General features: G+C 32.1%; 48 protein-coding genes and 1 pseudogene. 13 read left to right on the forward strand and 36 right to left on the reverse strand.

All coding sequences use genetic code 11. The features are described from left to right. Nucleotides 1-546 precede the first annotated feature (546 nt). A pseudogene (mtrA, locus tag VW161_RS03320) lies at nt 547-1,131 on the forward strand (tetrahydromethanopterin S-methyltransferase subunit A); the annotation flags it as partial. A 146-nt stretch (nt 1,132-1,277) separates the two neighbouring features. Here mtrA and VW161_RS03325 read toward each other — a convergent pair. Further along, on the reverse strand, nt 1,278-2,015 hold the full coding sequence (locus VW161_RS03325) for a hypothetical protein (RefSeq protein WP_304102515.1): 738 nt from the start codon (nt 2,013-2,015) through the stop codon (nt 1,278-1,280). Between the two features lies 1 nt (nt 2,016). After that, nucleotides 2,017-2,970 carry an AAA family ATPase gene (locus tag VW161_RS03330; RefSeq protein WP_304105442.1) on the reverse strand — a complete coding sequence of 318 codons (954 nt, stop codon included), beginning with the start codon at nt 2,968-2,970 and terminating at the stop codon, nt 2,017-2,019. 610 nt (nt 2,971-3,580) lie between these two features. Here VW161_RS03330 and VW161_RS03335 point away from each other — a divergent pair. Next, nucleotides 3,581-4,885: a tetratricopeptide repeat protein gene (locus VW161_RS03335; RefSeq protein ID WP_325192701.1), complete on the forward strand. Its 1,305-nt coding sequence runs from the start codon at nt 3,581-3,583 to the stop codon at nt 4,883-4,885. A 46-nt stretch (nt 4,886-4,931) separates the two neighbouring features. Here VW161_RS03335 and VW161_RS03340 read toward each other — a convergent pair whose 3' ends face one another. Further along, complete coding sequence (locus VW161_RS03340) at nt 4,932-6,221, reverse strand: TIGR02710 family CRISPR-associated CARF protein (RefSeq protein ID WP_325192702.1); 1,290 nt, start codon at nt 6,219-6,221, stop codon at nt 4,932-4,934. Between the two features lie 367 nt (nt 6,222-6,588). Here VW161_RS03340 and VW161_RS03345 point away from each other — a divergent pair, with 367 nt between their 5' ends. Further along, a complete protein-coding gene (locus VW161_RS03345) occupies nt 6,589-7,014 on the forward strand; it encodes a hypothetical protein (protein ID WP_325192703.1) in 426 nt (141 codons plus the stop codon). Nucleotides 7,015-7,024: 10 nt separating this feature from the next. Continuing rightward, nucleotides 7,025-7,366 carry a hypothetical protein gene (locus tag VW161_RS03350; protein ID WP_304093692.1) on the forward strand — a complete coding sequence of 114 codons (342 nt, stop codon included), beginning with the start codon at nt 7,025-7,027 and terminating at the stop codon, nt 7,364-7,366. Between the two features lie 47 nt (nt 7,367-7,413). Here VW161_RS03350 and VW161_RS03355 read toward each other — a convergent pair whose 3' ends face one another. The 8 genes from VW161_RS03355 to metX form a co-directional block, all read right to left on the reverse strand. After that, nucleotides 7,414-7,686: a hypothetical protein gene (locus VW161_RS03355; RefSeq protein ID WP_304088032.1), complete on the reverse strand. Its 273-nt coding sequence runs from the start codon at nt 7,684-7,686 to the stop codon at nt 7,414-7,416. A 154-nt stretch (nt 7,687-7,840) separates the two neighbouring features. Further along, entirely contained in the window at nt 7,841-9,223 is a 1,383-nt protein-coding gene (locus VW161_RS03360; protein WP_325192704.1) for an MFS transporter, read from the reverse strand. A gap of 712 nt (nt 9,224-9,935) precedes the next feature. Beyond that, complete coding sequence (locus tag VW161_RS03365; RefSeq protein WP_304093688.1) at nt 9,936-11,723, reverse strand: DUF2207 domain-containing protein; 1,788 nt, start codon at nt 11,721-11,723, stop codon at nt 9,936-9,938. 143 nt (nt 11,724-11,866) lie between these two features. Further along, complete coding sequence (locus tag VW161_RS03370; protein ID WP_304088024.1) at nt 11,867-12,421, reverse strand: LemA family protein; 555 nt, start codon at nt 12,419-12,421, stop codon at nt 11,867-11,869. A gap of 163 nt (nt 12,422-12,584) precedes the next feature. Further along, nucleotides 12,585-12,758 (reverse strand): hypothetical protein, encoded by a 174-nt coding sequence (locus VW161_RS03375; protein WP_304088021.1) that lies wholly within the window; start codon nt 12,756-12,758, stop codon nt 12,585-12,587. Then, complete coding sequence (locus VW161_RS03380) at nt 12,734-13,861, reverse strand: MFS transporter (protein ID WP_304093685.1); 1,128 nt, start codon at nt 13,859-13,861, stop codon at nt 12,734-12,736. The genes VW161_RS03375 and VW161_RS03380 overlap by 25 nt, the downstream gene beginning before the upstream one ends. A 154-nt stretch (nt 13,862-14,015) precedes the next feature. After that, nucleotides 14,016-15,476 (reverse strand): sodium-dependent transporter, encoded by a 1,461-nt coding sequence (locus VW161_RS03385; RefSeq protein ID WP_304088015.1) that lies wholly within the window; start codon nt 15,474-15,476, stop codon nt 14,016-14,018. Nucleotides 15,477-15,694: 218 nt separating this feature from the next. Further along, nucleotides 15,695-17,170 carry a homoserine O-acetyltransferase MetX gene (gene metX / locus VW161_RS03390; RefSeq protein ID WP_304088013.1) on the reverse strand — a complete coding sequence of 492 codons (1,476 nt, stop codon included), beginning with the start codon at nt 17,168-17,170 and terminating at the stop codon, nt 15,695-15,697. Between the two features lie 280 nt (nt 17,171-17,450). Between metX and VW161_RS03395 the strand changes: the two genes are divergently transcribed. Continuing rightward, on the forward strand, nt 17,451-17,714 hold the full coding sequence (locus VW161_RS03395) for a hypothetical protein (protein WP_304088012.1): 264 nt from the start codon (nt 17,451-17,453) through the stop codon (nt 17,712-17,714). A 75-nt stretch (nt 17,715-17,789) separates the two neighbouring features. Here the strand turns inward: VW161_RS03395 and rnc are convergent, their stop codons facing one another. Continuing rightward, on the reverse strand, nt 17,790-18,458 hold the full coding sequence (gene rnc / locus VW161_RS03400; protein WP_304088008.1) for a ribonuclease III: 669 nt from the start codon (nt 18,456-18,458) through the stop codon (nt 17,790-17,792). A gap of 603 nt (nt 18,459-19,061) precedes the next feature. Between rnc and VW161_RS03405 the strand changes: the two genes are divergently transcribed. After that, on the forward strand, nt 19,062-19,523 hold the full coding sequence (locus VW161_RS03405) for a hypothetical protein (protein WP_298533788.1): 462 nt from the start codon (nt 19,062-19,064) through the stop codon (nt 19,521-19,523). Between the two features lie 233 nt (nt 19,524-19,756). Here the strand turns inward: VW161_RS03405 and VW161_RS03410 are convergent, their stop codons facing one another. The 5 genes from VW161_RS03410 to VW161_RS03430 form a co-directional block, all read right to left on the reverse strand. Then, entirely contained in the window at nt 19,757-19,942 is a 186-nt protein-coding gene (locus VW161_RS03410) for a 50S ribosomal protein L37e (RefSeq protein ID WP_292775557.1), read from the reverse strand. Between the two features lie 224 nt (nt 19,943-20,166). Continuing rightward, entirely contained in the window at nt 20,167-20,400 is a 234-nt protein-coding gene (locus tag VW161_RS03415) for an LSm family protein (RefSeq protein WP_067146527.1), read from the reverse strand. 520 nt (nt 20,401-20,920) lie between these two features. Beyond that, nucleotides 20,921-21,313 (reverse strand): tRNA (N6-threonylcarbamoyladenosine(37)-N6)-methyltransferase TrmO, encoded by a 393-nt coding sequence (gene tsaA / locus VW161_RS03420; protein ID WP_304088001.1) that lies wholly within the window; start codon nt 21,311-21,313, stop codon nt 20,921-20,923. A gap of 85 nt (nt 21,314-21,398) precedes the next feature. Then, complete coding sequence (arfB, locus tag VW161_RS03425; protein WP_304087999.1) at nt 21,399-22,103, reverse strand: 2-amino-5-formylamino-6-ribosylaminopyrimidin-4(3H)-one 5'-monophosphate deformylase; 705 nt, start codon at nt 22,101-22,103, stop codon at nt 21,399-21,401. A 111-nt stretch (nt 22,104-22,214) separates the two neighbouring features. Further along, nucleotides 22,215-22,697, reverse strand: a complete 483-nt coding sequence (locus VW161_RS03430) for an RNA-binding protein (RefSeq protein ID WP_304088555.1) — start codon at nt 22,695-22,697, stop codon at nt 22,215-22,217. Between the two features lie 279 nt (nt 22,698-22,976). Between VW161_RS03430 and VW161_RS03435 the strand changes: the two genes are divergently transcribed. Next, nucleotides 22,977-24,464, forward strand: coding sequence for a sodium-dependent transporter (locus VW161_RS03435; protein WP_304088549.1), 1,488 nt, complete (start codon nt 22,977-22,979; stop codon nt 24,462-24,464). A 115-nt stretch (nt 24,465-24,579) separates the two neighbouring features. Here the strand turns inward: VW161_RS03435 and VW161_RS03440 are convergent, their stop codons facing one another. Further along, on the reverse strand, nt 24,580-25,182 hold the full coding sequence (locus VW161_RS03440) for a YigZ family protein (RefSeq protein WP_304088547.1): 603 nt from the start codon (nt 25,180-25,182) through the stop codon (nt 24,580-24,582). 150 nt (nt 25,183-25,332) lie between these two features. Here VW161_RS03440 and VW161_RS03445 point away from each other — a divergent pair, with 150 nt between their 5' ends. Then, nucleotides 25,333-25,725 (forward strand): hypothetical protein, encoded by a 393-nt coding sequence (locus tag VW161_RS03445; RefSeq protein WP_304088545.1) that lies wholly within the window; start codon nt 25,333-25,335, stop codon nt 25,723-25,725. Between the two features lie 89 nt (nt 25,726-25,814). On the opposite strand, the gene VW161_RS03450 is transcribed toward VW161_RS03445, so the two are convergent. The 14 genes from VW161_RS03450 to VW161_RS03515 all read right to left on the reverse strand — a co-directional run bounded on the left by VW161_RS03450 (nt 25,815) and on the right by VW161_RS03515 (nt 41,567). Then, entirely contained in the window at nt 25,815-29,090 is a 3,276-nt protein-coding gene (locus VW161_RS03450; protein WP_325192705.1) for a DUF5814 domain-containing protein, read from the reverse strand. Between the two features lie 199 nt (nt 29,091-29,289). Further along, nucleotides 29,290-30,318 (reverse strand): sulfate/molybdate ABC transporter ATP-binding protein, encoded by a 1,029-nt coding sequence (locus VW161_RS03455; protein WP_304088540.1) that lies wholly within the window; start codon nt 30,316-30,318, stop codon nt 29,290-29,292. Nucleotides 30,319-30,395: 77 nt separating this feature from the next. Beyond that, nucleotides 30,396-31,076, reverse strand: a complete 681-nt coding sequence (gene modB, locus VW161_RS03460) for a molybdate ABC transporter permease subunit (protein ID WP_304088537.1) — start codon at nt 31,074-31,076, stop codon at nt 30,396-30,398. A gap of 222 nt (nt 31,077-31,298) precedes the next feature. Then, nucleotides 31,299-32,108, reverse strand: a complete 810-nt coding sequence (modA, locus tag VW161_RS03465; RefSeq protein ID WP_304088535.1) for a molybdate ABC transporter substrate-binding protein — start codon at nt 32,106-32,108, stop codon at nt 31,299-31,301. Nucleotides 32,109-32,457: 349 nt separating this feature from the next. Continuing rightward, nucleotides 32,458-33,684, reverse strand: coding sequence for an LUD domain-containing protein (locus VW161_RS03470; protein WP_325192706.1), 1,227 nt, complete (start codon nt 33,682-33,684; stop codon nt 32,458-32,460). Further along, nucleotides 33,681-34,379, reverse strand: a complete 699-nt coding sequence (locus tag VW161_RS03475; RefSeq protein WP_325192707.1) for a (Fe-S)-binding protein — start codon at nt 34,377-34,379, stop codon at nt 33,681-33,683. Before VW161_RS03475 ends, VW161_RS03470 begins: the two co-directional genes overlap by 4 nt. An 87-nt stretch (nt 34,380-34,466) precedes the next feature. Next, the gene (locus VW161_RS03480) at nt 34,467-34,838 is read right to left on the reverse strand and encodes a DUF2304 domain-containing protein (protein ID WP_325192714.1); all 372 of its coding nucleotides are present in this window, start codon (nt 34,836-34,838) and stop codon (nt 34,467-34,469) included. A gap of 24 nt (nt 34,839-34,862) precedes the next feature. Further along, nucleotides 34,863-35,570: a glycosyltransferase family 2 protein gene (locus tag VW161_RS03485; protein WP_304088528.1), complete on the reverse strand. Its 708-nt coding sequence runs from the start codon at nt 35,568-35,570 to the stop codon at nt 34,863-34,865. A 21-nt stretch (nt 35,571-35,591) separates the two neighbouring features. Beyond that, nucleotides 35,592-36,050 carry a riboflavin synthase gene (gene ribC / locus VW161_RS03490; RefSeq protein WP_292788836.1) on the reverse strand — a complete coding sequence of 153 codons (459 nt, stop codon included), beginning with the start codon at nt 36,048-36,050 and terminating at the stop codon, nt 35,592-35,594. A 148-nt stretch (nt 36,051-36,198) separates the two neighbouring features. Then, nucleotides 36,199-37,392, reverse strand: coding sequence for a hypothetical protein (locus VW161_RS03495; RefSeq protein ID WP_304136133.1), 1,194 nt, complete (start codon nt 37,390-37,392; stop codon nt 36,199-36,201). Nucleotides 37,393-37,537: 145 nt separating this feature from the next. Continuing rightward, the gene (locus VW161_RS03500) at nt 37,538-38,377 is read right to left on the reverse strand and encodes an ATP-binding cassette domain-containing protein (protein ID WP_325192715.1); all 840 of its coding nucleotides are present in this window, start codon (nt 38,375-38,377) and stop codon (nt 37,538-37,540) included. 206 nt (nt 38,378-38,583) lie between these two features. Then, the gene (locus tag VW161_RS03505) at nt 38,584-39,723 is read right to left on the reverse strand and encodes an adenosylcobinamide amidohydrolase (protein ID WP_325192708.1); all 1,140 of its coding nucleotides are present in this window, start codon (nt 39,721-39,723) and stop codon (nt 38,584-38,586) included. Nucleotides 39,724-39,990: 267 nt separating this feature from the next. Then, the gene (locus tag VW161_RS03510) at nt 39,991-40,329 is read right to left on the reverse strand and encodes a P-II family nitrogen regulator (protein WP_304089165.1); all 339 of its coding nucleotides are present in this window, start codon (nt 40,327-40,329) and stop codon (nt 39,991-39,993) included. Between the two features lie 26 nt (nt 40,330-40,355). Continuing rightward, nucleotides 40,356-41,567: an ammonium transporter gene (locus VW161_RS03515; protein ID WP_304093874.1), complete on the reverse strand. Its 1,212-nt coding sequence runs from the start codon at nt 41,565-41,567 to the stop codon at nt 40,356-40,358. A gap of 566 nt (nt 41,568-42,133) precedes the next feature. Between VW161_RS03515 and VW161_RS03520 the strand changes: the two genes are divergently transcribed. The 3 genes from VW161_RS03520 (at nt 42,134) to VW161_RS03530 (ending at nt 45,070) form a co-directional block, all read left to right on the forward strand. Continuing rightward, nucleotides 42,134-42,553, forward strand: a complete 420-nt coding sequence (locus tag VW161_RS03520) for a hypothetical protein (RefSeq protein ID WP_325192709.1) — start codon at nt 42,134-42,136, stop codon at nt 42,551-42,553. Between the two features lie 182 nt (nt 42,554-42,735). Next, nucleotides 42,736-43,305 (forward strand): helix-turn-helix domain-containing protein, encoded by a 570-nt coding sequence (locus VW161_RS03525; protein ID WP_304089081.1) that lies wholly within the window; start codon nt 42,736-42,738, stop codon nt 43,303-43,305. Between the two features lie 100 nt (nt 43,306-43,405). Further along, complete coding sequence (locus VW161_RS03530) at nt 43,406-45,070, forward strand: AMP-binding protein (protein WP_325192710.1); 1,665 nt, start codon at nt 43,406-43,408, stop codon at nt 45,068-45,070. 18 nt (nt 45,071-45,088) lie between these two features. On the opposite strand, the gene VW161_RS03535 is transcribed toward VW161_RS03530, so the two are convergent. Then, on the reverse strand, nt 45,089-45,970 hold the full coding sequence (locus VW161_RS03535; protein ID WP_304093864.1) for a cation diffusion facilitator family transporter: 882 nt from the start codon (nt 45,968-45,970) through the stop codon (nt 45,089-45,091). 406 nt (nt 45,971-46,376) lie between these two features. Between VW161_RS03535 and VW161_RS03540 the strand changes: the two genes are divergently transcribed. Next, entirely contained in the window at nt 46,377-47,834 is a 1,458-nt protein-coding gene (locus VW161_RS03540; RefSeq protein WP_325192711.1) for a dihydrolipoyl dehydrogenase family protein, read from the forward strand. Nucleotides 47,835-47,910: 76 nt separating this feature from the next. Here the strand turns inward: VW161_RS03540 and VW161_RS03545 are convergent, their stop codons facing one another. Then, on the reverse strand, nt 47,911-48,744 hold the full coding sequence (locus VW161_RS03545) for a PfkB family carbohydrate kinase (protein ID WP_325192712.1): 834 nt from the start codon (nt 48,742-48,744) through the stop codon (nt 47,911-47,913). Nucleotides 48,745-48,917: 173 nt separating this feature from the next. On the opposite strand from VW161_RS03545, the gene VW161_RS03550 reads away from it, so the two are divergent. Beyond that, the gene (locus tag VW161_RS03550; protein WP_304089074.1) at nt 48,918-49,448 is read left to right on the forward strand and encodes a YgjV family protein; all 531 of its coding nucleotides are present in this window, start codon (nt 48,918-48,920) and stop codon (nt 49,446-49,448) included. Nucleotides 49,449-49,542: 94 nt separating this feature from the next. Here the strand turns inward: VW161_RS03550 and VW161_RS03555 are convergent, their stop codons facing one another. Further along, nucleotides 49,543-50,493, reverse strand: coding sequence for a bile acid:sodium symporter family protein (locus tag VW161_RS03555; protein WP_304105518.1), 951 nt, complete (start codon nt 50,491-50,493; stop codon nt 49,543-49,545). A 221-nt stretch (nt 50,494-50,714) separates the two neighbouring features. Continuing rightward, on the reverse strand, nt 50,715-51,481 hold a 767-nt coding region (locus VW161_RS03560; protein WP_325192713.1), incomplete at its 5' end, for an Ig-like domain repeat protein.

The following is a 51,481-nucleotide window of genomic DNA, read 5'->3' on the forward strand; positions in this document are numbered from 1 at the left end:
AAATAAAAATTTAACCTAAACAATGTTTATGAAAAATATAAAAAAATGATAATATTTTCAAAAGAATCTTAAAATATTTAAAATATTATGATTTTTACCTAAAATAGGACATTAAAAATTGAAAAAAAATTCTAAACAGATCCTATGAGCATTTACCAATTTAAAAAAAAAAAATCATGAAAAAAAGAATATTGTTCAATATTATTTTCAAATAAATTGCATGATGTTATTGATAAATATATTTTTTAATAAAAATAAACATAATTGATTATTGTTCAATTATTTTATTAAATATAAATAAAAAAATAAAAAATGTTCAATAAAAATACTTATATACTACTAATAGATATTTTTTATCAGGAACTCCTCTCTGTGTATTAGCAGGCATAGTTTTTGGTTTTGTTGAAAACCTACAGATATAATATAGGAAAGCGCTCAATCAAAAATGTTCAAAATTTCATCCATTTCTTGGTTTTCAACAAACCAAAAATTAAGGGAAAAGTCATATTCATGAAAATCATTGAATGGAGGGAAACAATATGGTAGAAAAAAAAGCCTACATCAGAAAATTGGCCAGTGATTACTGGAGATTATATCGTAGGAGATCCTGAAAGTCCTGTAGCAGTGGCAACATTAGCTTCCCATATCGAAGAAATCCCATCAGCAGCAGGAGCTGCTATTGCAGGTCCTTGCAAAACTGAAAATCTAGGAATTGAAAAAGTAGTGGCTAATATAATTTCAAACCCAAACATCAGGTTCCTGATGTTGTGTGGTGCTGAAGTGCAGGGACATATTACGGGTCAAAGCATACAGGCACTTTATGAAAATGGCTGTGATGAAGAAAAAAAGAGAATTATTGGCGCTACTGGTGCAATCCCCTATGTGGAGAATTTACCAATGGATGCCATAGAAAGATTCCAAAACCAGGTTGAAATAATTGATTTGATAGATAATGAAGACAGTTCAGCAATTTCAACTGGCGTAAAAGAACTAATAGAAAAAGACCCTGGTGCATTGGAAGAAGAACCTATAATTTTCAAGATTGATGAGAAAAAAATTGATTTGAAAATTAAGGAGACAAACAAAATCCCCTCAATACCAAAATATAAAATAAAAATAGAAGCAGAATAATGCTTTTATTTTTATTTTTATTTTTTCTTTTTTAAAAAATGTTTATTTAATAATATTTTATCTTTTTTTACTTTTTTTAAAAAATGTTTATTTAATAATATTTTATCTTTTTTATCTTTTTTTAAAACAGCAACTGTAAAGTTAAACTAAATTTTCTCTAAAAAGAACTTAAACTTATTATGATCCATTATCTCAACCATATCAAATAATCCAAGATCTCTCAATCTTTCAAATGGCTTTCTTAAGATAAACCTATATGAACCAACCCTGTCTGCAGTCGGATTTCTCTTATCACAAACCGCTACAACAATATAAACCTTCTTAATGCTAGACAAGAACTCATTTAAATCCAACTTATCCTCATCAGAAATACTATTCTTATTGCAATAATCCTTATAGACATTAGGCAATGCCAAGTCAAGGGTTTCAAATGGCTTCAGCCTTAGCTTAAATGCAAGTTCATCACCATAACTGTTATAAACCCATTGCAATCTTTCATAATACTTGTCATAACATTCTGAATCCTTATTCATATTATATAAAATATCATGAAGCTCTGACCTTTTGCTATTCCTATCTATTTTAACTCCCTTGTACTCTATGAAATATAGAACTTTTCTCTTTTTATCCAAATACAAGCCGTCACAGGTAGATGGTAGGTTACAAATATCTATAATTTCAGTATCCCTACAAATATCGTCAAAGGAATACATCATGAAATCACTACTTACAAGAGGTTCCTTGCTTTTGCTTACACATTCCTTGTGCTTAATTGAAGGACAATCCTTATCGTGAATCGGACATGGCATTGATATCTCACTTACAGTCTGATAATACTTATCATAAAAAGACAAGAACTTATCAAACTTTTCTATATCATCCATTTCAATCACCATCTAGTTTCTTGAACATCAAGTCCATCTTGATCTTATCAAGGATATCATAAGGTTGTCCAAGGTTTCTATATATTGCTTCAAGATTATTAGAATCAACAGATACAATGTCATACTGATACCCTTCTGCCTTTTGGGTCAAGTAGAAGAAGCTCTCATCAAGCAAGCCATAGTATTGGGAATAGAGTTCAATAGCTTCAATGAAGAAAGGACTATGAGAAGCGATATAAATGCTTAAGTCAAGCTCTTTTACAAGCAAGACAAGAATCTTTGCAAACTTGATCTGCCATTCAGGGTGAAGATTGACCTCTGGCTCATCCATGATCAGGAATGAATTAGGTTCAAGTTCATTGTTGTTTAGGAGTGTTTGGATAATAGCCACTTGCTTTACACCTGAAGAAGTGTTTTTCATATGGGTCTTGAATCCATTTTCTCTCACAAAGAACAATTCACCGTTTTCCTTTTTAATCTCTCCACCTAGAATTTCCTTTATGAGCTTTTCAACTTCCCAATCTTTATTATTTTTATCTTCAGTTATTTCCAAAGCAGCTTCCAAGCTTTTAACATGCTCTAAAAAGTAGGTTCCTCCACTTTTATTGTCAAATAGTGAGAAAGAGTCAAAGTAAAATACTTTAGTTATATCCAAATCTCCTTTCTTGCTAAACTCAAAATTCTTAAAATCAAAAGTGCATGAAAAGTCAATAGAATAAATGCCAGCATTATCATTGTAATCCTGAGGACCAGTTATATCAAATTCGCTATCAAGCAATTCATTTATTGTAGAGTCATTTTCTGAAGAAATAGCTCTTAAAAAGCAGTATAATAAATTGCTTGTGGTGGATTTTCCAGTACAGTTCTTACCACCCATGACATTGATTCTCCCTATCTCCATATCCGCATGATTGATTGAACCTACATTATTGATTTTAAATTTGAAATTAGACATGTTATCCCCTATTATTTTTAATAATAGTATGTTTTTTAAAAATTTAAATTTATTGAAATTTTTTTATAAAATCATTATAATTTTTCAACCTAATTATAATTTAATAACAAAATAAAAATCATATTAAAGTTAAAATAAAAAATTAACGACATATAACTATTTATAACCAAAATAAAGAACATATAAACCTTTAAATAATTAAAAAATCAATATAAGAAAATATAGTTAAGTGGCTTTAACAATGAAATTTAAATTAAAAATAGTTTAAAAAGAGTTGAAGCGAAGATACTTGCTAGGGAGGTGATTATATGGGGGAATTAATTGATATTGCCCTTGCATTATATTATTTTGTTTGCACTATTTTAATAGTGCAGACGATAATTAAAGCAAGAAAGAAGTAGGGAAACCCCTACTTCGCTAATATCAATTATATTTTTCCCACTATATAAGATTAACTAAAATAAATTAATAAAAAAGAAAAAGAACCATAAATAGTTAATTATTTATAAAAATAACACTTCTTTTTCTTTTTTTATTTTGCTCTAATTCAAAACCTTTATATACTACTAATACATAAACTTGTTAAATCAATTTTTATACGGTGATATTTATGTCAAGCAAACTTGACAGATTAATAGCATCCTACAACTCTGTGGAATGTGAATTCAATATAGACAAATCCATAGAAGTCTGTAAGGAAATACTGAAAATCAATCCGAATCTAATCGAATTCCAGGAAAACCTGGCTTGCGATTATTACAATAAGAAGGAATATGAAAAATCAATCGAACTATTTAACAAATGTATAGAGAACGGGGAAGCAAGAGACGATTCATACATGATGATCGGCCTTGCATATGTGAAACTAAGCCATCCAGAAAAAGCTTTGGAAATCATTAAAGAGACCAAAGATAAGGAAAACTACTTATTAAATCATTTTATTTTATTCAAGGAGCTTGAAGAATACGATAAGGCAATCGAATACGGGGACAAGCTGCTTGAATTGAATCCTGAAAACACATTGGCTCTGCATCATATGTCTGACATTTATGAAGAGCTTGATGATGATGAACGCTCCATGTTTTACTTCAATGAAATGACCAATGTGATTCCTGAAATAAAGTCTTTATTGCTTATACGACTATATTCTCTTGGGAAATATGATGAAGTAATAGAGTCCTTTGAAGAGTTAAGGGAAAATGGAGCATTTGAAAAGGATCTTGAATCTGCTCATTTCAATTATATAATTGGAATGTCATACCATGAACTAAACAGGCATTTTGATTCATTGAAATACCTCATCAACTCTGACAGGCTATATTCTACAGCTGAAAAGAAGGCTTCAATAGCTAAAAACTACATTGAAAATCTAAATTTCGACCTTGCTCATAAATATCTGAATGAGGCATTGAAAATCGATGAAATGGATAAAACATCTCTCTTTTTGATTACTGAAACTTCCTATTATTTAGGAAACTATTATGAAGCAATAGAATATGCAAACAAGCTATTGAATAATTATCAATGCGATAAGGCATTCCATGTCCTCGGGGCAATCTATTTCGATTTGGGAGACACTCACAATGCATTTGAATCCCTTAAGGTGGGAACACATGTGATGCTTGAGAATTGGGATTATAATCAAGGGCCATACAGCGAGTACATTATGGAAATTGCAAGCAGATTATCTAAGGCAGGATATGCAGAAAGAGCTGAAAACATCTACAATAAGCTTCAATCAAAACATCCGGACTATTATACAATATACCTGGAACGTGCTAAGCATTACAAAAGAGTTGGAAAAAAAGAACTTGCTGAAAAGGACTTTGAAAAATACAATGAATACATGATGGAAGAAGAAAGAGAATGGAGAGAATTCCTAAAAGAGATAGGGGAAGATGAAGATAAGGAATGAAAATCCTAAATCCCATTCATCTTTACTTTCAAATTGAATAAAAATACTAAATCTCATTCATCTTTACTTTCAAATCAAACTTGGCGAATCTGGTCTCCTTGAGGAACTTGCCCATATCCTTATCCAACTTGCGGGCAAGGTTTTCAACAAGCTCTTCAAATTGATCGAAATCCTCCTTGTCCAATGATTCAAGTCCATGAGCCAAGATTGAATTGTTTCTTTTAATGGTTATATTGTTGATGCTATGCCTATTTTCTGCAAAGTACTTTCCCAAATCATCATCCAATTCTGCCAATAGCTCATAATCCTTAATCAATCCTATTTTTATTTTGCCTTCATCCCTTGTTTTTTCAAGTGAATCAATGAATTCAGGACTTACATTTTTCTCTAAAAGTATATTAACATCAATATCTGAACTTGTTAATCCATAAGCGGCAAGCCTAATTTGTGCAATCAATTCAAATGCCCTATATAATCGAGCGATGGCATCATCATACTTATATTCATCAGCCCTTCTTATTGAATTATTTATCAAACTTGCAAGGATATAGCAGTTCTTGAGATTCTCGTGTTGAGACCTTACTATAGTGCCTAAAGCCTTAAGGTTTATCTTGATATCATCCTTGATTTCCTTAAGCTCTAAGAGATTCAAGTCCACTTTAGTTAGAAAATCATAAGCGACATCAAAGTCCATATTGTCCCATGCATAATATGCATTGGAAAGATTCATAAGATCCTCTGTGTGAATGCTTTCATCAACTATTTTTTCCAATATTTCACTTGCAGTGTAAAATCTGTTTGCATTGAAGTAATTCCTGACTCTCATGAGTGAAAACTTGTCATATACCTTATAGAGGTTTTGATACTTTATTGTTTCTGTACCGAGGGATACTGTTCCATTCTTCCTGTCTCCAGTAACGCTGATAAGGTCCACTGAATAGAACATTCCACAGCAAGCCATTGCAGCAGACATTGTTTTGGTTCCGGAAGTGTAATCTATGATTATTTCATGCTTGTCTTCGGATAAGATGTTGAATTTCCATACCATTCTTTCAAATGTTTCAAAGCAGTCATTGAAACTGTCTATATCATTTAAAATAGCAATTTCATAGTCTTCACCTTCAATGAATACATCATCATCTGCCTCAAAGAGTTCCTTAACATAATCGATTGTATTCATTGATATTTCTGAGGCAAAGAACACTATATAGTCTGGAGAGATCTTGTTAATTGAATTGTATAATACCTTAGCCAATCTTTGATAGCTCTCCTCATCTGAATTTGGATTAATTCCTGTTCCCACTGTCATAAATAGAGTCTTTATTTTCCTTCTCATGATACCACTGCAAAAAGTAAAATAAGTTAAATAATAATTTTTTATTTTAAATTAATAAAAATAGTCTATTTTTAAAATTATTTATAATTATCTAATGGGATATTATATTTCTAAAATTTCGATGAAAATCAATTAAATGATGAAAATACAATTTATTTGTTTCGTTATAATATAACAAGTCAAATATAGTTTACTATATCTAAAAAAATATTCTAATTAGTCTATAGAATTGATTTAAAGCAATGATAGTCAATTTAAAAATCGATAACATTATATACTATGTTTTTGAAATGAATGATTGAGTATTAGGATTTATTGGAAGATCATTGAGTTCTCAAAGAATGAATTTGATAACTGAAGTGATACCATGAACATAGAAAAATATCCTCAATACCCATCATATAAATTTACCTTATTGCTGGAAGAGAATAAGGCAATGTATATAAAACCAGATATTGAATCTCGTGCAGTAGATGGAACAATAATAAATAGGGCATATTATAGTGCTTATTCCTATGCTCTCTTATGGTTAGAAGAAATTTCAGGATTTAAACTTAAACAAAAGTGGGAATATGAAGCAGAAGGGAAAAAATATGTTTCTGAACATAGGCAAGTTAGGGATTGCTTAATAAAGTATGAAAAGATGAAAGCAAGTAAAAATTTATATGAATTACATAGATTACGTAAAAAAGCAGATTATAAATTATTTAATCCCTTAACTGAAAAAGAAATTAATGATTCTATAAAATATATGGAAAATGTTTTAAATGAATTGAAATTTGAAAATAAATGAAGGTGAAAAAATGATATATAAGCTAATAAATGAAGATAACACCCTTGTAAATGAATACCCAGCACCGCAAATCTACAAAACATTATCAGATGAAGAAAAAAATAACATATACACTTTTAAAAAAGAAATAGAAAAAATCACAATCCCTAAAGGATTGGGAAAAGTCTATGTAAATGTTATGTACGACTGCATTCAACTTGAAAAGGAGTATATTTTAAAGTATTCAAATGGACATAGCCGTGAATATTATGAAAAAGAAATAGAAAAAATATGCAATCAAATGGAATCTTTTTCAAAAAAGAACAATCTATTTGATTTCTATCTTGGTTGCCATATTCTATTAATGGGTTAAATGTCAATAAATATCTAAAAATTTAAAAAAAAGAAAAAAGAGTTTATTTAAGCATAGTACTGAAGAGGTTTATCATCCTTTTTCTCTTCACCTAAGCCGAATAATACTTGGAACATTTCAGAAAGGTCTTCAACTGGACCGATTCCCATTTTGAGACAAGCTCCAATGTAGAGTTTTTCAATATCCTCATCTGCAATCTTTTCACCATTTTCAGATTTGAGGTAGCCTAAGAAATATGCAGCTACAATTGGGCCAATTCCGTAGTCTGGAAGCTCTTTTTCTTGTTCCTGCTTTTTTAAAATATTGCTTTTTCCTATCATCATATCACCGGAACAATATTATAATATTCGTTACTTATAAAGGTTTTCTATATTAAACCATTTATGTAAAAAAAGCATAAAAAGATAATAATTTTAAAAAATTATAAAATAAACTATTTTTAAAAAAAAAAAAAAAAATAAAAAAGATAAAAAATTAAGTCTCATACTCAACATAAGATCTTAATCCAACCAATGAGGCACATACTGCTATTACACATAAAATAGCTGAAATTATACATGAAATCCTTGAACTTTCCATAAGCAATGGATAATATTCCGGAACAATAGGCACATTTCCCATAATGTAAGCAAAGATAACTGTAAGCAAACCGATACTTAATGTTTGACCTATAACCCTCATAGCTGCAAGGGATGCAGAAGCAGTACCTGTCTCTTCTTTTGGAACAGAACTCATAATCGCATTGGTGTTTGGAGTTGAAAACATTCCATAACCGATTCCCTGTAGGAACATTGCAACTATAATTACATACAATGGAGTTGACTCATTCAGGAAGCATAAAATCAAGATAGCTACAGTAACAAATCCCATACCAATAGCGGCAAGCTTTTGAGGATCTATCTTGTCGGATATTCGTCCTGATATCGGTGCCAATATTGCCATCATAACCGGTGTTACTATTAGAAGTAGGCCAGACATTTGTGAATCTAGGCCCATAATGTATTGAAAATGATAGGTTACTATGTATGTGATTACAAAAGTTGCCAAATAACTTATCAAGGATGCTAAATTTGAAGAGGAGAACCTTGCATTCTTAAACAATCTCACTTCGAATACAGGATTATCAACCCTCAATTCAATATACGCAAAGCAAATCAGCAAGGCCAAACCAACCAACAACAATATCTTACCTAAGCCAGTGTTTATCACAGTGAATCCATAAACAAATAGCAGGATTCCAATCATATAGACAATTGATCCCAACTTATCTATAATGCCATCATACATTGTCCATTCACCTTCCAATGCATAACAGAGAATAGCTGAAAATATGAGGAATGGAAGCATGCAATAGAAGATACTTTGCCATCCAAGGTAATAAATCACTATTCCACCTATAACTGGAGCTGAAGATAATCCTATGTAAACTCCTGCAATATTCAATCCCAATGCCTGTCCACGGGTTTCTGGAGGTACAGCAGAAACGATTAGTGCCATTGAAGCTACATTGATGAATGCAGTTCCTATTCCCTGAACGACCCTTGAAAATAAGAGCATTTCACTTGAAAAGGAGAAGCAGGAAATGATCACTCCAATCATAGTGACTATAATACCTGTAAAAAGAGATCTTTTAAGCCCATATTTGCTTGTATATTTTCCTAAAGGTATTGATAATGCAGCAATTGCAAGCAAAAAGATTGTAGCCACCCAATTTTGAACTATATTGCTCATTGAAAGCTCACGTGCAATAAGCGGAAGGGCAACTGAAATGTTTGCTAGAAAAGCAGTGACAAATGAAACGACTGCAGCAAGCAGTATAACTGATTTTTCCAAACCTAATCTATTTACAATACCCACATTAACACCTTTTGTTTGATATTAATAATTATAATTTAGATTTAATATAAATTTTTTTATAATTTTTAAAAGGGCACTGATAGGAGAATAGCTGAAAAGAGATGCTTAAAAAAAGAGTCTAGATAAAGATTATAACAATTTGCAGAAGAGATTGATATTATAATGTTTTGTGATTTAGAAATATATTAAATAATATTTGGATTGTAGTGATTTTTAAGATTTAAATAAACTTTTTATCTGCAAATCATCATAACCTTATCTAAAATGCATTAAGGAGAGAAAATAAGTAAATATTACTTATTATCTTGAGTTGCACAATATCATTTTTCAATAAACTTTCAGAATCTAACTTTAAGGTAACACAGCGATAATATTGATAAGAATAATAAAAATTTACTAAAAAGTAATATCATGCTTATTTAATATATAGTAGTAATAATCATATAAAGTTTTTCTTATTACAAATGGCTAAAAATAGCTTAAATCAGTAATACTCTTTATATAGAGTATTATTCTTTAAATAGATAACAATGAAAAAGTAATAATAAAAAAGTAATACTCTAATTAAAGATAAAAATATAAAAATTGTATAAAAAAGAATAAAAAAGAAAAATAGAGAAAAAATAATGATTATTATCTCATGCGCAGTAGAAAAGTTTTGGTCCAGGTTTTGCGCCCCGAAGGGGCGGAAAAGCTGGGTGGAAAAGATGGGTTAGAAAGCACCACCACCTCCACCACCGGAACCGCCTCCAATTCCTCCTATGGAGTCATTGTTAGCAGCTGAAATGGTAGATGATGCAGTTGCAAATGAACTGTCAATATGATTATAACCACCAAGATAATAGAACATGAACAAGTCATTTGTAGTGTAATTAGGATTGTCCAATCCACCATATACATGCAGTTTCATCGCTTTATAGACTTGATCAGCCACACCAAGGGCAGTTGCATAAACCAAATACTTGTTCCATATTGCAATTGATTCTGGAGGATGCTCTTTAATTAAAGAGTAATCCTTAAGGAACTTCTTGAATTTATCCCATCTTTCAGTGTAAAGCTTTCCCTTAAGTGTGTATTTGCCTCCGATTCCAGATGGCATGATAAGGCAAGCAACACCTACGATTGCAAAGAGAACAGCAACTATAGTTGTTATGAAGCTTCCTCTAAAGTTCAAGAAAATTGATAATGCACCAACAACAATCGCCAATATGAGTGCACCTATACCAAAGTACATCATATAATCGGAACCTGTTTGGTCAAAGTATTCGCTTAATAGCTCATCAGGCAAATAGTCATTCTTGAAGTTTTGACACCAAGCGTTGTACCTGTCCTGATAAGCCCTTGCTTGGTACTCTTCCCTAAGGCAATCCTGCATATATGAGAAACTGATTCTTCCATTCAATTCATAAGTTCTTAAAAGGTCAATCAATTCCCTTTCATACCTTTCAAGGCCATCCATGGACTTTACAGTAAGGAAAGTGGTTTTAGTGAATTCAGTATCCTCTTCAGAGTCCACTCCTAGTTTTCCCCTATTGATCAAATCCATGATTGTAGCTTGGAAAGCCTTTTGATCCAATTCACCGACATTCTTTCCAAAACCACTCATTAGAGCATTTACAAATGCTGGAGGATCATTGGTTGGAGGTTCATGCTCATATATTCCTTGATAATCAGTCTTTGGTTCCCTTCCAAACTTGTAATAGATTGCAAGTGGAATTGCACATAATGCAACCATGAGATAATTGACTATGGAGCCTACAGTGCTTAAGAGATTTTGTGTATCCGCCTCACTTTTTTGCATGCTCCTTATTTCATCAGCGGCATTCTTATTGATGTGCTGTGCATAAGGAGTGCTGGATGACAATTCATCTAATGGGATTAAAGCCCTTGCTTCAACATAACTTCCTTCAGATACGCCATCACTGGAAATCAGTAGATCTCCATCAGACCATTTGGCCTTTGCATCGCTGTATGCAGGGTTTATCCAATATTCAAGCTTTTCATCATCTGGGAAACGAATTACAGCATCCAATGAACCTAAATCCTCTTCCCATTCATCTCCCCAAACCTTGTATTGGAGTTCAGCCACATCATTGTAGACCTTTACAACATGGGTGAAGTCATATTGGAGATAAACCTTAACATCAGTTCCCGCTTGAATCTTTTGGGTTTTGGCTGCATCACGGTAAAGATAGATCTTTATCCTTTCCATTCCGTCTTGATTGATTATCTTATAATCATAATAAGCTCCAACAACATAAACGTGAAGATTCTCAACAGACTGATTTCTCTTTAGTGGAATATCCCTGTAAACACCATTTGCAGATGAATCGAAGTGATAGTCAATCTCTTCGTAGACATTGATGAGCCCATCTTCGTATACCTGTATGTCCACATTTGCATAAGGAATTGAATAATCCACAGCAGATGCAGTAGGCAGTACAGATAGACAGAATATAAGGATTAAAAGAATGGCAAATGCCTTGCTTTTAAAATTCATAGATTTCTCCTATTAATATACGAGGAGGAAATCCCCATATACTAATTATTACTGTTTAGAAGATTAAATTAAATTTAAAAATTCTAATTTCTAAAATAATCATTAAATTTAATTTAAATCCTAATGTCTAAAACATTATCAATTTAGAATTCAACTTTAGGTACAGATCTTGCTTCTCCAGCAGCTTCAAAGAAGTCAGCTTCCTTGAATCCGAACATGCCTGCAAAGATATTGCTTGGGAATGTTTGGCATTTGTTATTGTACATCAATACAGTGTCGTTGTAGAACTGTCTGGAATAAGCTATCTTGTCTTCAGTTTGCGCTAATTGTTCTTGCAATTCCTTGAAGTTTTCATTAGCTTTCAATTCAGGATAGTTTTCAGCAACAGCAAATAAGGTCTTTAAGGTGCTGGACAATTGATTGTTAGCTTCACCTATTTCCTTAACTCCATTTGCATTCATCAATCCAGCTCTTGCTGCAGTTACATCTTCAAATACAGAGCTTTCATGAGCTGCATATCCTTTAACGGTTTCAACTAAATTAGGAATCAAATCTGATCTTCTATTCAATTGAACATCAATTTGAGCCCATGCGTTCTTTACTTTGTTTCTTGCAGTTACAAGGCCATTGTAAATAGCTACAATAGCTACAAGAATAATGATTATTATAACGATTAAAATTATTAATAAGATATTCATAGTTTCACCTACGATAATTTTTTTATAATTATTACAATATTGATTTAGAAATCATTTCAATAAATCAAGATTATAATCACTATGAAAATATTTATTTTCCTTAATATATTTATTCTTTTATATTTAAATTTTTTAATGAATTAATATTTTTATAAAAAGTAAACTATATTTGATTTAAAATTGATATAAAAAAAGGATAATTAATTAAACTATTTTTAAGTGCAAAGAAAGCTATTGGCAATGCAAGCAATGTAATGAATGAGGAAATGAAGTAAACTGGAGCATATCCGCTTGCAGCACTTACAAATGATCCTAGCAATGCAGGGCCGAATCCCATAGTTCCATCACAGAAAATAAAGAATGTTGATATTGCATAAGGACGCGATTTGCTGAAGTGTCCCTTGTAACAATAGCTGTGCAAGCTGAATTCAGTGTACCGAAACCAAGGGCTGCACAAACTGCACAAATGAAAACGGTTATTGCAGAAGGCATCCAAGCAATTAAAAAGAGCCCAATTGCTTGTGCAATGATTCCTGTGAAACAGACTATTCTATCTCCGTAATTATCCTGAATTCTACCTGCAATAGGCCTTGAAGCCACAAGAACAATTGAATAGATTATAAAGAATAGTGAGAATGCACTTACCAAATCCACTTCAACTGCATATAATCTGTAAAATGACAATATTGAAACATATCCAAGGCTTGTAAGACCTGTAAATAATGAAACAGGAATCGCTGGAATTTCAAATATCTTATCTATAAAGCTTCTGAATGTTCCTTTTTCTTCTAATGAAAGTTCTTCCCTGTCTTCTTCAATAGTATTTTCAATCTCACTATTATGCATTATTTCATATTTGCTTATATCTAAAAGGAGTATGCATAGCAATCCAAGGAAAGCAAAGCTTGTTGCAAGGCTAAATGAACCAAAAGAGCCCCAATTGTCATAGAAAAATCCTGAAACATATGGGCCTAATCCTACAGCAATTGTAGTTCCAAGCATAAAGTATCCGAATGCCTCTCCAAAGCGTTTCTTAGGCAATATTGCAGAAGCGATTGTTACAATTGCATTTGCTGAAGCTCCAAATCCAAGGCCATGAATGAATCTTACAATCAGAAGAAGTGTTACATTATTTGCAAAAAAGTAGAAAATGCATGCTAAAAAGTGAATGCTTAAGAAAACAATGGCTAATTTCTTCCAATCTCTTTTCTCAAGCGCATTAGCAGAATATATTCTTGAACAAAGCCCTCCAAAGATGTATATTCCAGATACAAGACCCGCTATAGTTGCACTTGTACCCATGGATCTGGCATACTCAGTAACTGTAGACATCAATGCATACATTACAAGAGCTGAAAATAGCAATGCACCGAAGATTAAAAAGAAGTCTGTTGTAAATATCTTATCTTCATTTTGATTGGAAGTTCTTATAGCATTCATTAATTAAATATTGTATTTTTTATATAAAAAATTGATTAAAACAGATAAAAATTAATAAAAAATAGAATAAAATAATTGAAAATAACAGATCAGATATTAAAAATTAGATAAGATAATTAAAATAAATTGAAAAAAAGAAAATAAAAGATGAAAATTAGCTTTCATCTTCTCTTGGGCTTAATCTAGTTAAAACGATACTGGATACTAAAACAGACACCATAATGATTAAATCAACAATCAATTCGAATGTTGCTGCATTCATAAAGAGTGCATACATACCGTAAATCCACATTGCAAAGAGCACAATTGGCAATAGGTACTTGATTACGAATTTCCATAATTTGCCTACTTTCAAGTGTCCATTCTCATTCAATATAGGAACCAAATCATCAAGCTTATAGAACCAAGCAAAGATTACACATTGGACTCCAATCAATAATAAGATACCGAACTCATTTACAAATGAATCAATGATTCCTACCAAATAACTGCTGATACCAGTAGTCAAAAGAACTGAAAAAGCACATCCGATAATTGATAAGATACCTGCAGTTCTTTTTCTGCCTAAATTAAACTTAGCACTTGTAGAAGATAACATCGGTTCAAAGAATCCTAATGCAGAAGTTATTCCTGCAAATAAAATAGATAAGAACAGTGCTGGTGCTAAAACTCTACCGATTGGACCCATAATGTTAAAGATCATTGGGAAAACAACGAATACAAGTCCAGTACCTTCAGTAACCAATTTGGTCATTGCCATACCAGAATGAAGTGACATGTAACCAAGAATTGAAAATACACCAAATGCAGTGAATATTTCAAACAATGAGTTTGAAGCAACTACAATAAGCACATTGTCGGTTAATTTGGAAGCCTTCGGCAAGTAGCTCGCATATGTCAAAGCGATTGCCTGACCCATACTTAAAGAGAAAATAATTTGAGCAAATGCCGCTAGCCAAATATTAATATCCAAAAGCATAGACCATCTTGGCCTTAAGAGAGCATCTACACCTATCATTTGTCCAGGCAATGTCAATGCATAAATGACAATGATTCCCATTATGATAAATAATGCTGGAATCAATATTTTTGAAACCTTACCGATACCATCATCAACATCCTTATGGGAAATGTACCATAAAACGATCCACATCAAGATTACACAAATGGTTGTAGGGAGAAGCAAGAATCCTGCACTAGCCAAATCAGAGCTTCCACCAACAGTGGATGTGAAGTAAGCAGCTGTATCAGTACCCCAACTGAATGTGAAACTGCTTAGAAGATATACCATATCCCAACTCAGAATAACCATATAATAAATTGTAACTATAAACACAAAAAGAACAAGCGCCCAAGCTATATACTCAAACCGCTCATTGATATCCTTTAAAATCTTCGAAAAGGATTCCTTAAAACTGAATCCCACACCATATTCAAGTATTAAAAAAGGGATTCCCATAATTGCTATAGCAATGAAATAAGGAATAAAGAATGATCCTCCACCGTTGGAATACAATACATAACTGAATCTCCAAATGTTTCCTAGACCAACAGCCGCTCCAATCATAGCAAATATAAATGATAGGGAACTATCCCACTCTAATTTTTCACTCATGATATTAAATCCTAAAATCAATTATTAATATTTTTATTAATATAAATATAAAAACTTAACTTTATTATTTATTGAATTAAGATAAAATGAGAAAAATAGATAAAAATTTTTAAAATTAAAAAATAAATGAATAAAAAAAGTTAAAAATAAAAAGGAATTTACTCCCACTTAAGAAAGAATTTTGGTCCAGGTTTTGAGCTTTAGCTCAAAAGCTGGGATTAGTAATTTGAAATAAGATGTGATATCCTATCAGTTGTAATGAGTCCTTTTAAGTCATCTCCATCAACAACAGGCAAGCAGGATATGTTGTATTTCTTCATCAATCTTGCGATATCCTCAATCTCATCAGTTGATTTACAGGTTCTGACATCTTTAGTCATTACTTCCCTCAATTCACTGCAATCCTCAACAATTGATTTGGACAAGTCCCATGCAGTAACGATTCCTGCTAAAGTCTTATCATCATTTACTACAGGCAAATGAGTGATCTCATTGTCAAACATGATAACTGCAGCTGCCTTAACGGTTGAATCAATGCAAATTGTAGGAACTTCTGTTTTCATAACATCCCCTACATTATGTTCAGATAGGAAATTGGATAAAAGGAAGTTCATTTGACCGTTTTCAAGAAGGAATGCATCGTGACCATAGTCAGACTTGACTTCATTGTAGATTACATCAACATCATTGGTTTGGAGTGCAGCCAATAGGTCTTTGGATTGGTCTACTGGGTAAAGCCAATCGGAATCTACAGCGATGACTTGTATCTTTGCCTCAACATCCTTTAAACCTTCAGCCAAGTTACCTTCAACTGCCAAATCGAAGTAATCCACTGCTTTTGTAATGTATAAATAGGAATTAGCGTCAAAACGCCTTACAAAAGTCTCACCTTGGTGGTGCAAGTAGCTTTCCACCTCAAAGTCAACAGTGAAGTCATAACTGAGTTCTGTCTTGTCCTGCAAGTCTCTACCAAACTTCTGATACATTGAAGCATCAGAGAGATATGTGATGTGTCCTATCATACGAGCAACTGCAAGACCTGATCTTGGAGCATATTCCTGTTCATAGTAGTTTCCCCTATTCCAGTTATTGTCTAGAATAATGGATTGTCTGCCTACCTCATTAAAAGCAATTTGCTGAGGGGAAGACCTTGCAGTTGTAGCAATTATACTTGCCTTTTTCATCATTTTAGGATAAGAAACAGCCCATTGCAATGCCTGCATTCCACCCATAGAACCTCCAATAACAGCATATAACTTGTCTATGCCTAAATGTTCTATAAGCTTTTTCTGAGCATGAACCATATCTTCAATGGTGATTATTGGGAAATCAAGAGCATATTTCTTTCCAGTTTTTGGATTGATTGATGCCGGACCAGTTGAACCTTTACATCCTCCCAATACATTTGAACAGATGACAAAATATTTGTCAGTGTCTAATGCCTTTCCAGGACCGATAACCATCTCCCACCATCCTGGTTTTTCATTCTTGTTGCCAGTGTACTTACCTGCAGCATGTGCATCTCCTGTAAGTGCGTGGCATACTAAAATAGCATTGGATTTGGCGGAATTCAATTCACCATAAGTTTCATAAGCAAGTTCTACATTGCTAAGGGTCTTGCCAGAGCTTAACTTCAAATCATCTTTAATAGAAAAGTATTTTGTTATAACTCTACCAACAGTACTTTGTTTCATTTTCAATTACCTTAAATTTAAGAATACTGAATTTTAAATAATTCAGCATACTATTCAACAGCTAGCTAGTATTTATTAATTGAATTAATCTTATTTCAGTTTTGTATAGTTAGTTAATAAGAACTGAATCTTTCTTAATGTATATAAGTATTACGCATTACTTATATATATCCTAATACTATTTATATTTACTTATAAATGTATTATTATAGAAAATAGCAAATATTAATAAATATAACCCATATATAATCATTTAATAATAAAAATTAGGAATTATCTCATGACTAAGGAAAATCCAATTGAATTTAACAATACTGATTTATTGATTGAATTATATGAGCTTTTGTTCAATGATGCAATAACCGTTGAAACAAGCAAAATCGTATCTAAAATTATCATGGATCTAATAGATAATCATGAAATAGATGAAGAGAATGTTATAAATCACTTCAATGAGAAGAATCCTGAAAACATAAAATTCGATTTGAAAGAGGATTTAGAAACAATATATGACATTTGTCTTGAGATATATGAAGAGGAATAGTTGATTTTCTTAATTATTCTTAAAATCTATTTTTCATAGAACAACTATTCTTAAAATAACAATTTAACTTAATTATTATTTTCCAATGTGTAGCTTATCAATAGCTTCACTAGCAGCCAATTGCTCTGCCTCTTTTTTGCTTTTTCCAACACCATGACCATAATCGACCCCATCAATCAAGATTCTCATTACAAAGGTCTTATCATGAGGGGCACCATGCTCTTCTAGCAATTCATAGCAAACCTTGACGCTTTTAGCATCCCCATATTCCTTAATTGTAGACTTATAATCATAGAAAAAGACTGTTTTTGCTTCAATGTAGGGAAAGACTGTTTTCTCGAGAAACTCTTTAGCCTTCTCTATGCCTTGATCAAGATAAATCGCCCCTAAAAAAGACTCAAAGACATCTGCAGTGATTGAGATTACCTCATTATCAGTAAGTGCATTGTCTTCCAAGTTTAACCGGATGCATTTATCCAAGTTATTCTCATGGGAATATACAATCAAAGCATTCTGACAGACATAATTTGCTCGAAGTTTAGTCAATTTTCCTTCACTGAACTTAGGATGCATATTCTGGAGGAATTCTGAAGTAAGCATATTCAAAACGGAATCCCCAAGAAACTCTAATCTTTCATAATCATAATCCAAGTTATATTTAGCGCTGTATGAAGAATGAGTAAAAGCAACCTTATATAACTCTTCGTTATTTGGTACAATATCAAACTTTTCCAATAATTTCATTTAATTCACTCAATGTATCAATTAATCAATTTATCAATATAGCTTTAAAAATAGTCTTTTAGTGAATTTAGATGAATTATTATAATAATTTTATATTACCCATATTGAGAATTCAATGATAATATTAAATTATCATAACACTATCATAACAATGTTAAAACTATACCTAGTTTAATATTTATTTCACATAGTATATAAATTAGTATATAAATTAGTATATAAATATCAAATAAATTTCATTTAAAATATCATTTTGTAAAAAATATTAGTTTTCAAATGCTCTCGAATAATCCATTTATAAATAAAATTATAGAATATAATTCAACAAGCATAAAAACAATTTTTTAATTATATTAAATTGCTGAAAATCAGGTTTAAGCTTCAGCTTAAAGATTTAAATCAGAATTTAAAGGACTTTAAAGAATTGCTTTTTATGTTTTTTAAAAATAATATATTTTTAATCCCTTATTAAAGGAACAAGGCAAAATTATAGCTAATTTCGTATTAATATAATTTTTATCTTGGATTTTATTAAAATTAAAAGACATATTATTAATTAAATCAACTTAAATTAAATTTAACTGATTATTTTGGAGAAAAAAGATGCTTCTTAATTGGTGTGAAGAGATAACAAATATTGATCCTTCAATAAACTTTAGAGCTACTGGCGGATGGGTTAAAACCGTCACTGGATTAGACAAAAGCGTGTTGAATGGATTTTCACTCGTTGGTGAATTTGTTAAGGCTGGAGACTATAAAACTGAGTTTTCTGATGGATTGTATCTTGACTGCAATAAGGAAGGGAAGAAATCCAATCCAAAACAGGACTTTAGGTTATTCAGACTGAAAAACGGCAAATTGACACTGATTGACCAAGTTTACAATGGCAAGAAAAACTGGGCTGTTGAGCTATGGGACAGTGTGAGTGAAGAGATAGATCCAAACTACCAAGAAAATGAAGTTGATAAGATAATGACCATTATCCTGGATAAAACCGGAAAGAATGTGAAATTATTGAAAAAGCTTCAAAATGAGTTAGATCAGGTTATTGCTGATTTTCAATAAACAATAAAAAAAAAACTACTTTTTTTAAATATTTTAAAAAACGCTTATTTATATCAATCTTTAAGAATTATTTATTTTAATCCTGAAATAGACTAGACATGAAATAAAATAGTCAAAAAAATACCTAAAGTAGACTATATGAAATAAAAATAATAAAAAATAGTAAGTGTTTTGAGATAATTCGCTTATATTATCTCAAATAAATTTTATATGCTAAATAGCTAATGGCAAACCTATACTAATCTTTGACGAGTGGTAGGTTTTTTGTTTTGCCAACTGTATCTTCTTATTTTACTGGATTTACCGAATCCACAAGAAGCACAAACTTTCTTACGTACGTGGTATGAGTTTTTACCACATCTTCTACATCTAATATGGGTCTTTTTATTCTTTTTACCCATTGATGGAGTTCCTTTCACTTCTATCTCCTCCTAAATCAATCATAAACAATAATAATAAATTTCACAGATCAGACTACATAAAATAGTCTATAGAATTGTCTTATTTAAAATAAGAACATAAAATAGATAATTAATTAAATTAATTTATAAAACAAACTAATTTAACTAATAAATAATTAATTCAATAATCTTTATTGAGTAGAACAAAGAAAAACTAATAGAAAAAATAAGAAACTAAGTTTCTATGGAGAAATGTATACAATATTGTCTCCTCTAATGAGAACAGTACCTAATCTTCTCATTATTTCTCCTTTTTCTAATTCTTCAGCATCATTAAGAACTAAGTTCATGTGTAAGTCGAAACTTTTTAAGATACCTCTGAATTCTCTTTCTCCTTTGAGTTTAATCAAAACTGGAGAATTTACTGCTTTTCCTAATGCGTCAAGTGGTCTTTGAACATTTTGTTGTCCGCTCATGATTATCACCTATACTATATTAAATATGTTTGTATAATATATAAACTTAACTATTTTTCTAACCCAAATAGGATAATTGAGCCTCTTTTAAAACAAATATCAATTAAAAATATCTGTTTTAAATATTATGCTGTAGTTAAGGAATTTTTTAGAAAAAATAAAGACAATATGTTTTAGACACAAAATCTCTATTATTAGAATTTTCTAAAAATTAATAAATTAATAAGATCCACTATAAAATTAAAAAACCAAAATTATCTTAAAAATTATTAAAAATTATGAAATTCCAATAAGATTTGAAAATAATCAATAATAATATAGCTAAACCAAATTAATATTAATATAATATATATTTTAAATAGTATATAAAGGTTTGTACCCAAATAGGCCAAATAGCTAATATTTATCCCTATTTTCAAATGAAAATAAATAAAATTATCCAATATTGAAAAAAGAATGATAAAATATTGGAAAAATAAAAAAAGAATGGGAAATAATAAAAATAAAATCAAAAAAGGAATTATAAAATATCTTTTATGTCAAGAACTGGAGTTCCATTAAGCATGTCAACTCCATTGAACTTTATGACATTTCCATCAATTGCAGTTATCTTAATTGTGGAAACTCCAATGGGATTAGGCCTGTTTGGAGCATGTGTTGAAAACAATCCCTTAATCGGACCATTTCCCATAAAAGGAACCCTTTGCTTGAATCCTTTAGACTTATGGAAATAGAATAAAACCATATACTCTTCACCGACTTCCATGCTGGACATGCTTTCAAGATACTCCTCATTGATGATCATCTCAGCTTCCACATCACCAGATTCCCTTGTGGATTTCGGCATGTTCTTCACATCTTCATATGGAGACTTGATGTATCCAATCGGCTTAAAAATAATTTCTTCATCCATATAATCAATCCTCAAAATAATTAACAATGACTAATTTAAAAAAAAAAATAAAAAAGAATAAAAAACTAATAAAATTCAATCAAAATCAGTATCCGTAGTGGGAATCCAATTGCTTTTCAACATCAAGCAATACAGAGTTAATAGCTAGCTTCAGGAGTTCATTTCCATAAACTTCATCCACATAAACCCCGTTTTCTTCAATGTCCATTGCACCTTCTTCAATGTTTGGATCATTTTTCCTTGCTTGGCTAAACATGAATAGGCCAACTTCACCATATTGGCTCAAATCAGTCTGGTTCTTGACTTCATCCTCACTGATGATTCCTAAAACCTTTGCCATGGACAATTCACCGGAACCTCCATGAGGCCCTTCAGATTCAATTATCTTGCTGTTTAGTGTGATAAGAAGACCTGTCTGCTCTTCAATATCATATAATTTAGTAACAATAGGCAAATTGCCTCCATGCCCATTTACAATGACTACACTGCTGATTCCCAAAAATTTCTTAGCTGATTTCAATACCTTGACAATTTCATCTGTCAAGTCATCTAAGGAAACATGTATTCCATGATTGATTTCCTTTATCTCATGAGCAGGATAAACGACTCCCAAGAACTTAGCTCCGCTTTCCAAAGCAGCTTTAAATGCAATGTATGAAGCTATCTTTGCATCTGTATCAATAGGAAGGGCAGGACCATGATTCTCAAGATGTGATCCAAGTGCAATTATTCCTATCTTGTGAACATTAGGATTCTTAACGTTTCCAGCGTTTACTCTCAATTCAACCATATTATCACTTGAATAAATAAAATAAATAAAATAAATAAAATAAATAAAATAAATAAAATAAATAGCTAAAGATTAACTCTAAAAATAAACCAAATAGGTATAAATTAGGTTTTACACTTCCAGGTTCCAAATTGCATCTCCAACAAAATGGAGTGACTTGATAGCCTTTCCTTCTGAATTCTCAACCATTTCAGGACCGGAAATCAAGGCGATTCCCATTGCTAAAGGCTTATTATGAGTCTCTTCAACGATAATTACAACATCATCCTCTACAATGGATTCGTCTGCATCAACAATTCCAGGACTCATTACATCAGCACCTTTGGTTACAAACCTTACTGCACCCATATCCACAACAACTACCTTGCTGTCCAATTCTATATTCAATGCAGCCTTAAGTGTAGGGTATGGCTTGCCGTTAATCATAATGATATAAGGCTCTCCATTAACTAAAATGAAGTCGTAATCCTCTGCTTCCAACATTTCAAGGGTGTCCTTATTGTTGATGAAAGATCCGTAATCTCCAAGTTCTTCCTTAATGGCTTTAACTTTCTTTTTCTTTAGGAAATATCTTTTTTTAATTTTCAAAACCAGCACCTTAAAATTTTATATATTTTAATTTATTAATTAAAAATCTTATGAATTATATATGTACTTTATTTTAATAATATTTTACTAAAATTTAATAAATTCATTTCAATAAAAAATACAAATTAACATAGTATAGTTTTTATATTTTGGGATATAATATAATAATATTAAATTAATTTAGAAATAATCTTTAAATAAGTTAAAATATTGATTTAAAAGATTAGAATATTCTATTTTTCAATTTAATCAATTTATTTATTAAACAAATTTTTGTGATTTTTTATGAGTGATAAAAACGAATGGGGCAGTAATCTATCATTTGTTTTGGCAATGGTAGGTTCTGCTGTAGGACTTGGAAATATATGGAGATACCCATACGTTTTATACAGCAATGGTGGAGGAGCATTCTACATTCCATATATCGTTGCTATATTGCTGATGGGAGTTCCGTTTTTAATCTTGGAATATGGTGTTGGATATAATTTCAAATCATCCTTTCCAAAGGCTATTCGTAAAATACATGCAAATTATGAATTTTTAGGATGGGTCTTGCCTATTTCCGTATTCATAATTATGATCTATTATTCATGTATACTTGGATGGGATGGAATATATGTAATCTTAAGTTTATTTAAGGGATGGGGAGCAGACCCAAATACTTACTTTGCAACAACCTTGCTTCAATCTCAGGAATCATTTAGTGGAATAACTAACTTCATTCCAGTCATTGGAGCTGCAATGCTTGCAAGTTGGGGAATAATCTGGTACATTTCCCACAAGGACCTTGAAGAGGGACTTGGAAAGGTAAGTAAAATTCTTGTTCCTTTATTGTTTATAATCATGATTGTGATTGTAGCATTCTCCTTAACCTTGCCTGGTGCAATGATAGGATTGAATGAACTATTCTCACCAGATTGGAGCTTGATCTTGGACTTTGACATATGGATGGCTGCATTCGGTCAGATAATCTTCTCATTAAGCTTAGGTATGAGTATTGCATTCACTTATGCAAGCTATACTGGAGAGGAAGGAGACTTGATAACAAACACATTATCCATTGCGTTTGCAAATTGTGCATTTGAAAACTTCTGTGCATTAGGAGTATTCTCAATCCTTGGATACATGTCACTTCAAAGCGGTACAGCAATAGCAGACCTTGTAACTCAAGGTACAGGATTGGTATTTGTAGCTTATCCTACCGTATTGAATGTATTAGGACAATATGCAATTATAATTGGTCCTTTGTTCTTCTTGACAATTTATCTTGCAGGACTTACAAGTATATTGTCCACTATCGAACCGTTGGCATTCAGTATTCAAAACAAGTTCACATGGTCCCGTAAGAAGACAATGACTGTCCTTTGTTTAATAGGAGCTGCTTTATCCATGATGTATGCAACTTCCTATGGTGGAACACTTCTTGGATATGTTGATGCATATATCAACCAAATAGCTATACTCTTCAGTGTTTTAGTTGAATGTAACCTATTTGCATGGACCTTTAATTGTGAAGAGCTTATTCCAACTTTAAATGCACGTAGTAGAACCATTAAATTAGGCAATTGGTGGGTTTATATAGTTAAATACATTTTACCATTGGTCATTGCAATCGTATGGATTGGTGGAGTATTGGACATTATAAACACCGGTTCAATGCATGAATTGATAGTATTTGCTGTTCTTACCATTATATTGCTTGCATTGACTTTCATATTTACTAAAATGCCTGCTACAAACGAAGATTGGGATAAAACTGAATATAGATTATAATTTATTTTAAATTATTTTCTATTTTCTTTTTTATTTTTTAAAAAAAGTAAGTTTATTAATTATTTTTTCTATTTTTTATTTTTTTATTTTAAAAAAAGTAAATTATTTAATTATTTTAATCTATTTTTTCCAAAAATCTGCTTCCTAAATGCTCTATTTTAACTACACTCGCTAATTTTTCCTGAATATTCTTGATCATATCCACATTATTGGAAGCTACAAAATAGATAACATTCGCTTCATACTGCTTTTCAACAACAGCTAAATTCTTAGCCCTGATCTCATTGTCAATTGTCTTTATATGCTGATATTCAAAACTGAACTTGAATATCTCATACAATTCCATATCAACAATCTCCGCAATTGAAAGGGTTTCTAGAACTGATTTGCTGTAAGCACGAACCAAACCTCCTGCACCAAGCTTGATACCGCCAAAATACCTTGTTACAATAGCTACGATGTTTTCCATCTCATTTTTCTTTAACACATTTAGCATAGGTCTGCCTGCAGTTCCTCCAGGCTCTCCATCATCATCAAATCCTTCTCCATCACTCACTACATATGCAGTGCAATTGTGTGTTGCATCCTTGTACTCTTCAGATATCCTATTTATGATCTCTTTTGCTTCCTTTTCATTCTGTGCAGGAAAGAGTCTGCAAATGAATTGAGATTTCTTGATATCTATAGATGTTTGGAAAGGTTTAGCTATTGTTTTCATAGTATCAATACAAGATTTTTGATTATTAGAAAATGTTTTATATTAATTATTTTATATTATAAACATATACATTTATATGTTTAATTGATATAATATTAATTTTGATAAGTTTTATATTCAAAAATTATTAATAATCATCGAGGTGAGATCATGGAAGATAAGAAAGCAAAGTTTTTGGTATACCTTGTTATAGCTTTTATTGCTTTTATTGCAAGCAGTGCAGTTTATTCTATGACTGGCGGTCTTTCAGATTGGATTGTAACCAGCGATTACGATGAGGATAAAAACAACAATGGCTATTTAGACAGTTCAGAAAATGGAGGAGGCTTATTCTCACTTTTTGATTCTAACGATAACAGTGACAATTACAACAGCAATAATGATGGTGGCAGCGATTGGTCTGAACTGGTTGATAAAGGAATGAACAAGCTGTTCAATTCAGACAATTCCGGTTCAAGCTCAAGCTATTATTCAAGCTCAAGCTCTGATGACAATCCGGACATCTTAGCAAGACTTTTAAGATTCTTTATAAGCAGCGGATAATTAAAGAAAATTCTTTAATTAACCCATTCTCTTTTTTCTCTTTTATTTACTTGTTTACAATTCAAAATTCTTAAAAATCCAATTTTCAATTATTTTCCAGATTCAACTATTTTCATAAGTTTTTCTGAAACTTGAACAATTTCTTTTTTACCAAATGCCTTAGCTATTCTTCTTATTGCATCCAGATTCCTTACATAAGCATCAAGCCATGAGAAAATGTCTCCAGGATATGTTTGGATTTGATATTCCTTAAGAAGAGAGTTGGAAATATCAATTGGATCCTTTCCATTCAACCTTTGATTTATTATATAATAGGAAATTCCCCTTTGGAGGCATTCACAGAATGGTCTTTCATTGCAGTCACATCTTAGGAAATCAATTTGAATCTTAAGCAATGCATCCTGGAATTTCTTGTCAATCTTTGATATTGCCTCTCCAGATGATATTATATCCAATGTGGATTCAGCAAACAGCCTTGTTGAGAAATTCATCTTCAATGCACTAATGATTTGCTTATGAACAACAGGAGCCAAATAAGCGTTTTCAAACAATTCCAAATCAAGAGCTATTGACTGCACTTTCAATAAGTCATTTGAATTGACTTCATCCTTAGTCATCTTTTCATGAATGTCTGAGAAGATGTTTTCCTTAAACTTTATCTGCTTGACTGCTGCAGAATTATTGTTTTTCTTACCTTTAGACTTATTTGAAGTTTTCTTATTATAGATTACATCTGACTTATTATCCTTTTTAGATGATTTGTAATCATTCTTCTTATTTTCAATATTGGAATCATCATCAGAAGATTTGTAATCCTTGGACTGATTCAATCCATTGAAATAATCAGCAATATTATCAATATACTTGCTGGTTTTAGATTCCTTTTTAGTCTCTTTTTTCACTGGCTTTTCATCCACTCCATCTTCAACAATGAACTTGATTCCAGAACTTTGATTATCTTGAGACTCTTTAGGTTCCTTAAATTCTATATGTTCTTTAGGTTTATCTTCCTTATGTTTAATGGATTTTTCCTTAATCCTATTTTCTTTTGATTTATGAGACTTATTCTTGTTCATCTTATCTTTTTTAGACTTGTTTTTCTTTTTATTGTCCTTTTTAACTTTTTCTTTAGTCTCTTTCTTATCCTTGTTATCCTTGTTATCCTTTTTATCCTTTTTATCCTTTTTATCCTTTTTAGAACTGTCTTTAGACTTAGACTTGTTCTTAATTCTCTTGTTTTTCTTTAAAGCATTCTCATTATCTTCATCAATCTTTTCAGAAAGCAACCTTAGCTCTTTCAGATTGGTCTTAAAGAATGGCTTCTTATAATAATAACTTAAGTAATGTGGATCGTTAATGGAATCCTTAATGATAACACCATCATCCACAGATAAAAATGACATTGCAACTGCCCTACCGAAACGAGTTGTGTCAATTGTATCGTCCGCATGTATATTTATTGCATCCTTATCTTCAAGTTCATCAAGTGCTGTCATTATATCCATTGGAACCGGAATATTTTGATAGAATTCATCGACATCCTTCACTTTCCTTAAGGACTTTGATGATATATCAGCAAGTATCTGTTCAAGTGATCCATCCTCTGTATAATCCACATAAATATCCTCAACATCACTTTCAAGTAGGTCAAGTGCAACAACCTCTTCACTTTCATTGTCAAACTCACTGCCTATCTCTGGAACTAGATAGATTACACCCCTGTCATGGTATGTTGGCCTACCTGCCCTACCTAACATCTGTGAAAATTCGTTAGGGGTAATCCATTTGTTACCCATAAGCAATGACTCGAATATTACTTGTGATGCTGGGAAATCCACCCCCGCTGCAAGTGCTGCAGTTGTAACTACCGCTGCAATCTTACCTTTGGAAAAGTCCTTTTCAATCTTTTCCTTCTTGAAGTAGGACAAACCTGCGTGATATGCTGAAGCATTGATTCCTTTTCCAGATAGGAAATTAGCTATCCTATGGGTTTTTCTTCTTGAGTTTGTAAATATCAGTGTTTGGCCCTTGAATCCTTTAGAGGATGTGCTGTAATACTCCCTTTGGACCAATTTTCTCATGATTATTCTTCTTTGGACATCTCCCCTTACAAAGACAATATGCCTTTCAAGTGGGACAGGACGCTCCTTATACTGGACAAGCTTCATATTGAAGTCATTTGCCAAGTCCTGTGGATTCTTTATTGTAGCGGACAATCCAATTACTTGAGTCTTAGGGAATATATGTTCAATCCTTTTTATCAATCCATTTAACCTGAGACCCCTTTCCTCATCTGAAATTGTATGGATCTCATCTATCAAAACAAGCCCTAAGTCCTTTAATGCATCAGAATCGCCAGCCCTTAACATAAAGTCGATTCCCTCGTATGTACCGACAACAATATCTGCATCCTGAATATTGGAATTAGGTAACTTAAGCTCTCCTTTAGCTTGAATACGATTCATACCAACTTTAATAGCTACCTTAAGGCCTAAAGGTTCATATCTCTTTTTGAAATCCCTATACTTTTGGTTTGCAAGCGCTACAAGTGGTGTTAAAAAGAGGAATTTCTTACCGTTCAATGCCTTTGGAATACCTGCAATCTCTCCAACCAATGTCTTTCCACTACCGGTTGCTGATACAACCAATAGGTTTTCACCTTTCAATAATCCTTCCCTGATCGCTAAATATTGAACTGGAAGAAGATAATCGTTTTTCTCTTTCAATATAACTTGCTTGAACTCTTCAGGTATCTTAAGCCTTTTCATGGCTATTTTTGGAATCTTATCATCATGTACCTTCACTCTATCAAACAATGTCAAGTCTGTGTGGGCCAATGGGTCAAACCTTGGTGAAAGCATTTCCAAAACGTCATCAAGACTGCCTGTCTTTTCAAGCACTCTCTTGAAGTTCCTGAATACCTTCTTGTCATATCCCCTAAGCTGAAGCTCCCTTTTTATTGTATTTTCTGCACAGGTCTTGCAGATCAATTGGTCATGATAGAGATATGAAAAGTCTGAATTGATTATTGTGACTTCCCCTTCGAAACTGCAATGCTGGCAGATGTTAGTGAATCTGACCTTTATGTTGTTCTGCTTTAGGAAAGCCTCCAGCTTTTCATCCTTGTCTGCCAAGAAAACAGCTTGGGAACGCAATAGGTTGATTGCCTTTGAAGGAGGATAAAGCTTATCTTCCTTTTCATCCTTGACTACAAAACGGTTTATGGAAATGTAGCCATCCTCATCATTTTCCTTAAACTTCAATACGCCAATGAATTCTGGCTTACGCTTTGTATTTAAAGCCCCTTTAGGACTTCCAATAGGATACATTTCCCAAGTCTTTTTCTTTTTGCTTAAAACTATCATTGATAAAATTCCCTATTTTTATTATAAATTTTTATATAAACATTATAGTTTAAATTATATTTTTAATAGTTTAAAAAGATTAAGACAAAAATAAATGAATTTTGAAAAAAATTAAGAGACATGAATAAAATTATTAGTTAAATATTAAAAAAGATAAAATAAAAAAATAAGATAAATAAGATAAAAAAGAGCTATAAAACTACTCTTCCAATAAAATAATGTTTTTAGGATTTATCTTAATGTAATCAGGAACAATGAATTCATGCTCATGAATCTGCTTGTCATATTTCCACCATAATCCATTTGCCAAGGTTATCTCCCATTCAAAAGGCATTTCTATCTTTGTTGAACCTAATGTATCAAATGCATTCAAGTCATCCTCTTTAGCAGAAGAGAAATCGTGAGCCCTTATTCCAATATGTGTAATATTAGGTGAGAGCTTTTTAGAGACTTCAAGCTCAAGTCCCCAATCCAATGACTTTACATGATAATCATCAATGATTTCAATTCTAGAGATGTTCTTACATCCTGTAAGCCTTGCAACCTGAACCTTTCCAGGATTTTCAAATATTTGATATGTTTCTCCTTTTGCAATGATCTTACCATTATCCAATACTATTAGCTCATCACAAAACTGGAATGCCTCGTCACGATTATGAGTGACCATAATGGAAAATCCATCGAAATCCTTTAATGAATTGACAAGCTCAAGACGCAATTGCTCCTTTAGAAAAGTGTCCATAGCGCTGAAAGGCTCATCCAACAATATGACATCTGGACCATAAGCCATTATACGAGCCAATGCAACCCTTTGCTGCTGACCCCCAGACAATTGGCGAGGATATCTCTTTTCAAGACCATTCAAATGAAAACGCTTAATGATCTCAGATAAATAATTCTTGTCATAATCCTTTCCTAATCCTATTGCAATATTTTCCTCTACAGTCATGTTTGGAAATAGTGCATAATTCTGGAACAGGTAACCGACATTTCTTTTTTGAGGCTTTAAATTAGTCTTATTACTTGAATCAAAATAAACAGTATCATTTAAGCTTATAACCCCTTCATCAGGATTTACAATACCTGCAATGGATTTCAAGGTCATGCTCTTTCCACAACCAGAAGGACCGAGAATACCTAAACGCTTGTTTTTCAATTCAAAATCAACATCCAAATCAAATTCCTTAAGTTCCTTTTGGATATTTACCTTTAACATTTTACCGCTCATAATCCTTCCTCATGAATATAAAAATAGAATTAGCAAATAATAATTTTAATTTAGATTTCTTTATTAAATAAATTACTTTAATCATATCTCCATTGCTTTTCCTTACGTAAAGTGACATAATCCATAATGAAAATAACAATGAATGCAATGAAAACAATGACTATAACATAACCAAATGCCTCTCCCATATTACCTGCAGCCACTTCTGAATAAACAGCCATAGGAAGTGTTCTTGTTTGTCCTGCAATGTTTCCTGCAAGCATAGCTGTTGCACCGAACTCCCCTAAACCACGTGCATAAGCAAGAATTCCACCACTGAGTATTCCCGGCAATGCATTTGCAAATGCAACTTTCCAGAATATATTCCATTCAGACATTCCCAATGTACGTCCTGCATCCAATAGGTCTGAATCTATTTGCTCAAATGCACCTCGAGCAGAACGGTACATCAATGGAAAAGACATAACCACTGCTGCAATTACAGTTGCAGGCCATGAGAAAGCTATTTTGTATGCAAAAAAGTCTATAAAAAAGCTTCCTATAGGTCCTCTTACACCAAAAATCCATAATAAAAAGAAACCCACTACAGTAGGAGGCAATACAAGAGGCAATGTGAATATGCCATCTAATATAATCTTTCCAGTGTCATTTTTCATCTTCACAAGCCCCCAAGCGACAATCAAACCTACAAAAAAGGTTATGAAAATTGAAACGCTTGCGGTTTTCATTGAAATGAAAATTGGGGACCAATCTGTCATGTAATATTCTCCTTAATTAATATTAAATTATTCAATCGATATGATAGATAATATATTTCTTTTTAATTCTTATTAATATTTGCATAATAATTAGGTAAAATATTAGATAAATAATTTAATATTAACTAAAAATTTTAAAAAAAAGTGGTTATTCACATGAATAATCCAATATTAAGTTTTTTTTAATATTTTTATTATTCACATGAATAAGTGATACTGAATCTACTCGTGAAGAGTGAATCCATATTCAACGAATTTATCTTTAGCTTCTTGGCTTTCCAAGAAGTCCATGAATTCAGCTGCTGCTTCTGAGTTTTTGGAATCTTTTAATTGAGCAATAGGATAAATAACTGGAGTGTCTAAAGCATCTTCTGGTGCTTCACAGACGACTTTTACATCATCAGTGGATTTAGCATCAGTAGCGTATACAATACCACATTCAGCAGACCCTTGAGCTACTTGGTTCAATACTGCAGTTACATCAGTACCTAAGGAAAATTTGGATTCAATTTGATCGTATATTCCGAGGTTGGTTAAGATTTCTTCTGCGTATTGTCCTGCAGGTACGGATTCAGGGTCACCGATAGCAATGTTTCCTTCAACATTTGCTAAATCTTCAAATGAAGTGATGTTGGAGTCTGAATCAGCAGGTACGATCAATACAACTTTGTTTTCCAAGAATTGGAGGTTTGTATCATTGTCAACTAAACCTTCATCAGCTAAAGCATTCATTTGCTTGTTAGCAGCAGACATGAACACATCTGCCTCTAAACCGTTTTCAATTTGAGTTTGCAAGTCACCACTGGAAGCGTAAGTTGGAGTGACCTTTACGCCAGGGTATTTTTCTTCAAACATAGGAATTAATTCATCATCAAATACATTTTTTAAACTAGCTGCTGCAGCTAAATTGACTTCTTGTCCATTTAAGTCTGGTTCACCAGTTATAAAGTCAAACCAGCCAGCAGAACATGAACCTACACTAATAACAGCTATTAATGCTAAAACAGCAATCATCAAAGCTTTTCTATTCATATATATTCTCCTTTTTAATATTATAAAAGACAATCAAATATTAAATCAAAAATTTGAAGTGAAAGAACTTTTAAATATCCTTTATGCAATAACTTTCACTATCGAATGATAATGACTTTCATCATTACTTAACCTTGTTATTTACTGATTTAATGTTATTTGATTACTAATAGTATTTTATTTTCTAATGATATATAAATGTTTTCATATCGATTTTGAGAACAATTTCACATCGAATATAAAAAGAATTGCTATTTTAAAAAAATAGGATAATTTGAAAAATAAAAAAAGAAGAGAAGAAAAAAATAAATGTATTAAATTAAATGTAAAAAATTAAATGTATGAAAAATTAATAAGGGGATCCATTATCCTTAATGTTATTCCTTATTCTTTTGTGTTGGTCCTTTGAAAGCCCCTCTTTTTGAGTTGTATTTCTAAGACCCTCAATTATTTCATATGTTGGGGTGAGAACTGGACAATTCTCTGTGCACATGCCACATAATGTACACATGTACAAGCCAGAATCAACACTTACTTGATTATCCTTTAGGTATTTACTCATTGCAACACCACGACCACCTAAATAGCTATGATAACCAAATTCATTCCCTAAAATATTATAAACAGGACAGCTTACAATGCAATTTCCACAGCCAATGCACCAAAGGCATTCATCAATAGATTCCTTTCTGCCGTTATCAAGCAGAACAACAGCTACCTTTTCTGCTCCATACATATTCTTTAGAAGCTTTTTTTCAATATCGGCAGTTTTAGAAGGGCCTGAAACTATATTCATATATGAAGTCAAAGGATTTCCAGTTGCATAAGCGGTTTCAAGTTTTGCAATTGAAACTGAATCCTCTACAAATGGAACCAACTTATCGATTCCTGCAAGGACAATGTGAAGTTTTTTGTTTTGAACAAGACTTATATTTCCTTCATTATGAACCATTAAGATGGAACCGTCCTCGGCAGCTATTGAATTAGAACCGCTAATTCCAATTGAGGACTTTTCAAGAAGTTTCAAAACATCTTCCCTAACTGCTTCCATAATTGGTCTTGGAACAGCAGGCAAATCCAAATCCATAGCTTCATTGACAATGTCTGCAATATCCTTAACAGTCAAATGGGAAGCGGGACCAGTTGGATGAACAGGACTATTGTCATCCTTTTTCAATTGTAAAATCCTGTCACCTAAATCGGTTTCTATTATTTTCATGCCATGGGATTCTAAAAACTCACTTGCATTGATTTCACGCAAGGTATTTGATTTGGACTTTGCAATATAGACCTCATTTTTATCTAAATTGCTTGATTCAATCTCTTTATTGATTAAATCCAACAATATTTTCCTTGCCTCTTCCTCATCATGTGCATAAAAGCAATCAATGTCATTTTCCTTAAAGCTTTCCTTTGCAATAGCTATAAGCTCTTCATTGTTTTCTATTGCATCCTTTCTGATGCCTATAACTCTTTTTTGAAGAGCCTGAATTTTAGGAGACTCTGCGAGAGGTTCAATCTTTTTCTTTAGATTATTGAACACTTTTCTCATTGATTCAATTTCTTCCTCTTTCATTGAATCTCCTCCTCTTCCATATTTTTCAAAACGAATTCGGATAAATCCAAGACTTCCAAATCATCACCATTTTGACTTAAATTCAATTTGCAAAATGGACAAGCACTTACCAATAAGTCAGCATCAGTTTCCTTTGCTTCCTTGATTCTCAATCCAGCAATTGAATTGGACAATTCGCCATAAGCGGATTTCACTCCACCTCCAGAGCCACAGCATCTTGCCTTTTCCCTATTGTTTTCCATTTCAACCAAATTAGAAATGGAATTGATTACATTGCGGGGAGCTTCATATTCTCCAGCATGCCTTCCTAAATGACAGGAATCATGATATGTGACCTTTAAGTCCTTATTGCCTTTAAGATTGATTTTATTTTCCTTAATCAATTGCTCCAATAGCTGAGAAATGTGAATAACCTTTAAATCAACACCAAGGTACTTCTTATAATCTTCCTTCAATGTCTTATAACAGCCTGCACATGAAGTTAGAATGGTCTTTCCTTCAAAATCATCTAAATTCCCATTCATCTGTTCAATGGCATCATCTAAAAAACCAGTTCTTAAAAGTACAGATCCACAGCATTTTTCGTCTTCTAAAGTTTCATAATCTATTTTTGCTATCTTTAAAATCCTTTCTGTAGCCTTGCTGATTGAAGTTAATTTCTCTCTAGCTGTACATCCTCTAAAATACAATAACATATTTTAACCTTAATAAATATAAAAAAATTATTTAATCCAATCCATAAACTGAAAACTAATTTTAATTAAAAAAAATAATTGAGGAAATCATTCCTCTTCATTATCAATATCTTCCAATTTGATTTCATCCTTTATTGCTAATGCCCTGACAAGTTCAGTTGTATTCCTATTCAACTCATCGATTTTCACATACAATCTAAAAATCGCATAAACTAGAATACCGTATCCAAGAACAAGAAGTAAATCCAATCCTCTGCCAAAACCGAAGAATCCTGCAAGAGGGTCACTGAATCTAGGGGCAAAAGCAAAGAAATTAACAATAATACATATAAGAATACATAATCCAAATGAAGCTGGAGTGATCTTCTTAACTCTTAATCTCCTATAGAAGAAAATAAGGAATAGTATGCTTGCAATAATTAATAAAATCTGATATGTGCGAAATGGACCTATAATAATAACACTTCCTTAATTATATTCTAATCATATTCTAAATAAGTCAATCACCATCTTAGTGAGAATTTTCAATCCAACTATTGCATCAGTTCCCTTATTTTGGGTTTCAGGAGTATAGATTGTAGTTATTGTTACTTCAACTAATCTAAGACCCTTATCACTTATCTCTTTAATGAATTCAGATGATACCCCATATCCTCTTGAAACGATGTTTATTGCATCAGCAGCATGGGCTGTAAATGCCCTGAGACCGGACTGTGAATCCTTAACCCTTCTGCCATAGAATATGAAAGTCAAGGCATTCATGATCAGGTTTGCAAAACTTTTGCTTATTGGCATGTCTTCAAATGGCCTTGCACCAATTACAACATCTGCCTCACAATCAACTAAAGGCTTGCATACCTTTGGAATATCCGCTATTTCATGCTGCCCATCAGCGTCAAAGGTTACAATGTATTTAGCGCCTTTATTATGTGCAAGAACCATTCCGGTTTTCAATGCAGCACCAAGTCCCCTATTGATTACATGGGAAATGACAAATATCTGATTGGGATACTTCCTTTTTGATTCAATAGCCAATTCAAGGGTCTTGTCTCGAGAACCGTCGTTGACAAGAATCACATTATATCCCCTTTCAGCTATTCCTTCAAGGATTTGGGACACTGTCTTCTCTTCATTGAATGCTGGAACAACCAAATAAACATCTTTAGCGATTTCTGAATTTACATCTGACATATTATCTTTGAAATTTTTTAGCTATAAAGGACCTGCGTCTTCTTTACCTTCTCTCATTCCTTTTCCTGCTTCTTTTCTCATTTGTTTAGGATGGAACATCATCTTGATAAGGTTTTGAGCATGTTCACGAGCCCTATTGTCTGCTAATTTCTTTAGCTCCTTAGGGTCTTCCTCTTCATCTTCATGAACAAACACTTCCAAAATATGGGTGTTGGTCATGAGTTGAGCACGAATTAAACCTGTAGACGCTTCATGAGCACACATCTTATCCTTTTCCATAGGTCCAGGCATTCCCAATGCCATGACAATCTCACAGTCTTCCTCTTCAATTAGCTTTTTGCTTGCTACGGGAAGATCCTTTACACCTGGAACAGTAACGCGGATAATCTTTAAGTCTGAAGCGTTTTTCTTTAATTCATCAATAGCTGCAGCACCCATATCATAACGAGCGAATGTAGTATCTGCAATTCCTATTCTCATTTTATTCACCAAATAAACATTATTTTAAAAATTATTTAATTATTCTAACAATAATTAATTTAATATTTTGATACAATATTATTGATTATGTTTTTAATTATATATAAAGTAAATCAAATATTTGAAAATATAAAAAATCATCTTATTATTAAATCCTATTTTGAATTGAATTGATCTTCCCTAAAACAATATTGTCTTTAGTCAAGTCATATAGGATCCTATAGAAATACAATGCGCCACTATAATTCTTCCTGTATTCCAAATCAGCGCAAATGCCCTTTAATGTATCTAGGACAAATGGATTGGCTCCCACTTGAATACTCTTTGATTCAATGATTCTTTCTGCATCCTTTCGACTGATTTCAGTGTTGAATCCTCTGGATTTAATATATTCAAGTTCCCTAAATGCCTGCTTGTTGAAATCAAAGTTCAAGCTGAAATCATAGAAGACAGCAGCAATATCCAATTGATTTTCCTCAACATAAAAGAAACCAAAATTCCTATAGGCTCTTGCTATATCCTCATTCTTATATGCAAACTTCAATGCATCTACATTGTATAGGAAAAATCTGTTGTAGGTCCGTGTCTTAGATTTATAAATGTCTACTAGGGAAAGAATGGTTTTTGAGGATACTGGATTGATCCTTAAGGCCTTAAGAAGATATTTCTCTGCCTTTTCAAAGTTATCATTTTCCAAAAGCAAAGTTCCATAAATATAATATAAATCAAAAAGAGGCTCATTGAAAGGAATATACCCCAATTCATTCCTTAAGCCAATGTATTGGTAAAACAAAATCTCTTCAAGAGGATTTAAAAAGCTATGATATTCCTTTAAAAGAGTATTGTCCTCACTATCAACTTCACTAATTCTATTGATTTTTACATCTTTTTTCCAATTAACCCTGCTCTTTTTCTGATTGAGATTATAATTTCTTGGACTTCTGGACAACTTGTTTTCCTCATATCTCATATATTGGATTTCAGTAATTGGTCTATTTGATTTGAAATCGCTTCCCTTAGGAATGTTCCCCATTTCATACTTATCAACAAAATAACTCATGAAATTGTCTAATTTTTCTAAAGCGGTTTTCTTGTCACGATTTGCAATAAGTGGAATAACCTCATCAAGAATCCTTGATACATTTGTCTTTTTGGATTCATTATCATTGTAATCAAGATAAAAATCTAAGGACTGCCAAATTAATCTTGAAATCTCTTTAATGATCTCATAGGCAGATTCATGATTCTTATAATAATCCAATTGAGATACCAGATAATCCCTATCCAAATCAGGATTTCCGCTTAAATTCCTCTTAATTTGCTTAATAATCTCATCAGTCATTTGAATCATCACAAAAAATAGAAAAAATCAAATTTTTATTTTTAAAAGCTTTTTAAAATTAGTTTATTGAAACTAGTTTAAAATATTAACTATTAAATTAAAAAAAGTAAAAAAAGAACTTAAATTAGAAAAGAATAAGCAATTCCTATTCTTTTATATCCATCAAATCAAGAATTCTCTCACGTGCTTCCCCAATGGTTAAAGGATAATATTCTCCAAAATCCAAACCATCCTTCTTATTTAGGACTTCAGCAAGATGAGCTATTCTTGGCAAACGTAAATCTGCAGACCTTATAAGTTCCACATCGGAAAAAACCTCTTTAGGCAAGCCATGAGCAATGATTTCCCCATCACTGATCAAATGGATTTCAGTTGAATAGACAGGAACCAAATCAACATCATGAGTTGATATTACAATAGTCATTCCTTCCTGATTCAATTCATGCAATAACTTAAGAATATGTGAAGCTCCTTTTGGATCCAAACCTGAGGTAGGCTCATCAAGAATCATCAGTTCAGGATTCATAGCCAAAATACCTGCAATAGCTACCCTTTTCTTTTGACCGCCACTTAAATGATGAGGGGATTTCTTTTCAAATCCGGCCATTCCAACCTTTTCAAGGGAATCCTTAACCCTTCGTTCCACCTCTTCAATTGGAAGCCCTAAATTCATTGGCCCAAAAGCCACATCCTCCTCTACAGTTGGAGCAAAGAGTTGATTATCTGGGTTTTGAAATACGATTCCTATTTTCTGACGAGCTTTGAATAGACTTTCCTTATCATATTCAAGTTTCTCTCCATCAATATAGATTTCACCTGATTTTGGTATGTTGATTCCATTGAAATGTAAGAAAAGTGTAGACTTTCCAGCCCCATTTCTTCCTAAAAGAGCCACCATTTCACCTTTATCAACCTTAAAATTAATGTTGTTCAATGCCCTTGTTCCATCAGGATAATCAAAAACTATATTTCTTGCCTCTAAAATACTAAAACCTCCAACTTATTATTTATTATATAAAAAAGAGTATATAAATGTTTAAAAAGTAATAAAAAACTCTATAAAATCTTAAAAAAAGTAATACTTTTAAATAAACCCCGTTTGATAAAATATCAACCATATGATAAAAAATAGAAAAAAATAGAAAAAATAGTAAAAATAGGATAGGAAATAGGAAAATTAGTATTTTAAAATCATTCTAATTGAGTCTTGATGATGTAATCCAAAAGCAATTTCATTGATTGCCATTCAATCCTATTTAATTGATTTTCCAAGATTGAATTGGAAGCCTTTAAAACTGTTTTCTTGCTTAATAAACAATATCTGTATTGATCTAAAAGATGTATTATCAATGAAACATATGAAACAAGTTCCGGATTTTTGGAAATGCTGATTAATGAAGCAATGAATTCCCTTTTATCATCTTCATCCTCCATTTTCATATGTTTTGGCAAATAATTGTTATAAAAATCATCTAAATTGTACTGGAACCTATCCAATCTAACCAATGCATTCAATTGATAAGTTGGAGTCAACCATTGCAGTTTAGCTAAAGCTTCTTTTATTGAATCAATAACAACTTTTCCTATAAGTTCCCCTATTTTAGCATGCTTGCTGACATTGTCTGTAAAGTTTTCACTTTCCATATTTGAGAAAATAGCTAGTCCATCAGTTCCTGTACCTGTAGCTATCTCATCAGAATAATTGCTTGACACCATCAAATCCCTAAGGGCAACTGCTTTTGCCTCTACAGCAATCATTTCTGCTAATAAAAGGGAGCTTTCATCCAATTTTGTATTTATTAAAAGTATTGTATTGATTGTTCCAGGCTTATTTGGATTTTGATTATTGTTTTGACCATTGCTTTCATCTTCTTCTAAATCATAACGATAATCTGCATTGATTTCATAATATGAAGCAATATCTCCTGCAGAGACAGCATTTACTCTAGCACCGGCTGTTGTAATTGCAATAACTTCAATATCCCTATATTTTTCACAAGCTATTGAATAACTGTTCATGTCTGCAGATGTGATAAGACCGCTTAACTTGTCGCTTCTTAAATCCAAACCATTATAAAAATCAGTTGATAAGTCCTTTAGGAAATCCAATATGCCTCCATCGCCATACTTATCAATGTTTTCTTGAGACAATTGATGATTGAAAACAGCAGATAAATCCTCATTGTATCCTCCATTTAACCAAGAACTGACTATTCCATTTCTTTTAGGACCAAATCTAACAAGAACAGTGTCTGAATTCTTTAGTATTTCATCACCATCACTTGTTTTCATTATCAATTCAAATTCTTGATTTTTATCATCAATTGGCATATGATTCCTCAAAAAATAGTTAATAGAAATAATTATTTAAATAATTTTCTAATTTTCTAAATGTTAATTAAATAATAATTTATTAAAAATAGTATTTAAATATATAAAAAATTAAAAATGTAAAAAATTAAAAAATTAGATAAAATGAAAATAAAATAAAAAAAAAGAAAATTAAAGAAATATAAAATAAAAAATAGGGAGTTTTTTACTCCCAACTGAGGAAAGAATTTTGGTCAAGGTTTTTGACCGAAGGTCAAAAAGCTTGAGTTAAACAGCATCAGAACCTCTTTCACCTGTCCTAATCCTAATCACTTCAATTACATCAGAAACGAAAATCTTTCCATCTCCAACTTCACCAGTGCGTGCACTTTCAATGATAACATCCAAAATGCGTCCTAAATCCTCATCATTGACAACAAGCTCTATACGTGTTTTAGGAATAAGATCAATGCAGTAACTGGAACCTCTATAGGATTCCTTGATACCCATTTGCCTTCCTCTTCCTTTAACCTCTGAAACATTCATTCCTTCACAGCCGGCATCAATCAATGCTTTTTTAACGTTTTCAAACTTTTCCTGACGAATAACTGCAATTATCCTTTTCATAAATATCACTCCACCATTAAATTAATCTATAGTCTATATCCTGATTCATTGTGTAGATTTGCATCGAGTCCTTCAATCTCCTCTTTTTCATTAACTCTGATACCAATTGTCTTATCAAGGATTTTTGCAAGAATTATGCTTACAACAAATGCATAAACTGCTGTTACAATAATACTTATTATTTGTATTGTAAGCTGGTTAGGATTTCCAAATAGCAGTCCTGCTGCTCCATTGATTGCAGGTGAAGCGAAGATACCGGTAGCTATTGCTCCCCATACACCTGAAAGACCATGAACTCCAAATACATCCAAAGCATCGTCGTAGCCAAATTTTGATTTCAGATAGTAAATAGCGTAGTAGGATACAAATGCAGTTACAAAACCTATAATGATTGCTGCAGGAACATCAACAAACCCAGCTGCAGGAGTAATTGCTACAAGACCTGCAACACCTCCTGTAATAGCACCTAACATTGTAGGTTTTCCTATTTTAACTGTATCAATCAATACCCATGTGATAAGAGCAGTTGCTGCTGCAACATTTGAAACTAGAATAGCAGAAGCTGCAAGCCCATTAGCTGCAAGAGCAGATCCTCCGTTGAATCCCATCCATCCAAACCATAGGAGCCCTGCACCTAAAACAGAATAACCTAAGTTATGTGGTAGCAATGAAGGAATTTTCCTTTTTCCAAGGACAAGAGCCAATGCTAAAGCTGTAACTCCAGAGTTAATATGCACAACTGTACCTCCTGCAAAGTCCAATGATCCCATTTGCATCAGCCATCCTCCACCCCATACCCAATGGGCAATAGGGACGTAAACAAGAGTAACCCATGCAATGATGAATATCATCCAAGCAGAGGTTTTCATCCTGCCTACAATAGCTCCGGATACAAGAGCTGCTGTAAGTCCTGCAAAAGTCAATTGGAATACAATAAACAATATTGTTGGAATGGAACCAGTCAAATCATTTATCCCAATTCCAGTCATGAAGAAATGTGCAGGATGTGCAATCAATCCACTGATGCTTACATCTCCAAAAGCAAACGGATATCCATAAGCTACCCAAATTATGCTTGCTATAGAGAATGCAATAAATGTTAAAAACATTGTATTCAATACATTTTTCCTTTTTGTTAAACCGCCATAAAAGAAAGCAACTCCAGGGATGCTCATCAATAAAACCAAGATAGTTGCAATGAGTATCCATGCAGTATCACCTGTACTTAACATTACCATATTTTCACTTACTCATAAATCAATTAATAATAAAATTAAGGAAATAAATAATTTCAAAAAATCTTAATGATTTTTTAATAAACGCGTTTAGTAATTAAGTTTGATCAATAAAGTAATTAATTAATGAAATTTGATGTTTTAGACTTATTTTAGATTAAATTTAAGAATTATATTAATTTTTAATATTTGTTGCAGTTGAAATATAATCATAAACTAATTTCATAAAATGAAATTATTTATTTCCTATCGGAAGACGGCTTCCGACTTCCGACATAATACTATATGTTTTTTAAGTATATAAATATTCCCCTTAACAAATTGCTAAAAGCAAATAAGGAAATAAACTAAATAAATGAAATAATTAACAAGGATAAATGATTTTGATGCTTTAAGTTAAGCAAATTACGGAATAAAAGAGAAATAAGCATAGAAAAGATAATTTTACCATAATATATAAATACTATTTAAATAAAAATTTATAATGTATATCCATTTAATGAAAATTATTTTCTTAATTATATTAATTTATAAATATATTAATAAATAAACTTCTAAGAGGTGAGAATTTGAAAGTTGATAGAAAAGCTAAATTCTGCATATTTTTGGTTATTGCCGTCCTTGCCTTGGGATTGAGTAATTTTGCAGCTGCATTTACAGGGGATTTTGTTAGTTCATCCTTTCCAGGAATAAATGATACTGACAAGATGATTGCATTGGATAACGACAATTTTGTTCCAGCAACTATAAATGCGGTTTATGAACCAAAAAAAGTAGAAGAAGTTAATGAAACTGATAATGAAACAGATTCAAATTCCACTATTGAAGACAATGATGATGGTTATGATAATGGAAACACCAATCCAAACAGTAATCATAACAGTAATCATAACAGTAACTCAAATTCAAACGGCAATGAGAATGGTAGAGGAGATAATTCAGATTCCCAATCAAATTCTGGTTCTGCAGATATTGGTGATGATGAATAACTACCATTAATCTTTTTTTATTAAATTTATTGCTTCTTTATTCTCTTTTTTAAACCATTTAATGTAAAATTACTCGTTAAAGAAAATTTAGAAATTTTTCTAATTATATTAAACTAAATATAGAATTAAAAAATATAAAAATATCAAATTTTAAAAAAAAATCCATGTCTAAAGGTGAAAAAATGAAAGAAAACAAAGAATTTGCTTTAAAGGTAAAAAGCATTAGAGAAAGACAAAATATGAGCATTGAAGAACTTGCAGAAAAAAGTGACGTGAAATTAGAAGTTCTTCAAGCTATGGAAAATGGTGAAATCATTCCTTCCCTCACTCCATTAACCAAAATGGCAAAAGCTCTTGGAGTAAGAGTGGGAACCTTCCTTGACGACACACCACAGCTTGGACCTGTTGTAGTAAGAGGAGGAAAACCAAACAATGTATTATACTTCTCCGGAAGAGAAGATGTGACTAATGCAAGTAATTTAGAATTCCACTCATTAGGTGCAGGTAAAATCGACAGAAATATCGATCCATACATAATTGACATTACATTTGAAGAAGACTACAAGTTATCATCACACGAAGGAGAAGAGTTCATTTATGTATTAGAAGGCGAAATTGAAGTGGAATACGGTAAAGACAAGTTTACTGTAGCTGCAGGTGACAGCATATTCTATGATTCAGTTGTACCACATCATTTACACTCAAGTGGAGACAAAGCAAAAATATTAGCTGTTTTATACACTCCTTATTAAGCCAATAGTGATTTAACCTTTATACGAAAGCAAATTAAAAAGAGCAAATATTAAATTATAAATAAAGATTAACTGATATTATTATGAAAATGGTGAAAAAATGAGTGAACTATTTACTGAACTTTCACTTGGAAAATTCTTTGAGAGCCAAGTTGAAAAGCAACCTGATCATGAATTTATCGTTTACCCCGACAGAAACCTTAGATTCACATATAAAGAGTTTGATGAAAGAGTAGACAATATGGCTAAAGGTCTACTTTCCATCGGAATAAAAAAAGGAGACCATGTAGGCATTTGGGCTAAAAACGTGCCTGAATGGTTAACATTTATGTTTGCAACCGCTAAAATCGGTGCAACAATCGTTACTGTGAACACAGCTTACCAATCCCATGAATTAGAATACGTTTTGAAACAGTCAGATATGAAAGCATTGGCAATGACTGATGGATTTAGGGATACAAGCTATTTTGATATCATTAATGAACTTGTTCCAGAAATGAAAACAAGTGCAAGAGGAAATTTGAAAAGTGAAAAATTCCCTTGCTTAAAATACATTATCCATGTAGGGCAGGAAAAGCATAGGGGAATGTTCAATACAAATGAATTATTGCTTCTTGGAATGAACTATGATGATGATGAGTATCAGAAAGTTAAGGATTCCGTTACACAACATGATGTAATCAATATGCAATATACAAGTGGTACTGAGGGATTCCCTAAAGGAGTAATGCTTACAAGCCGTAACATTGTTAATGACGGATATTACATTGGAGAAAACATGAATTATACTCCTGCTGACAGGCTTCTCTTACAAGTGCCTTTATTCCACTGCTTTGGAACTGTACTGGGAGTGATGGCAGTCATTACACATGGTTCCACTATGATTATGCTTGAAGAATATGACCCTCTTCTTGCAATTTCATCAATTCAAAAGGAAAAATGCACATCCATCTATGGAGTTCCAACCATGTTCATTGGAATGATGAACCATCCGATGTTTGATATGTTTGATATGTCTTCACTTAGAACTGGTATCATGGCAGGTTCCACATGTCCGGTTGAAACCATGAAAGATGCAATTGAAAAGATGAACATGAAGGAAATTACCAGTGTATACGGCCTTACTGAAGCAGCACCAGGATTTACTCAAACCAATGCAGCGGATACATTTGAGAAAAAAATCAATACTGTAGGAAGAAAATTCCCTAATATTGAAGTTAAGATTGTAGATCCTGAAACCGGTGAGGAACTTGGACCTGGAGAAACTGGAGAAATCATGTGCAGAGGTTTCAATGTAATGAAAGGTTACTACAATATGCCTGAAAAAACCGCTGAAACCATTGAACCGGATGGATGGCTACACTCTGGAGACTTAGCTACTGTAGATGAGGAAGGTTACTACTCAATTGTAGGAAGAATCAAGGACATGATCATTCGTGGTGGAGAAAACATCTATCCAAGAGAAATCGAAGAGTATCTCTTCACTCATGAATGTGTACAGGATGTTCAGGTAGCAGGTATTCCTGATGAGAAATACGGTGAAATCGTTGGTGCATTCATTATCAAGGAACCTGGATACGATGATGTTACTGAAGCGGATATCAGAGACTTCTGTATCGGCAGCATTGCTAGATATAAAGTTCCTAAATATGTGTTCTTTGTAGATGAGTTCCCACTTACCACAAGTGGTAAAATCCAAAAATACAAATTAGGTGAAATCGGATTAAGGCTTCTCGATGAGAGAAGAGAAAGAGGAGAATTATAATTCTCCTTAACCCCTCTTTCAATTATTTTTTAAATATGTGAATTCAAAAGTTGTTTCATCAATACCATAACCAATAGCCACTTTCCTTAAGTCAGCTAGTGTTGACTCAATACCATTAACATTTTCACTATTCACTGATAATCTAAGCTTGGATGTGAGAACATTTTCTATTCCATCCAATGACCAAATATGAAAATCATCAATTGATTCAACATGATTAACACTTAATAAATCTTTTTTTAATGAATCAACATCAATATTGCTTGGACTTGATTGCAAAAGTATTTTAACGCTTGCAATTAATGTTTTGGCCAAATTATAGATAACCCAAACACTTACTAAAATAGATGCAATTGGATCGAGAATTGGAATGTTTGCAAAATATAAAATCAAACTGACTATTAGAAGAGCAACCCATTCGAATACATCTCCAAGCATATGAATAGAAATGGCCTTTTCATTAAATGTTCTTCCTTTATGCAATCTAATTAAAGAGGCTCCTTTAAATATTATGCCTAAAATAGCAATCAGGATCATGCCTGAAGCATCAGGAGATTGGCTTATGAATAGTCGATGCAATGCTTCATAAGCAACAGTCATAGAGACTAGGAGGACTATAGTGGAATTAAATAAGGCTCCAAAAATGGATAATCTTTGGAAACCGTAAGTAAAATTATCATTGGATTTCCTAATGGAAAATTTTTCCAAAATCCACGCAATCAATATTGAAATTGTATCACTTAAATCATGCAAAGCATCAGATAGGATTGCTACACTATTCGTGAAAATTCCTCCGCTGATAACGATAATATTAAATATTATATTTAAAACCAATGCAATGGAAAGGTTTTCGCTAGCTTCTTTATGTACATTATGTTTTTTGAAATTTTTTTTAATCAAAGTATCCTCCTTTTATCAAGATCTTGAAATTAAATTCTATCATAACAATTTTAGAAAGAATAAAAAAATTACAATTATTCTATAAAAGAGTTTTTAAAGTCCCATAAAGCCATTCACATTTTTTCTTTATAACTGCATAAAGAAAAATTCTTTTGAATCAGATATTGGCAAAAGCCTACATTATCTTTTAAAAACCCAAATATAAAAATATAGATTAAAGATTTTTTTAATTGAATCAATATCATATTATATTAAATTGCAAACTCTTATAATTTTATATGTTTTACTATTTAATTTAAAAATATATAAAATAATAATGATAGAAAAAAATCAAAAAGAATAAAAACTTTTAAAAATAATAAATAATATCTACTATTTTTTACATATAATATTTAGAGGAATTAATATGGATTATGATGTAATATATATTGGAAGTGGAAATGCAGCATGGCAAGGAGGCCGTTTCTTAAGAAAAGCAGGCCTTAAAATATTAATCGTTGAAGAAAGCCTATATGGTGGAACATGTGCAAACAGAGGTTGCAACTCAAAGGCAATCCTTGATGCCCCATATGAAATAAAGGCATTGGCAGACAATTTCGAAGGCTGTGGAAAATCCGGCGATTTTGATGTGGATTGGACTGCATTAATGGAATTGAAACGTAAGAGAATTGCAAATATGGCTCCTTTCCTTGATGGAAAATTCAAGGAATATGGCCTTGATGTTGCTCATGGAAGAGGAATAATCATTGATGAGCATACCGTTCAAGTTGGAGAAGAGAAATTCACCACAGAGAAAATAGTCATTTGTACTGGTTTGAAACCTGCAATTCCAGACATTCCTGGAAAGGAATACTTACATGACAGCACTGACTTTTTAGACATTGATGAGCTTCCAAAGCATGCAATAATCATTGGTGCAGGATTTGTAGGAATGGAATTTGCATCAATCCTTGCAGAGGCAGGTCTTGAAGCGGATGTAATCATCAGAGGAGACAGGGCATTGAAATACTTCCACCAGCCATATGTTCAACATGTAATTGAAATACTTAAAGAGAAAAACATCAGATTCCACTTCAATGAAACCGTTAGAGAAATCATTAAGGATGAGAATGTTGCAATCGATAATCCTGAAAAAAGAGTTCTTAATCTTGAAAATGCATTGAATATTGATGATAAATTAAGGGATCCTGATGCTAAAATCGATAATAAAGCTTATGAAAATGCATTTACAGTTAACTGTGAAAGCGGTTTAAGCTTAGCAGGAGACTATGTCATTGCAGCTATGGGAAGAGAAGCAAATGTAGATGACATTGGTCTTGAAAACGTAGGTTTGACATATACCAATAGAGGAATTAAGGTTAATGAATACCTTCAAACTGAAGTTCCTAATATCTATGCAAGCGGTGATGTGGCAGATAGTGGAATCGCAAAGCTTGTAACTGTTGCAATCCATCAATCAAAATACCTTGGAAAGGCATTATTGGAGGAAAATCCTGAAAAAATAGTTTATCCTGTAGTTCCTGCAGTTGCTTATACAATTCCAAGAATAGCAACAGTTGGAGTTCCTGCTTTTGTAGCTGAAGAGAGTGATGACTACGAAGTGCATAGAATCCAATACGGAAAATCCTATTCACTTGAGCTTAAAAACGACAGAACCGCTGAAGCTAAGGTAATTGTAGATAAGGACCTTCAAATAGTCGGTGCAGAAATCATGGCAGCAGATGCCGAGAATGTGGCGAATATGTTTACATTCATCATCAATCAAAAAATCAGCCTTGAAGATCTTGACCATATGATTTATGCATTCCCTTCAAGCAGTTCAGTATGCTTGTACAAATTGCACAACATTCATTATACATTTTAGATAGGAATTTATTTTTCCTATTTTTCTATTTTTAATTTTTTTATTTTTTTTCTGAATTTTTATTTTTTTAAGTTTTTTATGATTTTCTATATGGTCCAAAATTTTCCAATTTTTGACTTGCTATCATTGATGCAAAATCTGCAGAATTTTTAAAAGTTTTGTTTTTTAATCTTGCTGATATATATGCAGCCATATAAGTATCACCACATCCAGTAGCATCTACAATATCATCACATTTAACTGCATTTATTTTAATAGTTGTGTCATTACTATCAACAATTCTTGAACCTCTACTTCCATTTGTTACAACAAATGTTGAACCTTCAAATTTTCCACATTTTATGATATCAAATTCGCCTTCATCCATGAAAATTGTATCACTTATATCAAAAACATATTTTAGGTCATCGGATAGTTTTAATACCATCGAATTGTTTTCATCCTTGAATCTTAAAAAACCTTGAAGTGAAATAAATATTGGAACTTCAAAAGTTTTCAGAAATTCCAAAGTTTCAATTGGAAAGTCATTGCTGTTAAGTGGTGTCAGGACAAATGCATCAATATCACGATCATCAATTTCACATTCATCAAGAATATTCTTTATCTCATCAGCAAGTATAGGTATATCTGCAAAGTTGGTTGATTGCTTTCTCATATCCAGATTATCCTTATTAGGATATTCATTAATGAAATGATGAGTATCATCCTTTAAAATTAGCTTTACTTTTGACTTATTTGGGAATTCATCAATCAAGTCAGCATTTGAAGCATTCACTACTGCTAAGTAATCATTGTAAAACTCTTCATAAACAAAGCTTTGGAAAAAGCTGGCTCCACCTACTTTAGAGCTTTCCTCATCTCCAATTATTATTAGATCTTCACATGCTGGTCCAATTAATACAAGTGTCATGGCAATCAATCTTTATTGTTTTAAAGAAAAAAATAAAATTCCTAATTTAAAATTATTTTCTCTTTAGAAATATATAAACTTAGTGAAAGATTAATTAGTATAAAAAAGAAATTAAATTAATATAAACAGGAACTATTTTTGATAAAATAATAAATCAGCAAAAAGGTAATAGAATGGATATTTTAAGTTTGCCCCTTAACATCATCATTGGAAACATAATATCTTTTTTTGCATCAATTGCACTTATCTTAAGTTGCGTAGTCAATGATAAAAGAGAGGCATATAAATATCAGGTTATTGAAGCGCTTATTCTTACTGTTTCCTCTGCTTTTTTCCTTTCATGGACAGGAATACTTACAATGCTCATTGCAGCGGCAAGGAATTACTTGGTTATGAATGAAAAGCTTACTTCCAAATTAGCAATAATGTTCATTATAATTACCCTAATCATTTGTCCAATAATAAATACAATGGGCCTGATTGGACTATTGCCTATGATTGGAATCATACAGCTTACCATTTGCAACTATTACTTGAAAACAATCAAATGGATTAAGGTAGCATTTATTGTTAATGTTTTAATCTATGCAGTTTACTTTATAGGAATATATGATATTGTATCATGTCTTACTCAAGTGATTACAGCCCTTATAGGATTTGTTTCATTATTTAAGTTAATTAAAGAAGAAAGTGAGAAAAGATGAAAAAATAGTTTAAATAATAAATAAATTAATAATTACTGTATTAATTGCTTGATAATAAAAAAAGAAAATATTTGAAGAGTGAATACTTTAAGAATTACTCTTCATTACTAAAATATTTTGTAAAGACATATGCAAGAATTGATCCTGCAAAGTTTTGCCATACAGAATACAATGCACCAGGAACTGTCGCTAAAGTCAATGCTGGGAAATGTGTTTTAGCAAGGCTTGTAGATAACCCTGAATTCTGGAAAGCAAGTTCTATTGCAATTGTAATCATCTGCTTTCTTTTCATTCCAGAAATATAAGCTATTACAAATCCTAAAGCCATTGCTATGAAATATTGCAAAACAATCACTGCAATTATTACAAGGGATGAACTGATAATTGCTTCCTTGTTTACACCAATCACACCAGCAACGATAATTGCTATCACAACAGAAGACAATGCAGGCAAGTAATCCTTCAATTCCTCACAAAAGTCTGGGAATTTATAATTGAGGAACAATCCTAAACCTATTGGAATAATTACAATCTGCACAATAGAAATGAACATATCAACAGGATTGAATGCTATTGTATTTCCAATTAGAATCAATGTGATAATTGGAGTTAAGATAGGTGAAATTACAGTGGATACTGCAGTAAGGGATACTGAAAGGGCCAAATCCCCTTTTGCTAAGAAGGTAATTACATCAGATGCTGTTCCACCAGGAACTGTTCCAACAAGAACAAGCCCAACAGCCAATGCTTCATTCAAGTGAAAAAGACTTGCAATTGCAAATGCTATAAGAGGCATCAGCAAATATTGGGTACTGACTCCAATTAGAATCTCTTTAGGCCTTTTGAATACATTTACAAAGTGATCTATTTTTAGTGTTGTACCCATTCCAAAGAGAATGATTCCTAAAAGAACATTTATTATATTTACTCCCATAAACTCTTCCATAACCCAATTAAATGAACTTGGAATGGTTATGGCAATAAATACAGCAAGTAGAATAATTATAAAGAAATATTTCTCAACTAATTTAAAAAATATTTTCATAAAATTAATATTTGTTAAATCTATTTATAAATCTTTAGATTGTGACATTGCTAAAAAAAAAAAATAATTAAATCTATAAAATTTTTAAAATAATTCCATATAATGCGAACTAATTATTGCATGATAAAAAAAAACAAGAATTGTAAAAAATATAAAAAAGAAAAAAAGGTTAAATTTTAAAAAAATAAAAGAAAGGAGATTATAAATCTCCTAAAAACTGTTTATTCTTCTTCTCTACGTTTTAAGCCTAATCCGATTAAGACGAATGCTGCTAATAAAGCAACTAATGGGTTACCAGTGTTTAACATTTTAGCTGGAACTACTTCAGGTACAGGTTCCTCAGGTTCTTCAGGTACAGGAGGTTCAGGTTGAGGTTCATCCTCATAAACACTTACAGTACCATTTCCGCTGGATGCAAGGTAAGTTGAATTACCTTTGAAAGTAGCAGTGAATTGATATTCATCGCCAGCTTTAGCATCTTCAGGGATAGTCCAATCGAATTGACCTTTACCATCTTTAACAGTGACAGTCACTTTCTTACCATCAGGGCAAGTAATTACAACATCACCATTAAATGGAGTTCCATCTTCAGTAGTAACTTCAACATCTAAAGTTACAGTTTCACCAGGTTTACCGCTAGCATCAGAAATGGTAGTGGTAGTTTCAATAATTATACTTAACCTATTAACAGTAATCTTACTAGTATTATTAGCAACAGTGTGATTTGCATCAACTTGAGTAGTCAAAGTAACAGTGTATTCACCAGCTAATAAATAATCCTTATCAATAGTGATAACACCATCTTGAACAGTACCAGACAATTCAACACCTTCACCAGTAATGACATAAGTCACACCAGTAGCATTCTCGCTAGCAACATTAACAGTAATAGGCTCACCATAAGTAACTTCAACATCCTCAGCACTAACGGCAGAAGGAGCTGGAGTCACAAAAATCTTACTAGTATTAGTAGCAACAGTGTGGTTAG

It is taken from the genome of Methanobrevibacter ruminantium (assembly GCF_016294135.1).
Lineage (GTDB): Archaea > Methanobacteriota > Methanobacteria > Methanobacteriales > Methanobacteriaceae > Methanobrevibacter > Methanobrevibacter ruminantium_A.

Bases quoted from the DNA above. Each gene is read 5' to 3' on its own strand.
- VW161_RS03370 (WP_304088024.1), bottom strand. From the start codon at position 12,421: ATGAATATCTTATTAATAATTTTAATCGTTATAATAATCATTATTCTT.
- VW161_RS03345 (WP_325192703.1), top strand. From the start codon at position 6,589: ATGAACATAGAAAAATATCCTCAATACCCATCATATAAATTTACCTTA.
- VW161_RS03375 (WP_304088021.1), bottom strand. From the start codon at position 12,758: ATGGGATTCGGCCCTGCATTGCTAGGATCATTTGTAAGTGCTGCAAGC.
- VW161_RS03355 (WP_304088032.1), bottom strand. From the start codon at position 7,686: ATGATAGGAAAAAGCAATATTTTAAAAAAGCAGGAACAAGAAAAAGAG.
- VW161_RS03510 (WP_304089165.1), bottom strand. From the start codon at position 40,329: ATGAAAAGGATAATTGCAGTTATTCGTCAGGAAAAGTTTGAAAACGTT.
- VW161_RS03385 (WP_304088015.1), bottom strand. From the start codon at position 15,476: ATGAGTGAAAAATTAGAGTGGGATAGTTCCCTATCATTTATATTTGCT.
- VW161_RS03405 (WP_298533788.1), top strand. From the start codon at position 19,062: ATGCTTCTTAATTGGTGTGAAGAGATAACAAATATTGATCCTTCAATA.
- VW161_RS03335 (WP_325192701.1), top strand. From the start codon at position 3,581: ATGTCAAGCAAACTTGACAGATTAATAGCATCCTACAACTCTGTGGAA.
- VW161_RS03525 (WP_304089081.1), top strand. From the start codon at position 42,736: ATGAAAGAAAACAAAGAATTTGCTTTAAAGGTAAAAAGCATTAGAGAA.
- VW161_RS03540 (WP_325192711.1), top strand. From the start codon at position 46,377: ATGGATTATGATGTAATATATATTGGAAGTGGAAATGCAGCATGGCAA.
- VW161_RS03435 (WP_304088549.1), top strand. From the start codon at position 22,977: ATGAGTGATAAAAACGAATGGGGCAGTAATCTATCATTTGTTTTGGCA.
- VW161_RS03450 (WP_325192705.1), bottom strand. From the start codon at position 29,090: ATGATAGTTTTAAGCAAAAAGAAAAAGACTTGGGAAATGTATCCTATT.
- modB (WP_304088537.1), bottom strand. From the start codon at position 31,076: ATGACAGATTGGTCCCCAATTTTCATTTCAATGAAAACCGCAAGCGTT.
- VW161_RS03485 (WP_304088528.1), bottom strand. From the start codon at position 35,570: ATGTCAGATGTAAATTCAGAAATCGCTAAAGATGTTTATTTGGTTGTT.
- VW161_RS03545 (WP_325192712.1), bottom strand. From the start codon at position 48,744: ATGACACTTGTATTAATTGGACCAGCATGTGAAGATCTAATAATAATT.
- VW161_RS03555 (WP_304105518.1), bottom strand. From the start codon at position 50,493: ATGAAAATATTTTTTAAATTAGTTGAGAAATATTTCTTTATAATTATT.
- VW161_RS03330 (WP_304105442.1), bottom strand. From the start codon at position 2,970: ATGTCTAATTTCAAATTTAAAATCAATAATGTAGGTTCAATCAATCAT.
- VW161_RS03455 (WP_304088540.1), bottom strand. From the start codon at position 30,318: ATGAGCGGTAAAATGTTAAAGGTAAATATCCAAAAGGAACTTAAGGAA.
- metX (WP_304088013.1), bottom strand. From the start codon at position 17,170: ATGAAACAAAGTACTGTTGGTAGAGTTATAACAAAATACTTTTCTATT.
- VW161_RS03325 (WP_304102515.1), bottom strand. From the start codon at position 2,015: ATGGATGATATAGAAAAGTTTGATAAGTTCTTGTCTTTTTATGATAAG.
- rnc (WP_304088008.1), bottom strand. From the start codon at position 18,458: ATGAAATTATTGGAAAAGTTTGATATTGTACCAAATAACGAAGAGTTA.
- arfB (WP_304087999.1), bottom strand. From the start codon at position 22,103: ATGGTTGAATTGAGAGTAAACGCTGGAAACGTTAAGAATCCTAATGTT.
- VW161_RS03415 (WP_067146527.1), bottom strand. From the start codon at position 20,400: ATGAGCGGACAACAAAATGTTCAAAGACCACTTGACGCATTAGGAAAA.
- tsaA (WP_304088001.1), bottom strand. From the start codon at position 21,313: ATGGATGAAGAAATTATTTTTAAGCCGATTGGATACATCAAGTCTCCA.
- VW161_RS03365 (WP_304093688.1), bottom strand. From the start codon at position 11,723: ATGAATTTTAAAAGCAAGGCATTTGCCATTCTTTTAATCCTTATATTC.
- VW161_RS03395 (WP_304088012.1), top strand. From the start codon at position 17,451: ATGACTAAGGAAAATCCAATTGAATTTAACAATACTGATTTATTGATT.
- VW161_RS03475 (WP_325192707.1), bottom strand. From the start codon at position 34,379: ATGTTATTGTATTTTAGAGGATGTACAGCTAGAGAGAAATTAACTTCA.
- VW161_RS03505 (WP_325192708.1), bottom strand. From the start codon at position 39,723: ATGCCAATTGATGATAAAAATCAAGAATTTGAATTGATAATGAAAACA.
- VW161_RS03350 (WP_304093692.1), top strand. From the start codon at position 7,025: ATGATATATAAGCTAATAAATGAAGATAACACCCTTGTAAATGAATAC.
- VW161_RS03445 (WP_304088545.1), top strand. From the start codon at position 25,333: ATGGAAGATAAGAAAGCAAAGTTTTTGGTATACCTTGTTATAGCTTTT.
- modA (WP_304088535.1), bottom strand. From the start codon at position 32,108: ATGAATAGAAAAGCTTTGATGATTGCTGTTTTAGCATTAATAGCTGTT.
- ribC (WP_292788836.1), bottom strand. From the start codon at position 36,050: ATGAGAATAGGAATTGCAGATACTACATTCGCTCGTTATGATATGGGT.
- VW161_RS03340 (WP_325192702.1), bottom strand. From the start codon at position 6,221: ATGAGAAGGAAAATAAAGACTCTATTTATGACAGTGGGAACAGGAATT.
- VW161_RS03440 (WP_304088547.1), bottom strand. From the start codon at position 25,182: ATGAAAACAATAGCTAAACCTTTCCAAACATCTATAGATATCAAGAAA.
- VW161_RS03550 (WP_304089074.1), top strand. From the start codon at position 48,918: ATGGATATTTTAAGTTTGCCCCTTAACATCATCATTGGAAACATAATA.
- VW161_RS03380 (WP_304093685.1), bottom strand. From the start codon at position 13,861: ATGAATGCTATAAGAACTTCCAATCAAAATGAAGATAAGATATTTACA.
- VW161_RS03470 (WP_325192706.1), bottom strand. From the start codon at position 33,684: ATGAAAGAGGAAGAAATTGAATCAATGAGAAAAGTGTTCAATAATCTA.
- VW161_RS03495 (WP_304136133.1), bottom strand. From the start codon at position 37,392: ATGACTGATGAGATTATTAAGCAAATTAAGAGGAATTTAAGCGGAAAT.
- VW161_RS03515 (WP_304093874.1), bottom strand. From the start codon at position 41,567: ATGGTAATGTTAAGTACAGGTGATACTGCATGGATACTCATTGCAACT.
- VW161_RS03530 (WP_325192710.1), top strand. From the start codon at position 43,406: ATGAGTGAACTATTTACTGAACTTTCACTTGGAAAATTCTTTGAGAGC.